The following is a 57,671-nucleotide window of genomic DNA, read 5'->3' on the forward strand; positions in this document are numbered from 1 at the left end:
GGATGAGCTCTGGAACAACGGAGCCATGAAGGATTACGATGGGGATGGTATCTACGACGACTACGATGCGTTGAGATGGGACGACGAAGAAAACAACAGCGAAGGTTTCAAAGAATGGGAGAAGTTTGACCATCCCCAGTTGGGAGAGGTGGAAATCGGAGGTTTTCACCCCAAATTTTTCTCCCAGAATGGCCCTCCCTGGCAATTGGAGCGCTGGATCCGAAACCAGTCCCTTTTTAATTTGGCCATGGCCATGGACCTGCCCCAAGTCGAACTCCTGGATGTGCAACATGAAAAGGAAGGGGAGTTGCACCGTTTAAAAATTCAATGGACAAATTCAGGAAAACTACCCGTCGCATTGGAACAGGCCAAGCGGGTAAAAATTGTGCAAGAAGACCGCGTGATGCTGGAAATTGACAAGGAACTGACCAAAGGCCACGAAGATGCCAAGGTGAAAATTGTAACCCCTGAACTGCATGACAAAACCATATTTGCCGGATACACGGAGCCGGGGGAGGTCAAAGAGGCATTGTTTGAGCTTCAGGTAAATTCGGACGAAGCTGTGGAGGTGAAAGTAAAGTTGCTATCTACCAGAGGGGGGTATAAGGAAAAAACCATTACGCTGGAATAAAGACAGCTGAATGAGGGGGAATTGCCATTCCTTAGTTTTCCTAGCTTTTGGATAAGGGAATAGCTTTGGGGTTTAATTTCTACAATCATGACTTCAGTCTTTGGCAAAGGCCTAGATCCTTTTCCAAAGTTTATAGCCTTTGCACTCCCATTTTGCTTGGAAATTGAGAAATTTCTATCTTTAAGAAGTTGGAATATCGATTTGTAAAAAAGTTTTCTACCGATGTAAAAAACTAAAAACTCCCACACCCCCCTATTTCTAAATGCTACATAACCCAATTAAACCGAGCCAAATGATAAATGGAATCGACCGGCGCGCCTGCCTGGGGATCCTTGGTAGTTCTATTGCTAGCCTAGCGTTCACCTCTAGTGTGGGGACAGTAGGTGCTACCAAAGAAACGCCCATCGTAGATTCCCATTTACACTGTTTTGACGGACCTGACAGTCAAGAGTTCCCTTATCATCCCCGAGCCCCTTATGAGCCAACTTCCGCTGCCACCCCGGAACACCTGCTGAAGTGCATGAATGGGGCTGGGGTCAAATACGCCATTGTGGTACACCCGGAACCCTACCAGGACGACCACCGCTATTTAGACCATTGTTTGGAAGTCGGTGGGGGCCGGTTGAAGGGGACTTGCCTCTTTTTCGCCGATAGACCTGAGTCGCTGGCAGCCATGCCCTCATTTTTGAAAGAGCGAGAAGGGCAGATTGTCGCGTCCAGGGTACATGCTTATGCCGCTGATCGTCTGCCCCCTTTTGGGAAGCCGGAACTTCATCAATGGTGGCGTAGCGTAGCCGATGCCGGGGTGGCTGTGCAGTTGCATTTTGAACCCCGCTACGCTCCTGGCTTCGAGCCCTACATTAAGGAATTCTCCGACACCACCGTGATCATCGACCATCTAGGGCGTCCATTTCAGGGAACCCCTGAGGAACATGAAAAGGTTATAAAATGGGCCGACTTACCCAATACGGTGATGAAGCTTGCCGCAATCCCTTCCCAGGACAGTTATCCGCACCGTAAGATTGGGCCGGTCATCCGGCAATTAACTGATGCCTGGGGTGCAGACCGAATGATCTATGGGGGTGGCTTCAATGCAGGGGCGACGCCAAACTCCTACCGCAGTTACCGGGAGGATTTGTTGGGATACCTTTCGCACCTCTCATCCCGGGAAAAGGCTGAGATACTTGGTGGCACCGCCGCACGGTTGTTTGGCTGGAGCTAAGCTATTGTCATGGTCTTCATAAACCAAGGAGACGGATTCCACTGCCTCAGTTAAATCGCTGCCAGCCCTGCATAGAACTGGTGATCAAATTCGATTTATCCAACTGCATCCTTTACGCTAGGGAAAGATTTGCGTTTGTTTGAGCCACAAGAATTGGCTATATTTAAACATAAGAGCTAACAAATTGAAAAATAAACTCTTATGTCAAAAATACACCTAATCTATGAAGCGGATGCGCAGCCAGTAATTCCTGCCTTGGAAGATGTGATGGGTGAATTGAAGCGATCCAGAAACATCCAAGACTATAATGTGCTAGGGGTTTTTCCAACCTTACCCAACTGATAGGATCCAATGATATAATACTAATCCTTTTGAGTAAGGACATTGAGGAAAAACTGGAAGATATCATTTCCGTGTTTGAGAATTTACGACACCGTAAACCCAACCTTCAAGTAATTGGACTTAAAGTGGATGAGATAGCAGGCTCTTTTCCCTATTTCCTTCTCCCCACAGACTTACTTCCCATCAGGGATAGACACTCCCCCTCTCTTTGGAACACCATCCGGGATGAACTCACCAGAAAGCTTCCAGCCAAAAGGCGCTTACACCCGGTAATACTCTTGAGCATGGTCTTATTGGCACTTTTGGGCTTGTTTTTTCTTGTACTTCCCCATTTTCAATGGGAAGAGGAAGAGGCTGCCAGTGAGGTCGTTATTGAGGTTCCCATAGAAGATGAAGAGGCTATTGCGGATCCCGGTGTTCCTGAAAAAGGATTGGAGAATGAGGACTGCCTCGATGTGTTTGTTGGGGAATTGAGCATAAAGGAAGAAAGTAATGGATTTATCCTGATGAACCGCAATGCTAGAATGTCCAGTTTTAGGACAAGGAATGCGGCAGAACAGGCCATTAGTCTTCTTAGACAGCTTAAAATTGACAAAATTTGCTATGTGGGAAGACCTGATCCAAGCCTCAGGTACCTGCTTTCAAATGGCCAGATCCCTTCACATTCCACTTTGGACGAAGATTGCATAAGTTTTAGCTCCCCGGATAACTTGGTGGCAAGGGAGGTGTCCGGGGGGAGGTACCAAATCAGTGATGGAAGAAGCCTGCTTTTTATGACAGACAGCAAGGAAGAGGGTGAACGGGTTATCGAAGTAATCCAGCATTACAGAGCCCGGCAGATCTGTTATGTGGAAAGGCCAAATCCTGGATTATCTTATTTGAAGAGATAAATTTGCTGAAAGGGAAAACTGATTCATTTGTCTTTTAAGCTTTCCTGTACTAACTTTTGGCTTTCTATTGAAATACTTTCCAATTTTATCACACTATAAATCCAGATAGCCTTGAGAATTGTACAGTTTGCAACTAAAGACAATTCCACTCATGTGGGATTGGTAGATGGGGATCAGTTACGCGTGTTAAAGGAGGTGAATAGTACCTATGCATTGACCCAACGGGTATTTGAATCAGGGAAAAGCCTAAAGGAACTGGTAGAAACGCTTGTGGGTAATGAAACCGTAAGCTATGACCCCCTGATACAAAACAAGCAGGTTTTGTTACCACTGGAGCACCCCGATCCCTACCGATCCTGGATCACCGGCACTGGGCTCACCCATTTGGGATCTGCGGCCTCCCGTGACGAAATGCACCAAAAACTGAAAGGCAGCGACCCCGATGAGCTAACGGATTCCATGAAGATGTTCCAGATGGGGTTGGAGGACGGAAAGATGGTCAATGGGGATCCTGGGGTGCAGCCGGAGTGGTTTTACAAGGGAAACGGACTTTCGGTGGTGCCATCGGGGCACGCATTAGTTTCCCCTCCTTTTGCTTTGGATGCCGGCGAAGAGCCGGAGTTGGCTGGTCTCTATGTGATAGACCCGGATGGAGAGCCATTTAGGGTGGGTTTTGCGATTGGGAATGAGTTTTCAGACCATAAAATGGAAAAAATCAATTACCTGTATCTGGCGCACTCTAAGTTGAGGGCCAGTGCCTATGGTCCTGAACTACTGATTAGCGAACTTCCTGATCACTTGGTAGGCTTAAGTTCCATTAAACGAGGGAACAAGGTGGTATGGGAGAAGGAGTTTTTGACAGGAAACGCCAATATGAGCCACAATATCGCCAACCTAGAGCATCATCATTTCAAATACGACATGTTCCGACAACCGGGGGACGTGCATGTTCACTATTTCGGAACGTCCGTGGCCAGCTTTGCAGACGGTATTGAGGTGCAGGATGGAGACAGGTTCGAAATCTCCATACCCGAATTGGGGAAGCCTTTGGTAAATCCGCTGAAGCAATTGTAGAAAAGGAATACTGGTTGGATTGAAGAAATGATTCTGGCCTAACTGCCGCTTAACCGTTGGAAATTACGAATGATCCCAAAAACCTTTCGCTAACATTTTCTTATCCTACGAAACGTGAAAAAGCTGGAATCATGGCAATTTCCTGATTTCTACCCAAAGTGGAAAAATATATCTGCCTGCAATTTCAAAATGAGGGATAAGATCGGTTTCCATGTCCGGTAGGTATACCTCCTTCATTTCCAGGATATCCGAATCCATTTCCATTTCTGAAGTTTGCAGGATAGTAGTATTGGTTTCCAGCAGCATTTTACCCTTTCCTTTTACCGGGCTGATAAATTTGAATTTCAGGTCATAGTGTCCCTCAATGATGTCAACTTTCCATAGCCCGTGCAGCTCCTCCTGGGTCCAAATTCCCCGCTGACCACCTGCATCATTTCGGTTGAGGAAAACAGGATTCTCCTCTTTGTTTCCAATGACGATCCGCTGTGGATTTTGCAAATGGGGGGAAGCAATGAGTTCTTTCAACATCCCATCCAACTCTTCCTTCATCTCTTTGGCCAGAGACAGGTGACCCTGCACGATGTTGCTTAACTCAAACTCATCTTCTCGGACATTATATAATTCAAAATCTTCCATATCAGCATTGTAACTTGTCCTTCCCACCAGTTTGTATGCGCCTTTTTGAAGGGCGATATTGTTGTACAGCTCCGGAAACCTTCTCGTCCAATAGAAAAACAGGGGCCTATCCTCGAATCCCAAAGCCTGTTTCCCCTTCAATAAGGGGAAAAAGCTTTTCCCGTCGATTTTTCGGTCATCGGGCAGTTGGGCCTGGCAGATATCTGCCAAGGTGGGCAATACATCAATATGGGCCAAAGCTGTTTCTACCTCCCCGTTTTCTTTTAGGTTTGCCGGCCACTTAATAAAGAAAGGCACTCTTACCCCTCCCCTAAATACATGGCTTTTCCTTCCCCGCATTCCGGCATTGTATCGAACCTGTTGGGGGCCATTATCGGTCATAAAAATAACTACCGTGTTTTCGGTTAATTCCAGTTCTTCCAGGTGTTTTAATAACCTGCCCACATTATCATCTATGTTGGTAACCATTCCATAAACCTTGCGGGCGTCCTCCTTGTCCTTTTCGCTCATTTCCGCAAAGGGCCTTTTATCGCCTTCAAACCCGGAGGAAGGGTCTATGTCCTTATATTTCTCATAATATTCCTCCGGTACTTGCAAGGGGGTATGCGGGGCATTGAATGACAGGTAGAGAAAAAAGGGATGATCACTGCTGTTTGCCATGAACTCCATGGCTTCGTCCGTGAAGATATCCGAGCAGTAGCCCTTATACGCTTGTTGTTCTCCATTTCTCCAAAGCACAGGATCGAAATAGCTGCTATCCATTTGGAAATAGGTGGTAAAATCACCCGGCTGCCCCATGCCTCCGGCAAGATGGATAAGGGATTCGTCAAAGCCTTGGTCCTGGGGTCTGGAGGGGTAATTGTCACCCAGGTGCCACTTGCCGAATATGCCTGTACGGTAACCTGCATCTTTCAGCATTTCGGCAATGGTCACCTCCTCTGGAGCCATGATAGCCCCTCCGTTGTACGTGTCTCGCACGCCAGTACGCAGTGAATACCTGCCTGTCATCAGGCTGGACCGGGTTGGGGCACACACCGGTGAAACATAAAACTGGTCCAGTCGAATGCTCTCCCTGGCCAATTGATCAAGCACTGGGGTGTGGATATGTGGATTTCCGTGATATCCCAGGTCACCGTAGCCCTGGTCATCGGTTATGATAAGAATCACGTTAGGGGGACTTTGGGCCAAAACATTGGGGAGTTGCAAAAAAACCAAAGTCGCTATTGCAAATGGAAAAACGATAGTTTTAGAATAATCAATCATAGTTATTGGGTCCAAAGTTGTGGATTCAAGATAGTAAAATTTCAAATATGGTTGATTTTTTTGAACCATATAAGGCATATGAGGCCATATAAGTGGTATTGTGTTCCTCAGCAGTTCATTGGTTCGATATGATACTTGTAACCTCCCTCTCAATAAAACCTTATATGTTCTTATATGTCTTATATGGTTAATTTTTTTTGAACCATATAAGGCATATGAGGTCATATAAAGGCGCACCGACGAAAGAGCGGCACTTTCCCCTGACCCTTCTTTGGATTTGAGGAAGTTATTATTGTTCCCCTCTAATCAAAACCTTAAATGTCCTCATTTCCTTATTTGATTAACGTTTTTTGAACCATATAAGGCATATGAGGTCATATAAAGGGGCACCGACGAAAGAGTGGCATTTTCCCCTGACCCTTTTTTAAATTTGAGGAAGTTATTATTGTTCCCCTCTAATCAAAACCTTAAATGTTCTTATATGTCTTATATGGTTAACTTTTCGCATATAATTTTTTAACTTACCCCAGTTACCCAAAATAACCATTTACCGGAAATGAAAAGAAGAAAATTTATTCAAGCCAGCACTTTACTAGGTGGGGGAGCAATGCTAGGGGATATCTCCATGGCCATGGCCTCCACCTATTCCTCTCCAACTACTGATCTCCATAACCTCCCTTGGTACAACAAAACCATGCGATGGGCACAGTTGGCCTTTGTGGAAAGCGACCCGGGCAACTATGATCCTGATTTTTGGCTCGCCTATTTTAAACGGATTCATGCAGATGGAGCCTTGCTGAGCGCAGGGGGAGTGGTGGCCTTTTATCCTACACAAATTCCCCTGCACCACAGAAGTGATTGGTTGGGAGATGAGGACACCCTAGGGTATTTGATGGAAGGATGCCGGAAACTCGGCATGACAGTCATCCTGAGAACTGACCCCCATGCAGCAAGACAGGAGGTGGTAGATGCCCACCCGGATTGGATTGCGGTGACCGATGAGGGGGAAAAACGCCAGCATTGGGCCAATCCTGAACTGTACGTAACCTGTGCCCTAGGCCCCTATAATTTTGAGTTTATGACTCAAGTGCACAATGAGATTATGGAAAAGTATAGGCCAGAGGCCATCTTCTCCAACCGATGGGCAGGTCATGGTACCTGCTACTGTGAACACTGCCAACGTAACTTCCGGGAGTTTTCTGGCCTAGACCTGCCTACTACCAATGACCGCCTTGACCCTGTGGTGCAGGCCTATAATTCCTGGAGGGTCGAAAGGCTCCGGGAGCTTTGGTTCCTATGGGATGAGCAAATCCGTGCCAAAAAACCAGAGGCCAGGTACATCCCAAATGGATTTCCGGACAAGCTTATGACAGGTGAGCATTCCGACTTCTTTTTTGCGGACCAACAGGCGCGAAGAGGGGTAATCCCTCCCTGGTCAAATGGGAAGCATGCCAAGGAGTTGAGGGCCACGATGGGGATGAAAACCCAGGTGGGGATTTTTAGCGTGGGCTTGGAGGAGCAATACCGGTGGAAAGATTCCGTGCAAAGTGATGCAGAAATCAGCATATGGGTGGCAGAGGGCACGGCAAACGGCATTCTACCCTGTTTTGTGAAATTCGGTGGGGTGATTTTCGACAAGCGATGGATGGATGGGGTGGCCGGCCTCTACCAGCGGTACCACAAAATGGAAAAGTACCTCAAAAACACCGCACCCATTGCCAGAGTGGGAATGGTATATTCTGAGCAAACCATGAGGAAGTATGGTGGGGAACCCTGGCAGCAAAACATCCAGGACCACGCCCTTGGCATGTACCATGCACTGGTGGAGGACCGGATGCCTTTCGAAATGGTCAATGATCGCCTCCTGGATGAAAAGCACCTGGAACCGTTTAAGTTGCTTATTCTACCCAATATTGCCGCACTTTCTGACGCTCAATGCCAGCAACTGGAGCAATTTGTAAAAAAGGGAGGCAGTATAATAGCAACCTTTGAGACTTCCCTATATGATGAGGAGGGCAACAAACGGGAAGAGCTGGGTTTATCCGAACTCTTAGGTGTAGCTGTGGAGGGGAGTGTGGAAGGCCCCATGCAAAACAGTTACCTTCGCCTGCAAGCTGAAGAAAACAATGCATATCATCCTGTGCTGGAGGGGTTGGAAGATGCGAACAGGATTATCAACGCCATTCACAGATTGAAGGTACAACCCAAAGAAAATTTCCCCAACCCCGTTACCCTAATCCCTACCTATCCCGATTTGCCTATGGAAGATGTATATCCTCGTGTGGCTGAAACGGATATTAGGGAACTTTATGTAAGACAGGTGGGAGAAGGAAGGGTGGCCTATTTTCCCGGGGACTTGGACCGTACATTTTGGCAGATCATGAGCTTGGACCATGGGAAATTGCTGCGAAACACCATCCGATGGGCATTGGGGGAAGAACCGGTGGTTCGGGTAAAAGGTACTGGGCTATTGGACACCACGGTATGGCGTCAAGAGGATTCCATGACCGTACACCTTGTAAACCTTACCAACCCCATGATGATGAAGGGCCCGATGCGGGAACTGATTCCACTTGGGGAACAGAATGTTTCTATTCAATTGCCAAATGGGAAAAAACCCAAAAATATAAAGCTACTGGTAAGCGGAAAGACAGTGAACTACAAGGAAAACGGGGATAGGATAAGCCTAATTGTGCCATCCATTTTAGATCATGAGGTGGTGGGGGTAGATTTTGTGTAGAAGTTAAATTGGGATTTCGTGCCAGAAAATATCGGTAATCACAACCAAATGAGATAATATCATTTTACCATTGTGAATTTCCCCAAAAAAATGTTTCCGATTATGGGTACAAATCGTGATGAAATAGGCGCCCTTCCATCCATAATCCTACCATTGTGCGCGGGCGGTTTCGATGCGATATTAATTTTTATACCTATCCAAACTGGCAGTGTTTGGATTCTATACTAATTCAAGCAACAAAAAAATGCAATCCCCTCAATTTAATGTCATACAACCTCTTTAGCATCTTTTCGTCCATAAACCCTGATTTTATCCCTATCAACGGCCCATAAATTCCCAGGTTATCTTCCCCAAATTGTCCGGCTTGCCAGGTTGTGGCTCGGATACTGTGCCCTGATACTGCCCATCATCTCCGAGAAGAACCTTTATTTCCCTCCAGGAATAATCCCCATTTTCATAATCAAAGGTTTCTCCGTCATCATCATATAACCGATAGCTCCCCTCTTTCTTTCCGTAATGCCGGATAATCAAATCATATTTTTCCCCCGCCCCGGTCGCATGCAGGCTGGGCGTAGTCATGGGAATAATGCCCCCATCTTTTACAAAGACGGGGATCTGGGATAAGCCCGGCCTTACGATGATTTCCTCTCCATCTCCCATTAGCTCCCCGGAATAAAAATCATACCATTTACCCTCTGGGAGCACCACCTTTCTTTCCTCCTCGCCCTCGAACATCGGAGCCACTAAGAGATGTTCCCCGGCCATATATTGATCCTTGATTTCTTTTTTTACGGCCATCGCATAGGGGTTGGTTTCCAGGTCAGCCTCACTGTCCGACATGGTCAACTTTTGGTTGTCAAAGGAAAACCCTGCTTCCAGGTTCATCCCCCTAAATGGAGGCGTGCCTTCAAAATGGTATTTGGCAAATTCGGAATACCAATAGGGCATCATTTGCATGCGCAGCATGGCCATGGCCTTGACTTCCTCCTCGACCTCGGCAAAAGACCAGGGCTTGGTGCCACTGGCCCAGGCATTGATCATGGCCATGGGGGAAAACACTACCGTCTGTATCCTTCTCAGCCATTCCTCCGCATTTTTGGAAGCCCTGGCCTCTGGGGTCCAGAGTACGCCTGCATACCCACTGTTGATCAAAGCGGTGATAAAGTCCTGGTGATCGTAGTAATCGTTGTACAATACATAGGGAAAGGAGGTTCCTCCCCCATTGGAGGCCCTCACCAGGCCGAAGGTGCGCTGGTTTTGTCGGTGGAAAACGGCTGCACTTTGTTTTTGAACCAGCAGTCCATAAGTCTGCCTCATTTGTTCGGCTGAAATTCCAGAGGGAAATTTGGCCACATCCGGCCAAAGCCATTGGTCATACCCGTCCACTTCATCTACTTTATAGCCACTCACGCCTTTGGCCACATGCTCCTCTTCAAAAAAGCCCCAGAAGGTGTCCCTCGCCTCGGAGATGGTGAAATCCGGTACTATTCCCGCCCAAACGGTATGGGTGGCTGTATAGGGGAAAAGTTTTTCGTATAAAGGTGAATCCGGGGAAATATAGGGATTTACCCATAAGTTCACCCTAATGCCCTTATCCCGTAATGCTGCTATAAAGCCTTCAGGATCCGAAAATCGCCCGGGATCCCAAACGAAGGTGTTGGGGTAAGACTTGCTCTGCCAACCCGGCTCCAGCCCCACTACATCCAAGGGGAACCCCCTTTTTTCAAACTCCGCTACTTCCTCCATCACCTCCTCTGCCGAAAACAAGCGTGGGACACGCTGGCTAAATCCCAAGCCCCATCTTGGGGGCAGAGGCCCACCACCTGTAAAGAGATTATACCTACGTACTGCATCCAGAGGGGTAAGCCCCTCAAAAACATATACCTCTACTCCTTCTGTAGGTATCACCATCTCCACGGCATCTGAATACGGCCTAGCTGACCAATTGTCATCGGTATTTCTGTCTCTGGGTTCAGGAGCATTGGGGCTGTCCCTTCTCGACCCTGTACCGGCATATACATCTATATACCTGGCCGCGTTTACAAATACTCCATAACCTAGGGAAGACACATAAAAAGGAACAGGCGCATGGGTACGGCCATTATCTCTTCCACCGTAATGGTCTACGTGCAAGCGGAGAATATTGCCCCGTTGGTGAACCGTCTTGAAATTCAGCCCAAACCCAAAAAGTTGCTCCTCTCTTTCCAAAGGAAACCTGAGATGGGTTTGGCCATTTATAATTTCCCCTACTATTAATGAGGAATCCAAAGGAAATTTATCAGCAGATAGCATCTTCAGTCCCTCCAACTTGGGCAGGGCCTGCGAAGCTGTAAGCAGATCAAATGCATCAGGATGACCAATGATGGTTTTCCAGACGCCTGGCGCCTCCTCCACCCAAGAAGGTTGTTGGGCAAAGGCGGAAAAGTAAAAAGAGAGGCTAAAGAACAGTATCAGGATTGTCTTAACACCTTTACGGGTTTTGAAATGCAGCATTTGAATAATGGATAGAAGGCTTTTCGAGATTGTTTATATTCGTTAAAATTGTGAGGATTGGATTCAGGCCTATGAACCGAGGGTATTCTCTGCGCATATCTGCGCAATCAGCGGGAGATATGAGGAATAAATAAGAACGGCTCATCAGCGAACCCCAAGTTGTTGGATATACCTTTCTTTGTGTTTTAAAAGGGCAAACACCTCATCGTGATAGCTGCTGAATCCGGGTAGGGGTATGCCGTTTTCAGGAATAGGGTCAGTGCCGTAGCCAGTCTGGAACATGTCGTGATGATAGATCACATAGCCACCTTCCTTCCAGATATTATAGGTGTGTATGATATGGTCAGCCGCTAGTGTTGGGGTCTTGGGGCCTCCAAATTGAGGAGTGCCCTTTCGGGCGGGCTCATCGTCCACCACCGGCTTTTGGTATCTGCTAAGTAAATACCTTACCTCAGTAGCCGCGACTTCCCAGTGTCTGTGGTCTGACCTAGTGGTGTGGGGGGAAAGAAAATCCAGCGCGGCATTTTCCTGTGGGGAGCCCAATACCCCTGCGTAACCGGGCGAATTTGTCACCAGGCGCACAGGGTCTATGTCCCGGATGATTTTCACATAGTCCACCGTTCGGTAATCATGTTCGTTCCAGATCTGAAAAATCAGGTTGCGATGGGCTTTCAGTTCGTTGGCCATATGCTCCACAGCGCGTTCAGAAGCCCCATCTTCCAAAATAAGCCCTTCGTTCCAACTCTCCCTGGAAAACAAGACCAGTAGGATCACCGTGTCCGTTTCCAGGGCATCTTCCAATAGGGAGACTATTTTTTCCTTGATTTCCGGTTTTAAGCTGCCATCCCCATTATAGGGAGTTTGCCCTTTTCCGGCATCGATAAAGCCCCTCTCATTGTCCCATTGGCACCAGACCCTGATCACATTGATGCCGTGGTCTTGAAATTCCTTTAGGTATTCTTTTCTCTTTTCCGGGGAGGCATTAAAGGCCTCATTGTACAAGGCATTGAAAAAACTGATGCCCGTATATTCGAAATGTTTACCATTTCTAAAAAACTGGGTGCCTTTGATGGTGATGTCCTGTTGGGATTGGGCTGGGGTTGCGGAAATCAACATAGAGATGGCCAAATATAAAATGACTGGGTGATGATTCATATTTTGGGTTTTTTTATAAAAAAACGGGATTTTCAGGGAAAAGCAAAGGGGAATGGGGAATTTAAATCGTGATAACAAGGTCATAATGAGGCTGGCTTGATCCTTTGGAAAAGCTCAAGTGTGATTTTAATAATTTACATTTGATTAAGAAATTTATTTCAGGTTTCCTGTTTACGCCTGCTTGCGAGTATCCACGGGTGCAGCAATGCGATCACAAACACCATAGCACTGATAAATATCCCCCGGGAATACACTATATCTTCAGAAAAAATTTTTAATGCGGCAAATAAGATTACTCCAATAGACGATATTAATAATAAATAAAATGTACTTTTCAAGCTTATTTATTTCTCTTATTGCACACCCTTAACCTGCTCCAATTATGCATAATGGTCTAAAAATCTTACGTCCGAGGTGTTTTTTTGGTGTTTGGGAAACGCAAATGGACTGGTGTTGCGGGAGCTGTGCATTTCGTTCCGCCATCTTGTTTGGACCACCCCCTTTTTCCCCAGTTCTCCTTCCATCGTTGTTTCTCTCCCCCTTCCCTTTTTATACCTCATAGCGTAAAATCAAACCTACGTATTTAACAACTCCTTGTAAATTTGTGACAGGACTAACAATGAGTAAAATTTTAATCTGTAAACTTTTTTCAGGACGAGTCATTTGAAAACCTCATTGGTCAGATTGGCTAATACCTCAACAGTTCTACCAAAAAATTTCAGTTGATTTTTTTAAATTGCCCGATTAATCAACAAAAGATCACTATGCCCAAAAACAGGTTTGCGGAAGTGCGGTACCGAGTCTTGGATGAATGCCTTCGTGATAAGCTACATTACTATACGTTAGAAGAGTTGGGCCAAAAATGCGACGAGGCCATTTTTCAAATTGATGAAATAGAGCGTCCCCCTATTTCCCTTAAACAAATCCGAAATGACCTGAAATTTATGGAAAGCGAGGCCGGGTACAAAGCCGAGATCGAAAGTATCAAGATGACGGGTTCCAAAAAACATTATTTTCGATATGCAGACCTAGGTTTTTCCATCAACAAAAAGCCCTTGACAGAGGAAGATTTACAGAATTTAAAAAGCTCTGTTTATATCCTCCAGAGATTTGGTGGACTACACAACGAGGATTGGATCAATGAATTCGCCGCAAGGATTGAAAGCCTGCCTGAAAAAAAGGAAGAGAAAGTCAGTCCAAAAATTGAAATTATCCTTTTTGAACATCAAGATATAGATGGAGGAGGAGAATGGATCATTACTCTCTATAAGGCCATCGAAAAAAAACATTGTCTCAGTATCACCTACCGCGAATTCGGGGCCGAACAGGATAAAGTCTATCAGGTTTCTCCCTACTTACTAAAACAATATAACCGCAGATGGTTTTTGCTCTGTAAAAGCGAGGCATTGGATCAAATCACCACTCTCCCTTTGGACAGGATCAAAGATGTGCAACCCAGTAACCTATCGTTTAGCTTCTATCCGGACAACAATCCGGCGGAATTTTTTGAGGATGTCATTGGGGTAATTAATAAAAAGGAGGATCCTGTAGAGAAAATTGTTTTAGAAGTGCACCGGGAACTACTCCCCTATGTGGAGTCCAAGCTGCTCCACGAAAGCCAGAAGAAATCCAAACCCACTGCTGACCCGGATTGGTTCACCGTGGAACTTCAGGTCAAGCCAAATTATGAATTTTACTCGGTGATTCTGTCCCATGGACGGAAGATGCGCGTGGTTTCCCCTTCCCGTGTAAAAGCCAAAATCAAGTCATTTATCAAGCAAATGGCTTCGTATTACTAGTCCGGTTGCCAATTCCCAATTTTAAGGGATTCCGTAGAAAGCCCAAGTAGGAAAATATATTTCCCACTTGGGCTTTTACTTTGTATCTCAATCAAACGGATATAACCAAGAGAAGAGATGGAAATCCTAAAACAAGCAACAAACATAAGCTTCAGCCGGCATGGGAGTATGCGGCTACAGCAGCGGGGAATAAGCAGAGCATCGGTAACTTCAGTATTGACTTACGGTAAAATGATTCATAAGCAGCACCTGAAGTTTTTCTATCTCCCAAAGTCAATTATCCGCTCAGCCGGTTTAAGAGACACTGATGGATTATCTAACCTGATCGTTATCACGGACCTTGCTCAGGAAGAAGTCATTACCTGCTATAAGAGCGAAAAGGGAGTACACAGCATCAAGAAAAAACCAAAGCGGTTGCGCAAAAAGAAACTTGAAAGCAAGCGTGAAAATAGATTTCCCACTTAGCGCATAAACTTGTAACATAAAAAAGGAGGTAGCTATGACAACATTAACCATGGCTAAAGAAGCCAAAAAATACAGCGAAGGATTAGAAGACATCCGATGGAAGCAACTCAGAAAAAGAGTGCTAGAAAGAGACGGTCACCGGTGCAGGTGTTGCGGGAAAAGCGAGGGCATACTACAGGTCCACCACCGTCAATACCACCGATGCAAGACCAGCGGAGAATGGCGAAAGCCCTGGGAGTATCACCCGGTATTCTTGGTCACCCTTTGCGAGGGGTGCCATTATAGAGGACATCAGCAATTTTCAATACCTATAAAAGACATATAATCATGACAATACTCAGTAGAATTTTCGGAAAAAAGTCCACAGGCACCCAGCAAGAGGCCGCAGTGGCACCCCTAGAGCGGGAGTTGTTTTTGGAGGACAGGCACCCTGTAGAGCTGTTTCCTGAGAAGGAAGAGCGGCAAGGGAGAGAGGAGGCCAGCATATTGGGGGATCTTTTGGATAAGGACTATCTGGCCATGGGACAGCGCGATGGGTATGAAGACCGCAGCGGAACCTTTCTGGAAGGGCATTTGGAGGTGATTGCGGCAGATTTCAGGAGAAGGCTCTACCAGGCGCAAAGCGAGATTGAGCATCATATGCATGGGGTTTCAACCCTGCTTACCGAAAGGACCAGGGAGCACATGCCAGACCAGTTCCATATGCTGGAAAGAAAGCTTGCCCAATTGGAGCAGCAGCAACGGGAAGTACTTAGGGAAATAGACCTTGCGCCTATGGGTCAGGGCTATATAGAGGTGGCCTTCAGGAGGTATAAAGAAGGCTTTAGGAAAGGGTTCACCCTTAGAATGGAAGAAGATATTTTATGTAAAGGACAACAAACGCTATAAGATCATGACAGTACTACAACTATTTACCCGACTGTTTGGCTACGATTACGACAAGGTTAGGGCGCAGCCCACAGCAAGCCGACAAAAGATAGTGACATTGGGCACCCTACTACTTATTCCCGTGATGTTATGGATAGTATCGGGGTTTTACATCAGCAGGCACCTTATGGGAGCCACTTTATTCGCCGCTTCTATGGTGGGGCTGTTCTTGGGGGGCGTCATGTTGATCATTGACCGGAGTTTTATCGCCTCTCCCAAGGGCGAACATGGGGCAGTGTTGCTCTACTACAGGCTGGCATTTGCCTTAATCACCACCTTGCTGGGGGCCTTGGCACTGGACCTTATGGTGTTTGGAGGTGACTTGGAGGAATACAGGGTAGCAAAAGGTGAGGCCATCTACCAAGAGGCCTTGGACGGCCATGTGGCGCAGCACCATGGGTCCCTGGATGGGTTGAGATCAGAAATCGCAGATGAAGAGGCTGACTATAAGAGGTTGCATGCAGCGTATATCCTAGATATGGATGGAAAAGGAGGTACCCGAAAGTATGGGGAGGGTCCTGTAGCCAAAGCCAAAAAGAGGGCCGCAGATGAGCGCAAAGCGAGTCTGCAGGGGTTGAGGGCGAAGCTGGACCGGGAGAAAGAACGGCTTGAGCAGGAGGCAAGGGAACATGCCGGCAAGGTGAGCACCCAGAAAGGCGATGCCCTGCTCAGCAAGTTGGAGGACTTGCATGGCCTTCTGGGCGAGAGGCCTATGGGAATGGCGGTGTACCTGGTGTTTCTGGCCGCGGTATTTATGTTAGAGACCGCCTTTGTGATCATTAAGTTCACCTGCTCCCAGACCCTCTATGAGGACTTGCTTAAGGCAGAGGAGGACATAGGAAAGTATAGGTTGGCAAGGATGCGTGAGCGTAGGGAAAGAATGCTTACCGAGGATGGGATTATGGGTTCCACAGCGGACAAAGTAAGGCGCATCAGTGGGGGGGCTGAAGCACGCAAGATGGTATAAGGGGTGCTGGTGCCCGGGGAAGTTTTTATTGGGTGATCATTTTTTGTACCCGGGCCCAGTTTTTAGGTTTCAGCGGTGATACCGTTTACAAAAATACCCCGATCCGGGTATTTTATTTCTGGAAATGAGCCAGTACTTTGGCTTTCTCAAAACACAAAATAGGATAAAAGAAAGGAAAACCCTATATTAAATCTTTCATTTGGTTTTTTAAGCCAATTCAGGGGTATAATCGGCAGATCTTTTTTATGGGTTAAGATACTGTTTGTTAGTGGGGTTACATCAAAATAAGTGTTTACAAGAAATTGCATTTAACTAAAATCTATAGGCCATGCCAAAGGTAAGGGTAGTAAAAATCATTTTTGACACCGAATTGCGGGTTCATGAGATTCCCAAATTCAGGGGTGCGGTGATCGATATGGTGGGCAGTGAACATGTGTCCTTCCACAACCATTTGGGGGACAGCAAGTACCACTATGCCTATCCGGTGGTGCAGTACAAGACCCATGGCCGCAAGGCGGGAATCGTATGCATTGAGGATGGGGTGGAGGATATCCACCACTTTTTTAGCAAGAATGCTGGATCAATAAAAATAGGAGACCAAGAAAGAGAATTACATGTTAGTTCCGTAAAGATAAATAAGTTCGAAGTTCAAGTTTGGGATAGCCTATTTAAATACGAAATAAAAAATTGGATCCCATTTAATGAAAATAATTACCAAAAATTTAAAAAAGTAGAATTCGAAGTTGATAAAATCCATTTTATGGAGAATATTTTAATCGGTAATATACTGTCATTTGCAAAAGGTATAAACTGGAAAATTAACAAAAACATTATTGTAAAAATAAGTGAAATTAAAAACAGTTATTGGATAAATTACAAAGGAGTTAAGTTAAAATCATTCCATTTTACTTTCAAAACAAACGTATTTTTACCCTATGATATTGGTCTAGGTAAAGGTTCAAGTATAGGATTTGGAACTCTTTTTAAATATTCGAGTAATAAAAAACTTAATAGACGTGAATAAAAGAAATATAATATATCTGGCCGCATTACTACACGATATAGGTAAGTTCTTTCAAAGAGCAGACCCCAATCCATATTGGGAATCTGAAATACTAAGTGAAACTTCAAAAAAGCTAAGTGGTGTAATTTGTCCGCAAAAGAAAGGTTACGATGGCTCTAATAGACCTACTCATCATCATGTGATCTGGACGCATGAGTTTTTCGAAATCCCAAATGTCAAAAAACATTTCAGGTCCCTAGGACTTGAACTCAATCCATTTGATCTCAATACCGATCAAGAAGACCATTTGATTAACCTTTCAGTTTTCCACCACCGGCCCTATACCAAGTTGCAAGCTTTGATACAAATGGCTGACCATTGGGCCAGTGGACTTGACAGAACAAAAAAAGATGAAATAACTTCCGAAAAGAGGAACTTCAAAGAGGTTGGACTTCTGTCCGTGTTTTCGCAAATCGAAGGAAAGGACAAAAGGGATTTTTATTTACGAACTCGGGGGCAGTCATTGGAAGCTGCAAGCATTATGCCCTCAATAACAGAGGAGGTCTCCTATTCAGATCTATGGGAAGAATTTATTGTTAAAGTGGGGGATATTCCTATGGCAGGCAAAGGGCAAATCAGTGCTTTCACAGAAAGTTTACTTTTCCTACTTAGGAAATACACCTCCAGCGTGTCGGCTAGTACTTTTCAAGGGGATTTGCCTTCAGTAAGTTTGTTTGATCATTTACGAGTGACTGCTGCAATTGCGGATGCCCTCTTTGCTTATGCTGAATCATATGGATTTGATGAGGTTTATGAATTTCAGACCGGAAGTAGAAGCTACCTTAAACTCAAACCTAATCATAAAGAGCCACTTTTGATGGCATGTGTTGACTTATCGGGAATCCAATCATTTATTTATAATATTTCCGGAACCAAGGCAGCCCAAAGCTTAAAAGGGAGGTCGTTCTACCTTCAATTATTGATTGACAGTATTATTGACCGCTTGGTTTTAGATAATGGGCTGAGCATTGGAAATGTGCTTTATTCAAGCGGGGGGAAAGCCTACCTCTTGATGCCTAATACAACAGAAGTCAAGTCAAATATCAAAAAACTCCATCAAGAAATAATCAAAAATGTCTATAATGAACATGGTTTTGGTCTTTATGTGTGTATGGACTTCGTATCATTTGGATACGACCAAGAGCTTAAAGTACTATTTGAATCTACACAGGCTGATCACATCGGCGAGCTGTGGAAAGTGCTTGGAGAAAAAACCGGAAAACAGAAACAACGAAAATATGACCTACTTCTGAATGATAGTTTTGAAAGATTCTTTGTCCCAGAGAAAGTAATTGTTAGCGACAAAATCTGTGCGGTAACCGGAAAGCCACTTGAAGTTAAGGAGGCAAAAAACATTAGCCACGATGATAGCGAAGAACCCGTGTATGTTAGTCCGCATGTATATGAACTTATTACGCTGGGTAAGCAGCTAAAAGATGCCGACTTCATAATTAGCTTTTCCAGCGAAAAAACGCCTCAGTTTAAAAGGGTAAAGGGGATTAACCCACTGAAACTGGGAATAAAGAAGTACCTATTTGACCAAGAAGATCTTACCAAAGAAGATGCGGATTTTAGAAAGATTACATCCTTTGACTTTTGTCGTGTTCAGTATATCAACAATACGAGTTTTGAACTAGTGTCTAAGCTAAAGGGGCAAGGTGCTTCGTATGGATATCTTTTTTATGGAGGTAATGAACAGGCGGAAAAAGAAAATGGAGAGGAAAAACTTTTTGACGAGCTTGCGGAGAGTGGATCCTTTGACCGTTTAGGAGTATTAAGAATGGATGTAGATAATTTGGGAGACTTATTTATTCGGCGAATTCCTGAAAATCAACGCAATCTTGCAACTTATGCCACACTGAGTAGTCAATTAGATATCTTTTTTAGTGGATATCTAAATATCATAAGAAAAAAAGATACTTTCAAAGACTATGTTAATATATTATACTCTGGTGGAGATGATATTTTTGCAATAGGTCGATGGAAAGAACTAGTCGATTTTGCAATGGAAGTAAGAAAGTCATTTGAAGAATTCATTGGGGGAAGAAAGGACATTACTTTATCAGCTGGGATTAGTTTAGTTAAGGGAAAATATCCTATTGCCAAGGCCGCTGATCTTGCCGGCGAAGCAGAAGAAGCTGCGAAAGTACATGGACTAAAAGATGGCAAGGCTAACAAGGATGCATTTACCTTCTTAGGAACTACACTTTCATGGATGGAAATGGGTAAAGTGGCAGAAAGAAAATCTCAGTTTGTAAAACTGTACGAAAATGGTGTCATCACTATGAGTCTGCTTCAAAAGCTGATGCAATATCATCTGCAGAAGGAAGGGAACCCCTATGATTTTAGCTATATCTGGAGAGCTGTATATTTCCTAAAACGATATAAAGCTCAGGGAATGGAAGCTGAGTCGCTAAAGGAGGAGCTAACGAAAGATATTATGGAAAACGCTGCGAAATCAACAGTACTGCAAGAACTAGCCTTAGCTGCACGATGGGCTGAATTAGAAATTAGAACCTTTAAACAAAAATCACATGAACAAATACCCGCAAAATAGAGGCACTGGTCATAGGCAAGGTAGCCAATACCAAAAACGGGAGACTCTTAAAATCCCAAAGCCCGATTTCAATCCTAATTGGATAACCGAAGGGATTGATATGGAAGGGCTTGACAAAATATCAAAGTTTGCAGAAGACCTCAACCCCTACATTAAAACTTCAAAACTGAGAAAGTTTTATGGTGAAGTAAAAAGGATTCAAGTAAAGGGTATTTCAGAAAACTCTGAAAAAATAGCCTTTCGGATGCTAAAACCTAAGCTTGCTTATGCAGTAGGAAGAGAGAGTAAAGATGAAGCAATCGCACTTAGGTGTCTAAACGAATTTATATCAGAAGGATTAAACATAGTTGACAAATCTTTCGGTGATGCAAAAATAGAAAAACTTTATTACAACAACTTTGTCAACCTTTTCGAATCTATTATTGCTTTTCACAAATATCATGGGGGCAAAGACAAATAAACCTTAAAGAAATGAGCACAAACAAATTAAATAAAAAAATAAAATTCACAGGGCAGCTAGAACTACTAACCGGACTCCACATCGGTGACAGCAAGGAAAACCTTCAGATTGGAGGTATAGACAGTGGTATTATACGAAGGAAAGACAATTACCAGCCATATATACCAGGAAGCTCTCTTAAAGGGAAAATAAGGTCATTGTTAGAAAGGAAAGAGGGGATCAATGCTGACAATAAGTTCAAAAACGACGGGAGCACCATTTCTAAAATTTTTGGAAATACTGACTGCGCCTCGCGGGTAATTTTCCGCGACTCTTACCTTACTCCGGAATCTGTAGAGAAGTTTGAAAAATCAGATTTCCTAGATTTACCATTTGCAGAAGTTAAGACGGAAAATATCATTGATAGAGTCTTAGGTAAAGCTAAAAATGGAGGTTTACGCTCTTTGGAGAGGGTTCCTGCGGGAGTAAAGTTCAACTATGAAATCATTTTGAACATCTATGAAAACGACTCTGAAGAGGAATTCATCAAAGTGGTTGACAATGGAATAAACCTTCTTGAGCTTGATTATCTTGGAGGTAGCGGCTCTCGAGGTTATGGTCATGTAAAATTCCACAACACTCAAAAGGAGACAATTGATTTGAATAAAATCAGCATATCGCCATGAGCCAATTATATGCAGTTCAGTTAAAATTCACAGGTTCTGTACACTTTGGCTCCTCTCGCTTGGACTACGGGAAAAGTGAACGCTTTTTGCACAGTGACACACTATACGCTGCCATTTTCCAAGCCTGGGCTATGCTTGGCAAAAAAGAATGGATTGAGCAATACAAAGACGATAGAGATTTTGTGCTCAGCTCATCATTCCCCTTCTACAGACCTAAGGAAGGAGATCCTGTTTATTTTCTACCAAAGCCCTATGCCCCTCTATTCCCAGACCAGGCCAATGCTGATGGAAAAATAGATCGAAAACTGGTAAAGAAGGTTTCCTGGATAGATCTTAGACTTTTTGCTCAATGGTGCCGTGATGGAAATACTCCTTTGGAAGCGAAATACATTCATAAGGAATTCTACACTTCACAAGATTGGCTAAAAGACGAAAAGGGCAATGAGTTAAGCTTATGTACTAGTGAAGTCTATCCGAGGGTCAAAGTAAGTAGGGTTGATGGGGAAGATGCTGTGCCTTATTATATTGAAAAGTTATACTTTAATAACAGCTCAGGCCTATATTTAATCTTTCATGGAAATGAAGAGAGCCTTTGCGCTCTCAAACATGCCTTGGAGGTGTTGAAGGACGAAGGACTTGGAACAGACCGAAAGGTAGGACATGGTCAATTCAAGTACACAATAGATCCTTTCTTTGATTTGGAAAAACAAAATGGTGAATTTGCGGTCAACCTCTCACTATTTGTACCAGAATCAAAAGAGTGGTTGGATAGTTATTTGCCTGACCGAAATTTGGGAGGTTATGAATTGATTCAAAGAGGTGGATGGATTACTACCCCGCCTTTTAATACGCTTCAAAAAAACCGGTTGAGCTTCTTTAAAGAAGGATCTATATTCAAATTCGCTAACCAGATAGCGGGTGTTACACACGATTTATGCCCGGAAATAATAAGTGGGAATCCGGATGCTCACCCTGTTTACAGGGTTGGCAAGGCTCTTTTTGTACGATTTAACAAGTAGTTTATGAGCAACTTCAATGTAAAAATAACGGTATTAAGTCCCATTCACATTGGTGGAGCACAAGAAAGGCATTATCAAAAAGGGCTTGATGTTTTTTGGGACAATGGAACTCTTTACTATTTACCATTAGAGGCACTTTCGGAATACATGGATGACTCTCTGATTCAATTCTTTGCTAATGGAAATAAGAGCGCCATCTTGGAAAGATTGAAACAAAAAAGTATTCCCTTTGAGAAAATTGCTCTTCGAAAATGGGATTGCCCAAAAGAGCCTGAGCAAGATGAGATTAAAGCATTTATCAAGACCGGTTTTGGAGATCCGATATTACCTGGTTCTTCCATAAAAGGATCAGTCAGAAGCCATTTATTTAAAGCCCTTTCCAAAGGAAAGGTTAACAATGTGATTCAATCATTAAAATATGGAGCGAAATTCAATAGAGGAATAGAAGGAGAAGTGCTTGACTATAAAAATGGCAGAGAGGATATTCAACTTCTCCGTCTTTTTCAATTCTCGGATTTCCTTTTTGATAAATCGGAGATTTTGCCGGTAAAGGTTTTTAACCTTAGAGAGTATGATGATGAATGGAGTGGAGCATGGAAGTATAAATCCGGTAGTGGCAATAATGAATGGGAATTCAGTCCCCACGGCTTCATCACTCATTATGAGGTATTGCCCAAAGCCAGCTCCGCAATTGGAAAATTTAATATTTTGGGAAAGGAAATGTTGAAATTTAACGGGAGTTATCCTCCTCAATACGGTCAGCTTGGATTTGGAAACGGAAATGACCTGAACAAATTATTTGAAATTATTAATAAAAACATTAAAAATTACCTGCAAAAAGAAATCGATTTTTTTTATAAGTACTATGACGATGACGAAGTTGCCGATGGTCAAATCGCTCCCTTTTATGAAAAATTAAAGGAACAAGCCAGTGAACTGAAAGATGGTGCAATATTAAGAGTTGGCGGAGGCTCAGGCTTTCATAGTATGACTGGAGACTGGATATACGATGATCATTTAATTTCTGTAGAAAAGCCATATGAGCAGTACCAAAGAGGAAAAATTAAAAACTATACGAAAAGTAGGAAATTCACCTTTAAAAAAGTTGATGGCGTAATTGAATTTTCACCATTGGGTTGGATTAAAATTGAAAACATATGAAAATATTGATTTCAAATATAGGAAATAGAAATATAAAATATAATAATAGTTTTATCCCGCCTAATGATTTTCTCTCAGCTACTAAAACAATATGGGAAAGTTATAAGGAAGAGGAGGAAAATCTTTCATCTTGCATATTACCCGAATTCTTAGAAAGACACAAAGATGCTGATAAAGCTTTTCTTTATACAACCCTTCAAGGTGAGGAGAACGGTACAGGGCACCCATCTGATACATATTATGAAGGTTTGATATTACAAAAATTGTTATCCAGCAGGTACCCTAAAATTGAATTCCATAGTGTGAAAATTATAGATTTACAAACTCGTTCTGGATCAAATCCAACAAAAGAGAACGAGCTCATCCCTTTTTTTATCCAACAAATCAAAGCTCTACTTTTTAAGTACCCAGATGCTAAATATGTTTATCATGAAACGGGGGGTACTTCCCAATTGAAGAGTAGTCTAAGATCTGTTTTTGAATTTTATATACCAAAAGATAAACGAGAATTGTATGAAGGGGACTATGATATTAGTACAGACTCAACGATTTTAAAAGAGAAAAAGAGAGACGAGTCTGAAAAGATATTGCTAAAAAGTCAAATAAAAACGCTTATTGAACATTTCAATTATACAGCAGTAAGTGTTTTGGCAGAAACGAATACAGAAAATAAATGTTTTACAAAACTTATACAGTTAACTCAGTTAAAGTGGGATGGGCAATGGCAATCATTGAAAAAGGAAAAGTATGACAATTTCCCGAAAGGATTAAAAAAAGAGGAAACCACTTCTTTTTTGAAGACTCCATATACAGATAAGGTCAATTTTTTTGACGAGATAGATTATAGGCTTGAAGAACTCAAATTAATATTGGACAAGGCCGAAGCCCTCCAAACCATTAACGACTACACTTCTGTGATTCTTACAGCTCATCAGTTTGCTGAGAAGTTTATTGAAATGAAACTATACGATATTTTTGGTTTCTTTATTCACTCAGGCAAAGATCAGAATGGAGATCAGAGAAGGCTAGAAGTACTGCAACAAATCAAAAAGCAATGTTATCAAGAAATCGAAAAATTTTTACGTTTAGACATATCTAAAGTAAACCAACTTTCCTTACCTCTGCAGATATTGTACTGTAGTAAAATGTGCAATGACCATGAACACGTAATTGAAATCATAAAAAAAACTAACCGACGGTTTGTAAGAAACACAAATTACTCCTTAGACACTCTAAGAAATGGTATTGCACATGAAGGTAGAGGCGTATCTAAAGTAATTTTTGATCAACATTATTCAACCCTAATTAGGGATATAAAAAAAGGAATGGGATTTAAAGAGAATTTTTTCTTTAAGGTTAACAAGCTCCTTATCGAAAATTTATAGATAAATGAAGCTTAAGCTTACCGATCACCAGTCCCAGGCCCTAGCAGGCATTCAAAACTTCCTGCAAAAGGAGGGTCACGCCATTTTTATCCTCAAAGGCTATGCGGGGACCGGAAAGACCACCCTGCTCCAGCAGGTGGCCAAGGAGCTGCGTACCCAAAAAAAGCCTTTTGTGCTGCTTGCCCCCACCGGAAGGGCTGCCGCGGTGCTAAGGGCAAAGACGGGATTTACGGCCAAAACCATCCATTCCGAACTTTACCACTTTAAGGACGTGGACGGGGAACCCGAGGAAAGCAACAACGCACCCACCCCCGACCAGTATGGCCAGATGCGCCTGCGCTTTGAGATCAGGACCCCAGACCAGGACAACGACAAGGTGTATATCGTGGACGAGGCCTCCATGCTCGGCGACAACAGGGCCGAAGAAACTTCCTTCGCCAGCTTCGGCACAGGCCACCTGCTGACAGACTTTCTGGCACTGGTGGGAGCCAATAAGGTCATTTTTGCCGGGGATCCCTGCCAGCTTCCCCCCGTGGGAAGCAAGGAAAGCCCCGCACTTACCGAAAGTTGGTTTCGGCTACAGGGCAGGAAGGTCCAGAGCACGGAAATGACCCAGATCCTGAGGCAAAAACAAGATTCGGAGGTGTTGAGGTTGGCCACTAGGGTAAGGCGGATGACCGGACAGACCTTTCCTACGCGCTGGATAAAGCTTCCCGCACTCCGGAGACCCGACATCAACTTATATACCCACGACGAACTGGTCAACCGGTATATCCAACAGGTAAGCGCAAATGGTACCGAAGACACCGTGGCCATTAGCCTTTCCAACAAAAACTGCCATGACATCAACGGGAAGGTGAGGCAAAAGCTTTACGGTAGTGCCCATGCGCCCTTGCAGCGTGGAGACCTGCTAATGGTAACCCAAAACAACTACCTGGTTCCGCTCACCAACGGGGACTTTGTGGAAGTGGTGGAGGTGGGAGACACCAAAAGCCAAAAAGGGGTTTCCTTTCAGCACGTCACCGTAATGGCCAGGCTAACGGGAAAAAAGCATGAAACCCTGCTTTGTCTGGAGCCCCTTCACCGGGGCAGCACCAACCTCTCCACCGAACAGCAACGCATGCTGATGATCGATTTCAGTCAGCGGATGAGGGGCCACGGGGTAAAGCCGAAGTCGGACGTGTTTTATGATGCCATGCACCAGGATCCCTACCTAAACAGTCTGAGGGCGAATTTTGGGTATGCGGTTACCTGCCACAAGAGTCAGGGAGGGGAATGGGAAGAGCTGTATTTTTTCCTGAACAAGGGAATGTACACCATGGAGCCTCCGGAGCTACTGCGCTGGTGGTACACGGGGATCACCCGGTCCAAGGTGAAACTCCACTTGGTGAAGGATTGGTGGGTGGGTTAAATACTTTTCCAAAGTTCTAAAACTTTGGAAAAGTTAAAACCGATAGTAAAAATTGAATCTGGAAGGAAAAATTGAACATGATATAACTACGTAGCTATGCACCTGGTCATCAATTCGTATGGAGCCACCTTGGTAAAGGAAAACGGCCTGTTTGTGGTGGAAACTCCGGAAGGCAAGCAAAGCTTTCCTCCCGATATGGTGAAGAGCATCAGCATATCCAAGGCTGCCCGTATCACCAGCGACGCCATCATTCTGGCCATCAAGCACCAGGTGGAGGTATTGTTCGTCAATGATATGGGCAATCCGGAGGGCAGGGTATGGAGTGTGCAGTACGGCAGTATTTCCAATATCCGAAAAGCACAGGTCAACTTTTTGTATTCCAAGGCCGTCATTGCATGGGTCAAGGAGTTGATCCTCAAAAAACTGGACCACCAGGTGGCGCTCCTGCTGGCATTCCAACCCGAGAAGGACGAAAACCTCCCGGGGCATAACCGCTTCCAGTCCGCCATCAACAGTGTGGAAGATTACAAGCGAAAGATCAGCCAGCAGGAAGGGCAGGTCATCTCTGATCTAGCGCCCAGTTTGCGGGGCTGGGAGGGTGCCGCCGGTAAAAGGTATTTCCAGACCATCGCCCTGCTGATGCCAGAGGAGTATAAGTTTGAGGGCCGTGACAGGCAACCCGCCAAGGATCCCTTCAATGCCCTGCTCAACTATGCCTACGGCATGTTATACGGCAAAGTGGAGGGGGCACTGATCAAGGCGGGCATAGACCCTTATGTGGGTATATTTCACCGGGACGACTATAATCGGCCTGCACTGGTGTTCGATGTCATAGAGCAGTACCGCAACTGGATGGACTACGTGGTGATACGGCTCTGCCAGGAAAGCGCCATTCCCCCGGAGGCCTTTAGCAAGGACGAAAAAACGGAAGCCATGCTGCTGGGGCCCCTAGCCAAGCGGATTCTTATCCAGTCGGTCAATGATTATTTGGGGGAAATAATTTCACTGAAGGGCAGGGCATTAAGCAGGCATGTGCATATGGAGGAGGACATGCATAAATTGGCTAAGGTGTTTTTAAAATTTGGGACAGATGATCAGGTTAGGTAAGCATGTCACCCAGGCAGGGGATCAGTTATACGATGTGTCGGTAGAGAAAATCCACAAAGCCTTGCAGAATGCCGACGGGGAAGTGGCGGTGTTGTTGCAGCGGCTGCAGGCCATCAGGGCTATGGATCCCTCCCAGTACCGCAAACTCAAAACCCAACTGCCCTACATCGTGTGTGCGCAGTTTCACCCCAAGGTAAGGCGCAAGGAGAATTTCCTGTTTACCGAGCGGTTTTTGGTGGATATTGACCACCTCTCCGAACATGATGTGGACATGGACACGCTGAGGGCGACGTTAATCCGAGATCCCAGGCTGGAACTGCTCTTTGTCTCCCCTAGTGGAGACGGGTTGAAATTGATGTTCAGGCTTTCCGAGCAGATCACCGATCCCAGCTACTATGTGACGTTCTACAAGGCATTTTGTCTTGCCTTAAATAAAAAATACCAACTGGGGGCAGCACTGGACCATAAGACCCACGATGTGAGTCGATGCTGCTTTGTGAGCTTTGATCCAGATGCCTATTACAACCCGGATTCACAGCCCGTGAATCCCAAGGAGCTGGTGAGCGCAGACAGTTTTTTTGAGCTGGAGCAGGTGAAGAAAGACGTAAAAGCCTCCGAAGAGGCCATAAAGGCCTCCATGGAGGGTCAATTGCCTGAGAAAAAGCCACATGAACTACCATCTGCGGTGATGGATAAGATCAAGGAAAAAATGGGGATGCGGGTGAGGAAGCCCCAGGAAAAAGACTACATACAACCTGAGGAACTGGAAGAGATCATGGCTGAGGTACAGAAGGCGGCCGAGGAGGTAGGGGTTCGCATTGCCGGGATCAAGCCGATTTCCTATGGCAGGCAGGTAAGGTTTGAGGCAGACAAGGTGTGGTCAGAGATCAATATTTTCAGTGGAAAAAAGGGAGTGAGCGTGGTAGGGACCACCAAAACCGGCAGTGACAAGGCATTTTGCACGCAGATGGTAGACTATCTCAAAGCAATGTTGTGATATGGCTAAACCACCCAAAAAGTCCTATGACCTCAAGGCAAAGATCGAAAAGTTAAAAGCCGCAGGGTTACACCGTAGCGAGGATGCGCAAAGACCCAGTGGTGCTGATGATTTGGCACCCCTACCGGATCGTATAAAGTTGATCCTAGGCATACTACAGGAAAATCCCATAAAAAGCACGCATATGAATTATCTGATCATGTACGATATCGAAAACAACAAGGTCCGCAGGCTGGTCTCCACCTACTTGGAAAAAAAGGGCTGCGTAAGGGTGCAAAAGTCTGTCTTCTTGGTCCATTCGGATCACAAGAAGTTTGACGAGATCAAGGAAACCCTGGCTGAAATCAACGATGCCTATGAAAATGATGACAGTATCATTCTAGTGCCGATGAACATCAGCGACGCCAGAAGCATGAAACTGATTGGAAAAAACGTGGACATTTCCAGGATTGTGGATCCGCCTAACACCGTGTTTTTATAAAAAATCAGCTAGCCATGAATGTCACGTCACTAAGAAAGTCCGGGGAATTGGAGAAAGCCTACCGTTTGGCCAAGGAAAACTTGGAAGGGAACCAAGACAAGGTGGAGGCGGTAAGGGACATGGGTTGGGTGCTGTATGATTACCTGAAAAAGCACACACAGAGCGATAAGGCAGAAGCTTTTTTGAAGGTGATGAGGGCAATCGGTAAGTTGAACCATGGCCTGCTGGACCTGGTGTTTTTTCAGCAGATGGCCTATGTGACCGGAACCTTTCTATTCCATTTCAAGCGAAGCCCCCACCCTAACGTTCAGGTGGTGGAGGAGCTGTTTCAGGAGGTGGAAGAGATGCCCTTTCCCAAGCCGGACCCATCCTATTCGTTTTTGTTGAAAGGTTTTCTGGGTTTTTGGGAAGATTGGCCGGGCTTTATAGGATTATTGAGATGGTGGGGGTGGGATCACTTTATGGAAGAGGACTTTTTGCAGCAAAAGCAAGAAAAAAAAGTGTTTATGTCCTTGGTGGAACAGACCGTGGGCAGGTACTCCAAGGTATTGATCAGGAATACAGAGGGCCGGGAATTACCCACTGTGGTCCTTGGAAAACTCAGTTTGGAGTTACTATCTTTTATGGATAAACAGGAGAAAAAATGCAGTGGCTATTCTTTTTTTCCCTATTACAGGGCGAAGGTGCTTGCCCTTCAGGGGGATGTTAAACAGGCCAGGACCTACTTCTTGCCCTTTGCCAAAAAGAAAACCAAGGAATTCTGGGTATGGGAGCTGTTGGGGCAATTGGAGGAAAACGCGGAACTGGCCTTTGCCTGCAAGGTTCGGGCACTAGCGGTAAAAACCAAGCCTGAATTTTTGGTGAAACTGCGGGAGCATATGATAGCGCCCATCCTTGAAGTTGATGCTGATTGGGCCAAGGTAGAACTGGACAGGGTGGTCCAATTAAGGGAGAAAAAGGGTTGGCCCCTGGGCAAGCACCTGGTTCAGCTGAAGGAAGAGGGCTGGTATGGCAAGGCAAAAACCATATCCACCGGAGCCTATTACAAGAAATACGTGGATATGGCCAACCAGTCCTTATTGGGAGAGGCGAATCGGGTCCGAGTACTCGTTTATGGAGTACTAGAGGGCAAAGGCAAGGCATTTGGCATAGATGCCCAGCGTACGCCTTACAAACTGTCTGGAGTGGGAGAAAGGCTAAAGATGGGAAAGGTATATGGTTTGACCTACCGCCCTGCCCCCAATGGCTGGGTTATGGTGGAGGGTGCTCTGGAGGAGGAACTCGGCGATTTTTCGTCATTTATAGAGGTAAAGCGGGGAATGTTTACGTCCAGGGATGGCCAGGAATTTGGCTTTGTAAAGGATGTGTTTGTTTCCCCTGCCATGGTGAACCGGCACGGGCTCCGGTCTGGGATGCAGGTGGAGGTGAGTTCCGGGCCGTCCTATGATACGAAAAAAGGTACTTGGGGGAAACAGGCGTTTGAGATAGAGATTTTAGGGGAACAATCAAAAGGATAAGACATTGGTGCTATTGAATGGCTATTTCAACGCTACATTTTTGGGCAGATAAGGGAGGTTCAAAAAGGTATGAAAGCTGCCAATTACGTTGTATATTTGGAGAGGGAGAAAAGAAAGGTCAGGTTTATGGGGCAAAAACTAAAAAGTTTTCACAGGGTTTCGCTGATTAAAGAATTGATTTGCAACCCATTGTGGACTTTGCTCCTAAAAAGATACATCCACTACAATAAGGATTAAGACCTGTGGTGAATTGATTATCAAATGTTTTCTCGATGCCTAAAAAGATACATCCACTACAATAAGGATTAAGACTCATCAGGGGCAGCACGAAGAAGCAGATGGCAATCATCCTAAAAAGATACATCCACTACAATAAGGATTAAGACCCGGTTTTTCATCAACCTATCCACTTTCTTCTTTGATCCTAAAAAGATACATCCACTACAATAAGGATTAAGACCGCACAGACTTCTTCCTTGAGTTCCTCGCCGGTCCCCTAAAAAGATACATCCACTACAATAAGGATTAAGACAGCTTTTCATTTGTCTTTTTGGTTTATAAGTTCTTGCCTAAAAAGATACATCCACTACAATAAGGATTAAGACGATCGGCAGGGTGTCCGGACGTTGCCGCAGCTCCTCCTAAAAAGATACATCCACTACAATAAGGATTAAGACCGGCGACGAGGTCGGCCTTGGTGAACTTGCGGACGCCTAAAAAGATACATCCACTACAATAAGGATTAAGACATCTGCAATAACAATGCAGGAAGTACTTCACATCCGTCCTAAAAAGATACATCCACTACAATAAGGATTAAGACGGGATGGGTCCGAGGCGGAGTAGACGGAAAAGCCCCTCCTAAAAAGATACATCCACTACAATAAGGATTAAGACATTCATGAACTGATTCTTTCGTCTTACTTTTAATGCCTAAAAAGATACATCCACTACAATAAGGATTAAGACTTCGGTGAGCTGCTCCTCCCACTTGTAGCCTAAGTCCTAAAAAGATACATCCACTACAATAAGGATTAAGACGGCAGCACGAGAAAGCACAATGCAAGCATGAAGCTCCTAAAAAGATACATCCACTACAATAAGGATTAAGACCTTGCTGTTGATGTACCCCTGAGAGGCCGCGCGGTACTCCTAAAAAGATACATCCACTACAATAAGGATTAAGACAAGATAAAGATGGAAATTTAGAAGTTAAGCAAAATACACCTAAAAAGATACATCCACTACAATAAGGATTAAGACTCCCCGTCAACAGTGTGGGGCCGTAAAAAGCCCGGCCCTAAAAAGATACATCCACTACAATAAGGATTAAGACAGAATGTTTCTTGGTTCATGATGCTTACAGGTGTTTCCTAAAAAGATACATCCACTACAATAAGGATTAAGACCCCCAATGATATCCCCTTTTTCCTTTCCGACTAAAACCTAAAAAGATACATCCACTACAATAAGGATTAAGACATAAATCTATATCCCCATTAAGAAATAAGTTTAAATCCTAAAAAGATACATCCACTACAATAAGGATTAAGACAAGTTCCAAAGCTGCTCTTTGTTTGAATTGTCCCAGCCTAAAAAGATACATCCACTACAATAAGGATTAAGACTGAGTCATCTTGAAGGAACTGTACCAGGATGGTGCCTAAAAAGATACATCCACTACAATAAGGATTAAGACCAATAGTGCCATTCTTAAATTATCTAATTCTTCCGGTCCTAAAAAGATACATCCACTACAATAAGGATTAAGACTTCATCTTTGTAGTTTTTTAAGTATGTAATATAGTTCCTAAAAAGATACATCCACTACAATAAGGATTAAGACATTCATGAACTGATTCTTTCGTCTTACTTTTAATGCCTAAAAAGATACATCCACTACAATAAGGATTAAGACCTTGGTATATGATACCCTTAACTCTTTACCTAAACCCCTAAAAAGATACATCCACTACAATAAGGATTAAGACCGAAATCGACCAGGCTGTAGGAATAGAATGTCATCCCTAAAAAGATACATCCACTACAATAAGGATTAAGACATGATATAAGTTTAAGTGTGTGATTAATTTTGGTGACGCCTAAAAAGATACATCCACTACAATAAGGATTAAGACTTATAATGTTATTTATTTAAATACCAAGCTATAATACCTAAAAAGATACATCCACTACAATAAGGATTAAGACGCTGTTTCTTTTGCTTCTTCACTAAGTTCATTGAACCTAAAAAGATACATCCACTACAATAAGGATTAAGACTATGCTTCCATAACCATTGTGCCATGTAAGCGGATCCTAAAAAGATACATCCACTACAATAAGGATTAAGACCATGTACTTTTTTACCATTGGGATTATTTAAATTCCCTAAAAAGATACATCCACTACAATAAGGATTAAGACTAACTACTTTTTAGATTTACGTTTTTCCAGTCCATGCCTAAAAAGATACATCCACTACAATAAGGATTAAGACCCGCTGAATCACCCTGATCGAAAAATTCAGGATTCCTAAAAAGATACATCCACTACAATAAGGATTAAGACGGATATCTTGTTATCCATGATGTTATAAAGTTTAAGCCTAAAAAGATACATCCACTACAATAAGGATTAAGACGGATATCTTGTTATCCATGATGTTATAAAGTTTAAGCCTAAAAAGATACATCCACTACAATAAGGATTAAGACATCCCCAGGATTTTCCGGAGGACGTGCCGAAGCCCTGCCTAAAAAGATACATCCACTACAATAAGGATTAAGACTATCTCCTGCTTTGTACTTGATACCTTCCATGTTTTTCCTAAAAAGATACATCCACTACAATAAGGATTAAGACCACTGCTGGAAATATCCTGCCCAACTGTAACCTGAGCCCTAAAAAGATACATCCACTACAATAAGGATTAAGACATTTAGTAGAATACTTCTCTCTTAAATAAGTTTGTCCTAAAAAGATACATCCACTACAATAAGGATTAAGACAATCCAAATCCCCAAATATGAATCCTCATCAAAAAACCTAAAAAGATACATCCACTACAATAAGGATTAAGACTCATGGCTTATTTTTGTTATATCTATGTCTAAACCGTCCTAAAAAGATACATCCACTACAATAAGGATTAAGACTATCGTACTTATCGACTTTCAGTTCATCAGCCATTCCTAAAAAGATACATCCACTACAATAAGGATTAAGACAAGGAATTAAAAGTTTTAATTTTCCTTAATGCTACACCTAAAAAGATACATCCACTACAATAAGGATTAAGACACCTATATGGTAGGTCATCTACCAATTTAGAATAGTCCTAAAAAGATACATCCACTACAATAAGGATTAAGACAACTTTTTGTTTGTAAACCCAACTTCATATTCACCCCTAAAAAGATACATCCACTACAATAAGGATTAAGACCATATGTTGGAAATATTATTCCAAAACAAAGGGTTATCCTAAAAAGATACATCCACTACAATAAGGATTAAGACAATACAAGTTTTCGGCATCATTGCCTCTTAATACTGTTCCTAAAAAGATACATCCACTACAATAAGGATTAAGACAATTGCTTCACCGTCTTTACAAATAGTTTTTTGTGTACTAAAAAGATACATCCACTACAATAAGGATTAAGACATTGTTTAGTAAATTTCTCCGTTTTCTGTAAAGTCCTAAAAAGATACATCCACTACAATAAGGATTAAGACCTTCAAGATATGGGATAAGGTCTTGGATACGGGCCTAAAAAGATACATCCACTACAATAAGGAGGACGGGGCGTGAAGAAAGGATCCCTTTGGATCATTTTAGCCCCGGGCCAGGAAGCGGGTGGGGTAATGTCGATAGTAGTCGAAAAGTGGGTTTACCTAAAGGTTCCTCACGTGAATGCTAACAAAAGGATAAACCAAAAATACATCCACTACAATAAGGAGGACGGGGCGTGAAGAAAGGATCCCTTTGGATCATTTTAGCCCCGGGCCAGGCAGCGGGTGGGGTATTGTCGATAGTAGTCGAAAAGTGGGTTTTCCTTAAGGTTTATCACGTGAATGCTAACAAAAGGATAAACTAAAGACACATCCACTACAATAAGGAGGACGGGCGTGAAGAAAGGATCCCTTTGGATCATTTTAGCCCCGGGCCGGGCAGCAGCGAAGGGTAATGTCTATAGTCTTCTAAATATGGGTTTACCTCTTTGTTTCGCTCAAGAACATTACGACATATGGTGATATGCTCATATGATTTGTATGCCCCCGGGTTACGCCCATAGCCTTTCGGCCATTGGACTGCACCCGGGGTTATTGGGTGTTGAAACCCTGTCGGGTTTCTTTGTTATGTAGAGCGAAAATAGTGTAGGCTTACATTGGCGAAATTTGCATGATTTTGATGGAGGAGTTGCCGTTGGGAGAAACATATCATGGCTCGAATTGGATGCTGGGATTTATCAAATGGTGCATTTCCGTAACATCTACCTGCTTTAGCTTAACAGGAAGAATGACAGGTCGTTTTCCTTCTTCTATCAAGGGGCGGATTGTGTTCCCAGTGAGGGGTTCAATCCCAATTTACTTCGGGACAAGTTATATATTGGGTCTATTGTTGTTGCTGGCTGTTGGCGGCAAACCAAAGGAATATGCGGTCGATGGTCTGTTTGATTACTAGCTTTTGCAACATGAAATCCAAAGGTTTTGAGGAGGCCAAAAAGCTACTGTATTCAGGATCCACCTTTATTTCCTTTAGGAACCAGGGTTTGGAGGCATAGCGGATTTCCCCACAAGTGGTATCCACCTTAGTCAAATCCATTCCAATTCCGGCTCCCGAGGCCTTCAATACTGCCTCCTTTTGCGTCCAAATTCTGATTTTTTCCTCTAGATTGTTACCACTCTCCAAGATAACCTCCTTTTCCGCATCAGTCAGATAGGGAGTCAAATCCAAATCATTTCCATGTGCTTTATATTCAATATCAATTCCCAGCTCCACCCCCATAGCAGCCGCACATAGCACCCAGTCCCTGGAGTGGGAAATATTGAATTTCAGGTCAATGGGCAAATAAGGCTTTCCAAATTCCCCCGAGGCCAACCCCGAAATTTGTGCAGGGCTAAACCCCTCCTCCATCAGTTGCTCCTGAAGTAACACCTTACCCAGTAAATAGGCATACCTGTCTTTTTCTTGCACAAATCGGAGGGTCTTTCTTCTGATTTCGTCAGGCATCAACTCCATGGCCTTTTCAAAATTATCCGAAGAGGCATTTTTGATGTCAAAACCCGTAACCCGTATCTTTTTCATCCTGAGCACAAAGTTAAAGAGAAATTACCCATATGCGAAACCGGGCAGGGTTCCCCTTATCCTTATGCCCAAACCTATTTCTCGGAATTTTACTGTAGAAATGAAAGGGATCACCCTAAACTATTGGGCAACCCATCCCCCATCTACAGTAAGAGAGTGCCCGGTCACAAAGGAAGAGCCTTCCGAGCATAGCCAAAGGACGGCCTCTGCCACTTCCTCCGGTTCACCTAACCTTCCAATGGGTTTCATGGAAACAAATTGTTTTTCCACTTCTTTGTCTTCCCCGGTAAACCTATCTATCATAGGTGTCTTAATGACTCCTGGACAAACCACGTTGACACGAATGCCCAATTTTCCATATTCAAGGGCAGCGTTTTTGGTAAGCCCAATTACAGCGTGTTTGGAGGCCACATAAGCCGGCACACCAGGAAAACCCACCAATCCTGCTATGGAGGCATTATTAACGATGGCTCCTTTTCCTTGTTTGAGCATTTGGGCAATTTGGTGTTTCATGCAATGCCAAACCCCAGTAAGGTTTACGCTTATGACTTTATGCCAATTATCATTGGTACATTCATGGGTTATTCCTGTTAATCCTTCAATTCCGGCATTGTTAAAGGCCACATCCAGTTTGCCATACTTTTCAATGGTCTTATCCACCATCATTTTTATGTCCTCCTCTTTAGACATGTCACATTTTAAAAATAGTGCCTCTCCACCCTCTTTTTCTATGGCTTCGAGGGTTTCCTTGGCTTCCACCCAATCAACCACTACTACTTTTGCCCCTTTTTTGGCAAAGGCTATGGCTGTGGCTTTTCCAATGCCAAAAGCCGCACCTGTTACTAATGCTACCTTATCTTTATAATCCAATTCCATCTCGCCTGTATTTTAAGTTAAACAACATTAAAAACCCTTAACAGGAATATAGTTATTCACTGCCCTGATTCAATTCAAGGCAAATAAGAGATTCCTCCTATCCTTTAAGGATTGGCAAGATAAGGAACTGAAAATGTTTCAATTATGACAAAAATCAGGTTAAAAAATGATTTCCAAAAAAAAGCGTACCCCTGTTCCATTACCAGTTCATAAGTAAAAGTGCTGCTACTAGTTTCAACCATAAAAAAAACAGCTTAAAAATATAAAAAAAACCCCGTATAGGACTAAATAGAGGTCATACGGGGAATTAATCTGTCAAACGATGAACAACCCTGCTATGGTCAATACCTCATCACTAGTCAACGGTTCGTCAAAGGATTCTGTAATCCCGTCCGTACCTATGGAATCCAATGTCACTACATCTCTCACATCAACTCCACCTTGCATTAAATTATCCTCTCCTTCATAGACCGCCTGTGTTGCAGCCGGCATACCTTCTCCTCGTTCATCTCCAGTGATCCATCCTTTAATGCCTCTCAACCTTCGAACCTCAGATGCATGCCTTGCTTCCACGGAGTGGATTTGAAGTGCGGCAGTAAGCAAATCCCCATTACTCATCAAATTGGCAGCCTGTCCTTTATAGGCCCTTACCCCGGTATCCTCAAACGCCTGAGACAGGGCCAGAAATTGCGCATAATCACTGAAGGGTCTAAAGGCACCTCCAGCCGTAAAGTCAAACTCAGGCTGTTTGACAGGCTCTCCTCCTAATGACTCAATAACGGGTATTAGGAGTTTAACATGGTCAAATTCATGTCTTTCGATAATATTGAAAATAGCACGGTCCCTTCCTTCAGGAATCACATTACAACTACAACCCTCTCTATAAAACTGAGCCTCTAAATACTCCAAGGTCAGCGCAAAATTCAACACGTCTACCGGATTCGATAGTCCCATGGATTTTGCAGTTGCCTTGTTTCCCTTGGCAGCAGCAAGTGATAGTGGCACAGAAGCCATTACCGCTTTTTTACCGAAGTTGGCCAATTTCGCAAATGCATCCCGCCTAGTCACATAGGTGTCTGAGGATTCGGGTTTTACATTGTAACTTTTCAATAATTGATAAATATTCATAGTAAGTCCCTCCTATTTTAATAATCCAATTAGCTCGTTTGCATTGATCTCGTTGATAATAAATGGAGCCGCAGCCTTAAGTACAGTCTCAGGGTCAAAAGCCCTATCAAGCCCATTCGCGTCAATTATATCATCCCCGGCAAAGGATTGTGGATCCTCGTCTAAAATACTTCTAATGGCGGCGGCATGGCGCCCTTCTACGGACACAATCTTGCCTGCAATCAATAGTAAATCTGGGCTTTTTAGTAATCTGCCAGCGCCGTTATAAGCTGCTACTCCCAAGTCTTCAAAAGTTTTGGAGGCATTCAATACGCTATCCCTACTTGTGAAGTCAATCGAACTGAAATCAAAAGTCAAAGTCGGTATGGCACTTTGACCCAGGGCGGCTTTCAGGAAATCCCTATGCACGATTTCATGGTCCCTCAAATCCCTCATGATGATGAATTCTTCCTCTGAAATACCGCTGTAAGGATTGTCCACAACCTCAATATAGAAAGCAGCCTCAAGCTGCTCCAACACCAATGCGTAATTGAGCACCCCGGTATCACCTCTCAGCAATTCCACCACCCTGGATAAGGCGGCTTCACGTTCGTCTTCAGGAAACAAATCCTCCAAGGGATCACACCCTGCCAGGACTAAGCCGGTAGCAGCTACTGTAGCCCCTCCGTACTTCAAAAAAGACCTTCGTGATCCATTTCGATGAGCCGCCAGTTTGGCATCTCTTTCTTTAGTTTTTTTTAACATGGTACATTTTTTTGGTTAGTAAATAATTTATAAAACAAATGACTCCAAGAACCCTGATTTCCATAGGGAATTAATGTGACCCCAAGGGGGTTTCTTGAAGAAATTCATTTCAAAAAAGAATTACGAACCAAAGCACAAAGTCAGATCTATTTTGTATTTTAATTATTGAAAAATGCATTTAAAAGATGAGAGTATTATCCTATTCCTGATCAGAATGCTTACCCAGAAATAAGTTTCGATGTCTAAAAAATTTCCGAAAGTAGGGTGATTTCTTCTTTATAAGGCCTCCTTTTTATAAGGTTTGCTCCTTGGCAAACACCACTTCTGGTAGAACTATTAAGGTTTCCTTATTCTGCTCCTTGTCTGTCCAATAAACCATCCAATTCACCCGTACATCTTTAACTAGGTACCCTTTACCCTATAAAGCAGCCAACTTTTCTTGAAAAATTTGTGAAAAGCTCAGAACCGGTTGGCCACTTGGATCAAAACATTTATGATCCCGGTAAAATAAGCTTTCACCAGGTCGCAGGGCCTTTACCTGACGCTGCCTGCTAAAAAAATAGTTGAGCCACAAGTCTTTACTTTCCTGAATTGGGCAAGGGAAACATCTTATCTAGTAGGCGATCTTTAAATGTTCTAGGCAAAAGCCGGGATACCCAGGTCAAGGTCCGTACCTCAAAATGAGGCAGGATAAAAAATTGCCGTTTCATCGCTCCTTTTACGACGCAATGAGCTACTGTTACAGGGGATTTCTGGCCAGCAAGACTACCCTATATCCCAATTGACCTAGTTTTTCTGCCATGGCAAGTCCCAATCCCGAGGATCCACCTGTAATTACTGTTGTTTTAATAGATTCATCCATTGCATCAGTAGGCCTATACCAATTGAATAGACTTTTTTATTGCCTCTACATTAATTTTCAATGCTTTTTCATCTTCCATTTGGTTCAATTCCTGATTGAAGGGTTCTGTACGCACCGTGCCATCATAGCCTATGTCCAGCAAACCCTGCATAAAACTCTTTAGGTCAATCACCCCTGTGGCCAGTGGAAGCTCTCTTTTCCCATCCTCCAATGTTTCCCGAGTGAAGCCAGCCCTTGCATCATTGATATCCACAACCACGATTTCATCGGAACTTAAGCTTTGTATGTCCTCTCTACTTTCATTGGCACAGTGCCAATGGAAAGAATCTAACACAAACCCCACATTACCTTGCCCTGTTTCGGCGATCAAATCCCGGCATTCCTGCATGGTAGAAATAAAAGGAAACCTGTTTTGATTCAACAAAGTCCTTGTACCCAAATATTCCAGACCCAACTTTATGCCGTGATCCTCCATTACCTTGGCGCACTCCCCCAGCCTTTGCCCATGTACATTCATGTTTTGGGTGTAGGTAAGATCGGGATGGGAGGAAATGATCCAAGTGTTGATACGGGTTGCTCCTTGCTTTTCCATGGTCTGACAGAATTTCTTCAAATCCCTAAAGTCTTCCTGAAAGGTATCTTCATCCTTTCTAAACTCCACGGGGATATTGGTAGAGCAATAGGAAATGTCATGCGCATCCATTTTTGCCTTATGTTCCTCCAATTGGCTGCCGGAATAATCCTGCATCACTTCTTGGGTATAAGGACTTATAGCTTCATACCCATATTGAATGGCAAAGTCGAGGGTTTGCGCCAAATTAGCCTTGACACCAATAATTCCGGGGTTTAAGGAAATTTTAAATTCCCGCTGTTTATCTTGATTAGCGACGCCAGCCCATGAAGGGGCTGCCAATACTGCGGACAATGCAACACCGGATTTGATAAATGATCTTCGTTTCATTCTTTATTTTAGTTTGTCCCCAATAACCACTAAAGATCATAACTTCAATAACCCCTAAGGTCGCCATGAGGATATTGAAGCTTAATTCGGATTTTCAATGGCCTGATCTAGGTATAAGTGACCAAAATCCAAGGGAATAATCGAAATTCTAAAGCTTAAAGATAAAGGATTTGGATGAGAAGGAACCGTATATGGTAAACTTCAAATAGGGTGAATCTTTTCTAAAGAAGCAACCATTTGTATAATGGCCAAAACAATTCTTCATTATTTTGATTAATTTTGAAGGATTACAACAAAAACCATATGAAAAACTTAAGGAAATTACCTTTTATTCTGACAATAGCAGTAGGGTTGGGCATGGTGTCTTGTGAAGAAAATAGCCAAACTTCCAAGGACATACCTGCAGAACCAGATCCATTTGCAGTATCCACCGAAAAAATGAAAATCAAAGTGGATACATTATATACCGAATTTGATAACCCCTGGGGCATGACCTGGCTTCCGGATGGCAGGATGTTGGTCACCGAAAGAAAGGGGGAAATCTTGATTTTTAAGGATGATGAGTTTACTGGGGAAAAGGTAAGCAACATGCCAACCGTAAAAGAGGTCAACCAGGCTGGGCTCTTGGATGTTGCCCTGCACCCTGATTATGAGAACAATGGATGGTTATACCTTTCCTATGCCCGGGAAGAGGGTGAAGGGGAAGTGTTGGTTATTTCCAGGGCAAAACTCGACGGAAATGCCCTTAGTAATCTAGAAGAAATTTTTGTCTGTGGACCGGAATGGAAAGGTGGCAGGCACTTTGGCAACAGAATTATCTTTGACAAGGAGGGGTACCTGTACTTTTCCAATGGAGACAAAGGTTCGAGGCCACAAAATGCACAGGAACTGGACAATGATCATGGCAAAATCCACAGGATAAAGGACGATGGCAGTATCCCTGAAGATAACCCATTCGTCGATAAGCAAGGTGCTAATCCATCCATTTGGACTTATGGCAATAGAAATCCCCAGGGTATCATCTACGATGCTGACAATGACCGAATCTGGTCGGTGGAACATGGCCCCAAAGGAGGGGATGAACTCAACCTAATTTCGAAGGGTGAAAACTATGGCTGGCCAAAGGTTACCTACGGGATCGATTATGATGGCTCTATCATTTCGGAAGAAACGCAAAAAGAGGGAATAAAAGACCCGGTTACCTATTGGGATCCTTCCATTGCCACTTGCGGGATGACCCTAGTGACTTCAGACAGGTATCCCGAGTGGAAAGGGAACATCCTGGTAGCTGCTTTGGCCGGACAGCATATCGCCAGAGTGGAGCTGGATGGCACTTCCTATGTGGGTGAGGAAAAACTTCTGAAGGACATAGGAAGGGTAAGGCAGGTTTCCCAAAGTCCTGACGGCTATATCTACGCCGTGACAGAAGCCACGGGTTTGATGATCAAGTTGATTCCACAAGGTTAAAATTCCTGTGTCAATTTGTACTGCCTTTTTTTGGTAAAAAAATGGGTGCTGAGGGAAAGAAATCCCCCAGCACCCATTTTTTATAAAATCCCACTATAATAGAGCACCAAATACAAAAGAACCAGGTTAATGATCGCTCTGAACAAAGCTAAAAATCTGTTTCTGGACACATTGATTTCCCGCTTTTTTTGCTCTATCTTATAGAAGAGTGTTCCGATCAAAACCAAGTTAGCCACTATAAATAAGGCAATAATATATCCTATAAATTGAGGCCACGCAAAATGAAGGGTCAACCCGTAAAGAACGAACAGGAACATGGTGAACACGCTCGTGTTGCTTTGAAGTTCTTTGGGTTCTTTAAATGTCGGCTTTTTAGGTTCCATAATAACAGGTTAGAAAATCAATTTTGGATTGGGCGCTTGCTCAATACTAGGTTGCAGCAAACTCCCCCCAAAGCCATGAACCTTAAAAAAATGTTATTACCTGTTTGAGGAAAATTTTCCATTTCGATTACTGTTTCGGACTGAAGGGCATTTCTTGATTTTTATTCTCCTCAGACTGCTCTTTGTTTTTTACCCATTTATCCAACCACACATGTTGTTCCCACAGCGTATGCAAGATGGATTCTCTCGCCGCATATCCATGGCTTTCATGGGGTAGAAACACTAGTCGGGTAGTGGCCCCGTGCCCCTTTAGCGCATTATAATAACGTTCCGATTGAATTGGAAAGGTCCCTGAGTTATTGTCTGCCTCCCCATGGATCAGCAAGATTGGTGCTTTCACCTTATGGGCGTTCATAAAGGGAGACATAGTATTGTACACATCAGGAGCCTCCCAATAGGTTCTTTGCTCGTACTGGAACCCAAAGGGCGTCAAGGTGCGATTATATGCACCGCTTCTAGCTAGACCGGCTGCAAACAAATCGGAATGGGACAAGAGGTTTGCGGTCATAAACGCTCCATAGGAGTGACCACCAACGGCAATTCTATCCCTGTCCCCTATACCGGCATCCACTATATAATCAATGGCCGCCTCGGCGTTAGCCACCAATTGCTCCACAAAATAGTCATTGGGTTCTTCATCCCCCTCCCCTACAATGGGCATTTCCGTCTGATCCATAATGGCATATCCCTGGGTAACCCAATATAGCGGTGATCCCCAACTTAACCAGGTGAAGGCATATCTCGAACCCCTTACCTGTCCGGCAATAGCCGCAGATTTATATTCCCTTGGATAAGCCCACATCAAGACGGGTAGGCTGCCATCCTTTGTCGGTTCATAGCCTTCCGGAGTGTAAACAATAGCAGATAGGTCCAACCCATCTTTTCTTTTGTAGTTTACCAACTCTTTCTTGATGCCCTTAATCGCTGCATAGGGATGGTCAAATTGGGTGATTTGGATGGGAGCTATTCTTCTCCTTGTATTGACCAACCAATAATTAGGTTGTATATCGGTGCTTTCTTTTACCGTTACAAATTCAGTGGCATCCTCATTGAGAACCTTTACCACCCTTTCATAAAAGGGAGCCTGTGATCGCCAAAGGATTCTCTCTTCTTGGGTTAAGGTGTGGTAGGAAGAAAGGTAGGGCATATTGCCCTCTGGGGATCCCCCCATGGATGTCATAAAAACCTCATCTCCCTTCCTTTGGAGGACATCCTTCCCATATTCATTGGTTTTAAGTACCGGACTTCCCGGATCATTGTAAATATCGTCGGAAGAACGTTCTATGATCACAGTTCCCTTTTCCCCAGGTTGGGAGGGGTTAATCCTATGTACTCGTTGCTGCTGGCTTGCGAACCAACCTTCGTACAACAATGCAAAATTTTCGTCCGACCAATGAATGCCCCGGAATCTATAACCTATCCCTGCCAACTTCTGGGGATCTGTGGTAAAGGGTTCATCCAGGTTATAGACAATTTCCCTTTCTTCCATATCCACCTTAGGGTCGCCTCCATCCTGAGCTTCTACCCAATATACAGAGGCTGCTTTGTCCGCCCGCCAGGAAATGGACCTGGGCCCTGTGGCAGTGGCGTCAAAACCTATAGGTCTTACTTCATCCAAGGGAATTTGTGCTAAGATCTTGACTTCATTGCCTTCCAAGTCCCAAATTTTCACATCATAGGGAAACCTATTGGCTGGCACCAAATAGGAAAACGGTTTTTTCAGAATATCTACCAGGATAAATTTACCATCTGGGGAAAGATCCATGGATTTGAGCATTTGGGGAGGCCCCAGGGTTTCCTGATGGCCATCCAAGGTAATCAACATCAACTGTGAATCCATAAAATAGGCAAACAAATCCTCCTCAAAAGAGTTGGAAAGCAAATCTTGATAAGTCCTCGATGGGGCAGCATCTCCGACCGTTTCCTGAATGGTGGGCCCTTTGGGCGCAAGAGGTGCCTTTGGCAATTTCCCTCTATTCGGGTTGATGGCTTTAAGCAGTATTTTATTGTCAGGTGTCCAAGAAATTGCGGTGCCATAAACTCCATTAACGATTTCATCGGTAAGCCTTTTTGCCTTATAGGTAGTCAAATCGGCTACCCAGACACTTATTCCTGAATCAGAGGTGTGGGTAAAAGCTGCAAATTTCTCGTCTTTGGATAAGGTAATTTCCCCTAATCTGGCATTTTCAGGTAACCCCTCGATAGGATTTTCCTGTCCACCCCTAATCGTCTTGAGGGTAATATTTTGAATAAAGTTAGATCTGCTTGGACCATTGGTGGATGGGTTGATCCTCATTCCCCCAAGCCGCAACTCTGGTTGGGCCAATTCCTCAATACCAGGATGACCGGGTCTTTCCAGTAATAGCATAAAATCACCGGATTTACTTACCCTTACCAGCGGGGTTAGGGGTGCATTTACCAATTCCGCAATAACCTGCGGAGGAGTCTGATATGCTAGGGGTTCTTGGGCATTTGAATGAGTTGCCCATCCATAAAAGATAAGGAAAGCAACTACCTTGCACAAAATTTTCATAATTACGCAAATTTTTTTAAGATCATAAAGAAGGTCTTTTTCAACCCATATTTCTATTAAACCAATTTACTGATCAATATTAATGACATTATCATCGGGAATCCGATCTATCAATTTATTATAAGGATCAATCCCCGCCTTTACCGGAACGCCGCCGGTTACCCTGAGGTTTAGGGTAGTTTCACCTGGGGGGATTTTATGTTTTTGAATATACAGGGGATTGGTCCTTGTCCTGCCGTTTTCATCCTTATCCTCTTTGGCAAAAATCCCAATATCCATATAATCCCCCTCATAAACAGCGGGAGTTTCCCTGCCTAAACTATCCGCATATTGCTTTTGGGAGGAAACCTTCAGTGTGACCAGGTATTCTTCCTCAGCAAGTTTTTCAGAACTGGCTTCTATGGCCTTATTTTCATACAGCGTGATTTTTTTCCAAGAATCCTCCAGAAAATATTGCAATGAATCCGGGGTGTGCATTTCAAGGTGCCTGAGCAAATCAGGGCTTCCCGCAAATGGAGGCGTTTCCTTCAAAGCAAACTCCTCCACAAAACCTCCCAATGCGGCATCCATGGCATCCTCTCCTATAAAGTCCCTTAAGGCATACAGGATCAATGATCCCTTTTGATACCAAATATACCCTCTGTCGGCATTGATAAAAGCATTCTCTTTTTTATCTTCATTGGACCTCCCTGATAAGTACCCATCCAACTCTTCCTTTAAAAAGCGCTTCATGTTATCGCTGCCATAGGCCCTCTCGGTTAAAACCAAAGCTGAAAACTCTGCTAAAGCCTCTGAAATCAAATTGGATCCTCTGGTATAATTGGGGGGTATCTGGTGTCCCCACCATTGATGGGCAAGTTCATGGGCCGTTACAAAGTACACATAATCAAAACTGTTTGGGTCACTAAAGTCTGCCACCCAGCCAAAGCTTTCGGAAAATGGAACCGTGTTAGGAAAAGACTGTGCAAAGCCAGCATATCTGGGGAATTCCAGGATCCTCATTTGCCTGAATTGGAAAGGACTGTATTTATCGGAAAAATAGGTTAGCCCATCCTTTAATGCTGCCATGAACCGGTCAAGGTTATAGGTATGGGTAGCATGGTGATAAATCTCTATGGCCACCTCACTGCCATCAGGAAGATAGGCCTTGTCAGACAACAATTCAAAGTCTGCCGAAACCACAGAGAAAAAATACTGGATTGGGGTATCTTGAATGTAATGGTAATACCTTCTTCCGTTTTCCGTCCATTCCTTTTGCAAATACCCTGGTACAATGGCCAACTGATCCTCAGAAGTGCTTACCACAGCCTCAAATTGCACGAAATCCGCATCTTGAGAAAACAAAAGGTTACTCAATCCATAGGGATCATTATGCTCAGGCAAATCGGTGTCTTTGGGTTCCAGCCCATGCTTTTTCCTGGTTTCATCGGAGGACAATTCCAATTGGTCGGAATACCCAAAACTAGGAAGAAACGAGCTTGTAAAAGTCCCATTATGAACGATGTCCCTTCCATATCCCGAGTTGGGGAAACCTTTGTTGATTAAACTCCCACTTACCTGAATGTCTAACGTATCCTCAGGATCCATGCTCTTGGGCAATGCAATTATTTTATACCAATGCTTTTGTTCATACGCGTTAAACAGGTCAAATTTCCGCTTGTCATATACCAAAGGAAAACGGTAAGGAAGCGTATCCCCCTGTGCCAAGACATGAAATGCCGTTAAGGAGGGGGAATGCATATGCAAAGAGTCTATGGTCGAATCTGTCTTATTGACAATTTTAAGATCCAGTATAAAAAAACCGTCCCTCTCTTCGGGAAAAATATCGGCGCTCAATTTTGCTTCAATCACTTTTGGTTGAGGTAAATAGTGATAATGCTTGAGCTGTTTCTCGTATTCTGCCGTTCTTTTTTCGCCTTCTCGGATGGTCAGGTAGCTATTTTCATAGACAACAGTGGAATAGATGTAAGCCCCGGAACCAATAGCCAAGAGAAGAAAAACAAAAGCCAGTCCTACAGCAGGTGTTTTAAATCGTTTCTTCGCAGTTTTCCAGCGACTGGAAAAGGAATTTTCCGTACCTCTCTTAAAGAAAACACTAAATAACAGCACCAAAAAGAGGCCAAAGGCTGTCCAATAGAGATTAAACCAAAACAAGGGTTCCGCAAAGTGTCCCAACCCATTCATGTCCGACCACAGATAAGGTGGCTTATACGAATATTGAAACAGCGTGAAATTCACTTTGGCCAAACCCAAAACCACTCCAAATATCAACCACACAGCAATACTCACAGCATGCCCCACGAATTTTTTATTGACCAGCAAATGGATAGCAAATACCAGCATGGTCATTTGCAAATAATCTGGGAGAGAAATCAGGAAACTGTCTATGAAATAAATGTGTAAGTTGAATTGAAAATAGCCCTTCATTATTTGAATAAGTATTCCCACAGGAATAGGAATTATGGCTAATACCAGACATATGAAGGCCATTCCCAAGAATTTAGATCCCAACAAAATCCCGTCTTTCACCGGAAAGGAATCGCTAATCACTCCATACCGTGAAGAATCGTTTCTATGTATGGATTCACCCGTAAAAAAAACGATGATAATAAATACGAATAAACTATAATCGAAATTTTTGAACTCCATTAAAAAGGAGGTAACAGGATAATTGGAAACACTATACAGGGTGTTTCCAATCCAAAAATCCAACACAAGGAAAATCACACCTCCCAATAAAATAGAACGAAAATAGATATCCCTTACCGTGTTAGTAATTTCAATTTTTGAAAGGGAAACCAGGCTCAACCATTGGTACTTGCTTGAAAAATTAGGCTTGATCTCAGAGGGTCCCAAAGGAATGGGCGCAGATTCTAATCTCTCCTTCTTGACCTTTGCCGCTTTATCCTGAAAGAAATAGGTAAAATTGAACCTTAGGTAGGAACCTACAAAAAAAAGCAGTCCCACTCCCATCCATATTACTCTGTTGATAAGAAGGTTCCCCTTTAGTGGCAGCCAAAAGTTATTCTGCTCAAAGGGCGTTAGGTACCTGGCCTCATAATTGAACGTGTTCAAGGCGAATGGATCAAGAAGTTGTACCAGATTTTTGTTTTCTATATCCTGGGCCAAAAAATTGGACAACAGGTAAGCTATAAATAGAATGATCCCACCAGTATAGATGGATTTGATATTTCGGGTGAATATAATTAATGCGAAAAATAGAGTTCCCGCTATCCACATATTAGGAAGGACAAAGGTAAGCCAAGGTTGCAAATAGTACATAAACACATTTGGGCCATACCTGTCCGCATCCGTCCATCCCGTGACAGGGCCTATCAAGCTGCCAAAATAAATCCCCAATATGCAACCAGTGGTTACGAAGGATAAAATGACGAAAGAGCCCCAAAACCTGCCCATGAAATACGGGGTCTTGGTGATGGGGTAACTGAACATAAAAGTTCCAGTCCTATGTTCCAAATCTCTGTAAAGTGGAACCCCCATAATCGCGGAGGCCAATAAAATGCCAAAGATGGAAAGGGTGACCTGAAGGGATGCAATAACCAAGGGGGAATTATGAAAAACCTTCTCCGAAGCAGATGAAAGCCCTGAAGCAATCAATATGAAGGGAATCAAAAAAAGCATCCCAAAATAAACATAGGTAGCCGGTCTCGAAAACCTGTAACTGATCTCAAACTTGAAAATATTCCAAAAGTCTTTCATGATTTACAGGGTAATGGGATCCATTTTTTGTGCAATAAAACTAAAGTACACGTCCTCCAGGTTTGTAGGTGTAGGAGAAAAACCATTCCCTGGTTCCATGGGACTTTCAACCCTCAAATTGAGCCTTCCTTCTTTCAACTGTGTGCTAATTACCTTATGCTCCAACTTATAGGAGTCAAGTTCACTTTTCTCTATAGATTTCTGAAAAATTCGGCCCTTCAATTGGCTAATTCCTTCAGAAGGCGTTCCGCTCATCAGCACCTCTCCCTCACAGATTATGGCCATATTTGAACAGAGGGTACTGACATCCTCCACAATATGGGTGGAAAGTATCACGATGGTATTTTCACCCAATTCGCTAAGTAAGTTATAAAATCGATTTCTTTCAGAAGGATCCAAGCCGGCTGTAGGTTCATCCACAATAATTAGGGAAGGGTTTCCTGCCAATGCCTGGGCAATTCCGAACCGTTGCTTCATACCTCCCGAAAATGTACCCAAGGCCTTTTTCCTATCCTTAAATAAATTCACCTTATTCAAAAGGGATTCCACCAAAAATTTCCTGTCGGACTTTTTTATCACCCCTTTCATTTGCGCGATATGGTCTAACATCTTTTCGGCAGAAATCCTGGGGTAAAGCCCAAAGTCTTGGGGTAAATAACCTAGCATTTCCCTTACCTTTTGTTTTTCGGTTAGTACATCCAGTCCATCTAAAATAACACTTCCACTATCTGCATCCTGTAAGGTGGCAAGGGTCCGCATTAGAGTGGACTTGCCTGCCCCATTAGGTCCCAACAACCCAAACATTCCCTGCTTCACATGTAGTGATACGTCGTTTAAGGCCTTAACTCCATTAGAGTAGGTTTTCGAAAGATTTTTAATGATAAGTTCCATAAAGATTGAGGTGTGGTTGTTAATAAAAGTTCAATTATACCCTCCGTAAATTAAATATTTTTGGATAAAACAAAAATTTTCATAAGAAATATAATACAAGAACTAATGTGTCTCCATTAAAAAAATGAGAGTCAAAATAGGATACAATTTATTATATTTGGTTTAGCCATTTCAGTATAGATATTGCTATTATTGGGCTGGTATATTGGTTTGAAAAAAGAATGCACCACAAACGATTAATCTTCTACCAGAGCTTGGTTTATATTTTATTGCTTAGCCTATTTAAATGGTCAAAACTAACCCGTGCACAGTCCATACCTTTGATGGCCCTTTCGTTTTCCACCACAAAATACTTAACTCCTACCTCCAATGCAGCTTTTATTACGGGCTCAAAGTCAATGATTCCTTGTCCCACGCAGCTCATTCCTTCATCCCGGTTGTTGTTCATGTCTTTCATGTGCAGTAGCTGATAACGGCCCTTATACTTTCGCAAATAGGCCACAGGATCCTGGCCTCCTTTGGCAATCCAATAAATGTCGAGTTGCACAGATGACAAGGCAGGGTCGGTGTTTTCCATCATAAGGTCGAAGATCAATTCACCATCTATCCTTTCAAATTCTATGGCATGGTTGTGCCAGGCAAAGTGTAAACCCGCATCTTTGATGGTTTTTCCTATGCGGTCGATGTGTTCACAACTTTTCAATACCTCATCTTTGGATAAGTTCTTTCCATCAGACATCCAAGGGTAGTAACAAATGACATAGGGCGCCCCTAGGGCCTTGGCAGTTTGAATGGTTTTTTCCGGTTCATTTATAAGGCTGCTCATTCCAGCACCGGTGGCAATTTGATTTAACCCAATCTCTCCTAAAAATTGCCTGTGAGCCCTAAGGTCATCTCCGGGCACACCCCCTTCAATATATTCGTAACCGATGTCAGCCAGCATTTTCAGGGCTTTTTTATAATCCTGCTGCATTTCTTCCCTCACCGTATTGGTAATGATCCCAATGTTCAACTTTTTCCTTTGTTGGGATGAAATGTCTGTGCTATGCAGAGAACTTAGACCCAGGCTCATTAAACCAGCTTTTTTTAAAAACGCTCTTCTTTTTTCCATAGTGAAATTTCGGGTTTGTTGTATATTGATAAATGTTATGGGAATGACAAAAGTAGGTCTTTACAAGGGTTGCAAAAAATTAAATTAATCATCCATCCTTGTCTGTTGTCCACCTGATAGCATAATATTCACAAGTTCCCTTGCCAATATTGCGTATGCCATGGGGGTCCATCGCACTTAAAAATATCATTGAACCCGGACCCAGCCGATAGGGTGTTCCGTTGATCATTTCTTCCACTTCCCCCTGTAAAACTACAATAATCTCCTCATCGGGATGAACATGAGGGTCATGGCTCTTTTCCCCTTCCAAAAGGGTAGTGATGTGCATTTCCAATTCGGAAAGCGTTTTTGTCGGTGCTTCCATTACATCCCTCCTACCCCCTTTGACATTGGACTTGAATTCCATTTCGTCATAAATAAAAGTCCATGAATTTTCGTAGGCCGCATCATTTAAATTACCTGAATCCCATTGTATTACATAAAAAATGGCATTATCAGCACCAGTATTTTTATAGTGGGCCTGTTGCTCTTTGGAAATCAAGGCAATACTTCTCTCGGTCAATTGCTGCTTTTCGTTGGCGTGGGAAATTTCTAATGTCCCCTTAATCACCAACACCAATTTTTCTTTGCCAAAATCACTGCTTTCTTCAGTCCTTTCTTTGTCTTGGAATAGGGTGTAGATATCAACTTGAAAGTTGTCCAACGTTTTGGTAGGCCAATTGAAAAGATGCCTTTTTTCTCCTGCATCGTTTTTGACTACTGGCAACATGCTGAATTCATAAGCCCCTGAAGGTAATGGGAGCTGTTGGGCACTGGATTTTAATGCAAATAATAAGCTGATAAGCAGTAGGCAGTTGAAGTGACTCATAATGGTAATCTGGGTTTATTGAAGTGGGTAAGTAACCAACAGACCGGATGTTCCAGTAATTATTTGGAAGTCCTAAGTTAACATCGTCCTTTCGGTTTTCTAAAGGGCCACTTGGAAAAGTTTGTCCACCTCCTCCATTTTGCAAAATGACTTTACCAATGAAAGCCTATTCTTTAACCCGAATTATTTGATCTACTGTCTGTTTCATCCTCAATAGATAAAAATATCTATAAAATGGCAAAATTAAAATAATCATTGGCTAAATTAATGGATCTATGGAATTGGAATAAACTTGCAAACCAAAAAAAACCAACAAGCCATGTCCAAATCCTCTTTGCTTATTTTAAAAAGAACAATAAAACACCCAATCCACGTCAACATTATGAAAGAATATACTGGACGAGTCCGATCATTTATTTTTCTTTGGTACCTTATAGTGCTTTATCCTTCCTGTCAGTCACCTACTAAAGAAAACAAGATGAATGAGCGCCCTGAGGAAACCTACTATGGACTTGAGGATTTTAATAACCTAAAAAAATACGATGCCCATGTACACCTGAGGACAGACTTCGATACCCTCTTTTTGCGGCAGGCGGCAGAGGACAACTTTGGCTTATTGAACGTAAGTGTTTACACTTCCCCGGACATTACACCGGAAGAGCAAGAAGATTTTTCTTTGAAGCTCCTTCGCCAATTTCCAGAAAAGGTCGCTTATGCCACTACCTTCTCCCTTGAAGGCTACCATGAGGAAGATTGGGAAAGCAAGACCATGGCCTATCTGGAAAAATCCATTTCAAATGGTGCTATTGCAGTAAAGGTTTGGAAAAACATCGGCATGGAATTGAAGGATGACAATGATGAATTTGTGATGATAGATGATGAACGCTTTGATGGCATCCTACAACTACTTATTGAAAAGGATATTACCTTATTAGGGCATCTTGGTGAACCCAAAAACACCTGGCTACCACTGGATGAAATGACGGTACAGGGTGACAGGGATTATTTTAGCGAAAACCCCAAGTATCATATGTACAATTTTCCCGACTTTCCTACTTATGAAGACCAGATCGATGCCAGGGACCGCATGCTGGCTAAACATCCTGACCTGAGGTTTGTAGGTGCCCATTTGGGCAGTTTGGAATATGATGTGGAGGAGTTGGCAAAAAGACTGGATCAATACCCCAATATGGCAGTGGATATGGCAGAAAGAATTTCCCATCTGCAATACCAGGCCATTACCAACTGGCAGGGGGTTCACGATTTTTTGGTTAACTACCAAGACCGGCTTATTTATGGAACCGACCTCAGGACCGGTGCATCAGATATTCAGGCCAAAGCCTTAACCCAGCCGGAAGAAATCATGCAGCATGCCCATGAAGTATGGTTGCGGCATTGGGAGTTTTTCACCTCAGGGGAGGAAATGGAAGTGCCAAAAGTAACCGGAAAATTCAAAGGCATGAAGTTGCCCAGAGAGGTAGTAGATAAAATATACCGGACCAATGCAGAAAAATGGTATCCGATGCTGAGCCATTAAAAAATTAAAATCCCCTATCACATTGGTGGTCACGGGAGTTCAACCCCCTGGGGGTTGCAGGTTCCATATTGCGTTTCCTTACCCCAGGTTTGCTACCCGAGGCTAATGGAGTTGAAACCCTCGCGGGTTTCTTTGTGTATCGCAATGAGTTTGTGACCCGTAATAGGTACGTAACGCAAATTCAAATTGTAGCTTTCGGAATCCCTGCCCCTACGCCTTCCCTTATCCATCGTTAGGAAGAAAACCAACCTCGATCCTAATCCCCAAAGACTCCCGACAGTGGTCAAACCCCATTAGCAACCTCAATCCAATTGAGAAAAAATTAAATGCTAACCCAAACACTTTATTAGCTCACTTTACTCCCTCTTTGGAAGGATAGCTCTTTAACCTTGTCAATAATATATTTTGCCGTCGCATCCTCTGAACACTTATTCATCCACCAATCAATCATTTGTTGCTGAATTTTATCGAGTTGGTTAGGGTCATTAAGTAGTCCATTTGCAATTTTCAACCCATCCTTCCAATTATCTATTTCAATTATTGGTGAGTTGTTATAAAATTCTATGTTAGGTAATTTCTCAGATATGATTACACAGCCCGCCCTCATGGCCTCAAAATGCCTAAAACATTCCGCCCTTTCAAATCCTTTGGGGCATAAAACAATTTTGCTTTCAGATAGCATTTTGCCATATTCTTCCAATGAATATCCTGATTTGAAATCGCTATTGAAAATAATTATTGAATCAGGGAAACGATTACTAAAATCACTTTGCAGCTTTAAAAGGATTCTTCTATACCGGTCACCGCTAAGAATTGAGGATTTAGGCAACAATTTCCCAAAAGATGAAAGATTTTTGTATAGATCAATTCTATTCGCATTAATGTTTCCCCTGAAAAAAATATTCACCTTCCTTTCGACCATTGGTTTTACCTGAAAGCTCGGTACACCGTTCACGTAACCCAATGGAAATGGAAAAATGTTTTCCGCTTTTGGAACCTGATCACCAATGTAGCTTTTAAAGATGGCAAAATAATGGGGAGCTAAATTTTCGGGAAGTTCACCAGTCTCGTCAGATAAGTAGATTAAGATCTTTTTTTTAGTGCTAATTCTATTTATACTAGCTGGTGTGGTGTGTTTTTTATGTGACGAGTAAATATAAAATTCTAAATCCTTAAATTCTTCAAACCAGTCATCTTTGAGCTTTTGGAATATGCCTTGAATGAAAAATGTCTCATTCATCAATTCAAATTGATATTCAGAATGAACATCGAAGTTAAGATTTGGAAATCCAAATAGCTTCATATTATATTAATCAATTATTAAAGTAGGTGTTTTTGTATTTTACTGAATTTAATTGGACTTTTTTGCTAAATTTACTCCAATTGGTTTAAAAGAGTGCTAACTGTTCTTTAACTTCTCATGCACAATCAATGCCTTTGGCTGAAGGCTAATTTTCCACAATATCTTAGTTAACACCACCAGTTTTCTCCACCTCGAATATTGGTAGAAAGCCGATTATGCCTTGACCCACATAATTGATACCTCCATCGCGGTTTTTTTTCATTTCTTTGACATGGCCTATTTCAAACCAGGACGGATATTTTCTAAATAAATCCATCGGGTTATAACCTCCATTTACTACGCAGTACCAATCCCGTTCCATCTTAGAATATTCCGTGCCTGAAGGCTCCATCATGTTGTCAAAAACGAGTTTACTGTCCACTGCTACGAATCCCTTGTCATGATTGCACCAAGCAAATCTAAACCCGGCATCTGTAACCTTATTACCCATTTGGTTGATGTTTTCCACGGCTTCCATGGTCTCAGGCTGTTTTAAGTCCGTTGCCAATGAGAGCCATGGGCAGAACCAAACCAAATATTCTGCCAAGCTCTTCAGCTGTTTTGAAATAGTTACCTAGCTCTTTCTGTATGTTTCCCAAGTTGCTATCGGCGGCAACCACACGGAGGCCCAGCCCTTTTAGAAGGGATTGGTACTTTATTGAGCTAATTCCCTCAGACACTCCTCTCGCAATCTGTTTATATCCTATTTGAGTTATTAATTCCATTAATGCCGATTTTTAATCCTTCTTCATCTCGTTCCCTACAGTAATGGTGAGGATTCCTATATTGTATTTTTCATTATCAGCGGCCATTGAGTAAAGCTGTTTCTAAAAGCAAAACCCCAAAATTCCACTTAGCGTCTTCCTTAAGATTCCATGAAATATTCCATAATACGGGTTATTGGTGGGTTAAAACTGATCTTCGTCGGTACTAATCGGGCTGTCAACATGCAAAAATATACAAAAAATAAGCGGAATGCTTTAAATATCTACAAATTCAAACTTCACCGCGTCAGCAATAACAAATTTGCCCTTCTCCCCGAGCGTGGTACTACTTTTTTGAAACCCATCTTCGAAACAGAAAGTTCCTTGTTCTATCCATTTACCTCTGTCGATTTATACTAATAACTCTGTCTCCGTCTGATTGGTGAAGGACCATACCTACACTTCATTTTAAGTTTCCTAATTCATGTGTTTATAATTTCTTTTCAGCGGTCATATAGCCTGCCCCTGCCTGCCCCGAACTTGTTTAGGGGGACTTGTTTCGGGGTAATCTTGCGTGTTCTATAATTATACCTACCATTGACATGGTACTTAAAATGACAAATATTTTTTTACGTTGCGACCGATGTGTAATCGTTGTGGCTCCTTGAAAAAGTCAGGGCAGGGCTGCGAGAAACTAAATGTCATTTCCTTTCTGTAAATTCCAATTTTTAATACTTAGTGTGTCACTTGCGTGATGCTCTAAATTTCATGACTTTACTGTTAAATATTCACAAATTATGGCTGCCGGAACTAAAACCTTTAGAAGGTCTGCTACCCTAATATTCTAACTGGTTCTCTTGGCAGCCGGAACTTGGAACGGGGACTACTACGGGACATAGGACTTGATATCCTAGGTAGCGAAAAAGTTCACCCCGTTCCTGTTCCTAAATTTAAGGTTACCCTCAGTAATCTACAAGTTTTGAGCCTCCCCCCCAGACCCACCTCAATGTTGATAACTATAACAACAATCTTAGATTATTAATATTTAACAAATCTAGAGGTATAGCTATCCTTTCCTTAACTCGAATTCTTTAAATCACACTTTCCTCCCAAGTACGCTCGTCAGCAGGATAGCTTTTACCTGGCCGAGGAGAGCGGATTCAATACTGGTTCAAATTACCTTTTTTGGGAATGCAGTTGATACAAGCGATTTAAAAACTCCCCCCTGGTAATGTTTTTACTGTTAAGTAGTTCTAGCGTTTCCGAACTTTCTGTATCGAGGTTCAACATCCTAATCCAAGATTTTGCCAGCTCATCAGTAACTTGCTTTTCAGGATCGATGTGATGGTAGGGATAAGCCTCACGGTATTGCATGTTCCAGAGGTTGGGTGCTGACTTTAAATTGATATCCCCTAATGGAAACATTTGGTGGAATAATCCTTTGGTCCCCAAATACTGGATGGCGTTGAAATAGGGGTGGTCATTGCTCACATCCGAGATATATACCGTTTTGCCCCCTGCTTCGTGGATTAACCGTTGAAGTTGATCAATTGGCACATCGGCTGCTGCTAAGTTGTTTTCCAACATAAGATGGGCAGCCAGTCCTGTCGCCTGTCCAATCGCACTCCATGTGGGTTCCAACCTCAATGCGGAAAACCCAACATGGCTGCTGGAAACGGCCACGCTGACCAAGAGGTTGTGGAAACCCTTTACCACCGTGATACCGTAAGGAATCTGAAAGGGTGGGGGCACATGGTTAAAATCCCCTTCGGTAAGGTCTTCATATAGCTCACCAGGGGGACTTACCCCATGGCAGTTCAACGCATAATCCCCAATGGCGATAGCATCGCTCTTTAGTGTAGTGCGGACGGAATTAGGGGCCATATAGGTGTCTTGTTCCGTAAAAACATACTCCCCTTCTATCCTTCTTGCCTCCCTGATATACAAGCGGTAGGGGAAATAATCATTGTCCGTAAATTCGTCCTTGGCCAGCCCCCATTTTTGGGCTTCCTTTCTTAGCTCATCCGGAACCTCCCTGTCCTGCTGCAAGAAATAGATAAGACTGAGGTTGTGCAACCTGTGATCCTCGATAATACGGTTTCTGGTCTCCGTATTCCCCTCTGGATAATCATAATTCCCTCCCAGTAACGCCATACGGACTGGGGCATTTTTTATATCATTGATATCGGCTTTTCTGTTCGGCAAAAGCTGCACCCGCAAAATTCCCCGGGCGTCTTCCGTGAAAATCTGGGCTACTTTTTTGTTTTTCAGTGTTTCAAGTATAGGCGTAAAAACATTTCGGTCATACCCTTCCGGTTCTGCTATCATGATACGGTTGTCAGGGTCATCCGTCATGATAACCCTAAAGTTATAGCCTTGTATTCTTTGATCCCCTTCCCCCGTGCTTCCACTTTGGATCACTCCGCCCCTAGTAAAAATTTTCCCGGCAAACCGTTCATGATAGGTGGACTGTGACTCCCTTCCAAGAAAGTAATTGGCCCCTGCCATGGCGGCCAGGTCCCCTTCATAGGTGGCGTCTATAAACACCTTTGCTTCAAACTCTACCGTTTGGTCCTCATTAAGATCGATTAACCGAACCCCGCTAATACCTACTTTCCCTCCATTAGATTCGCCTAGTATAACTTTGTTCAGCCTGTGTTTGGCAATGACTTCGATACCGGGAAATTCCCGGAGCATTTCCTGGAAGATCTGCAGGGTGACATGTGGTTCGGCATGAATGCCA

General features: G+C 43.2%; 44 protein-coding genes and 1 CRISPR repeat array (2 of these 45 only partly in view). Of the genes, 25 read left to right on the plus strand and 19 right to left on the minus strand.

The annotated features are described in order from the left end of the window. The 5 genes from DB520_RS10145 to araD1 all read left to right on the plus strand — a co-directional run. Positions 1 to 631, plus strand: the 3' end of a protein-coding gene (locus DB520_RS10145; protein WP_114749608.1) for a M14 family metallopeptidase. Its footprint begins 1,283 nt before the window's first position; only the last 631 of its 1,914 coding nucleotides appear in the window; the start codon falls outside the window, past its left edge; it ends in the stop codon at positions 629 to 631. A gap of 292 nt (positions 632 to 923) precedes the next feature. Then, complete coding sequence (locus DB520_RS10150; protein WP_157972007.1) at positions 924 to 1,853, plus strand: amidohydrolase family protein; 930 nt, start codon at positions 924 to 926, stop codon at positions 1,851 to 1,853. A gap of 201 nt (positions 1,854 to 2,054) precedes the next feature. Next, positions 2,055 to 2,195 (plus strand): hypothetical protein, encoded by a 141-nt coding sequence (locus tag DB520_RS26590; protein ID WP_157972008.1) that lies wholly within the window; start codon positions 2,055 to 2,057, stop codon positions 2,193 to 2,195. A 29-nt stretch (positions 2,196 to 2,224) separates the two neighbouring features. Beyond that, positions 2,225 to 3,085 (plus strand): hypothetical protein, encoded by an 861-nt coding sequence (locus DB520_RS10155; RefSeq protein ID WP_114749610.1) that lies wholly within the window; start codon positions 2,225 to 2,227, stop codon positions 3,083 to 3,085. 111 nt (positions 3,086 to 3,196) lie between these two features. Further along, positions 3,197 to 4,159, plus strand: coding sequence for an AraD1 family protein (gene araD1 / locus DB520_RS10160; RefSeq protein ID WP_114749611.1), 963 nt, complete (start codon positions 3,197 to 3,199; stop codon positions 4,157 to 4,159). Positions 4,160 to 4,288: 129 nt separating this feature from the next. Here the strand turns inward: araD1 and DB520_RS10165 are convergent, their stop codons facing one another. Further along, a complete protein-coding gene (locus DB520_RS10165; protein ID WP_114749873.1) occupies positions 4,289 to 6,058 on the minus strand; it encodes an arylsulfatase in 1,770 nt (589 codons plus the stop codon). Positions 6,059 to 6,614: 556 nt separating this feature from the next. Between DB520_RS10165 and DB520_RS10170 the strand changes: the two genes are divergently transcribed. After that, positions 6,615 to 8,798 (plus strand): alpha-amylase family protein, encoded by a 2,184-nt coding sequence (locus tag DB520_RS10170; protein WP_114749612.1) that lies wholly within the window; start codon positions 6,615 to 6,617, stop codon positions 8,796 to 8,798. Positions 8,799 to 9,116: 318 nt separating this feature from the next. On the opposite strand, the gene DB520_RS10180 is transcribed toward DB520_RS10170, so the two are convergent. Both DB520_RS10180 and DB520_RS10185 read right to left on the minus strand, forming a co-directional pair. Further along, positions 9,117 to 11,291: a glycoside hydrolase family 31 protein gene (locus DB520_RS10180; protein WP_114749613.1), complete on the minus strand. Its 2,175-nt coding sequence runs from the start codon at positions 11,289 to 11,291 to the stop codon at positions 9,117 to 9,119. 144 nt (positions 11,292 to 11,435) lie between these two features. Next, on the minus strand, positions 11,436 to 12,446 hold the full coding sequence (locus tag DB520_RS10185; protein WP_157972009.1) for a cellulase family glycosylhydrolase: 1,011 nt from the start codon (positions 12,444 to 12,446) through the stop codon (positions 11,436 to 11,438). 764 nt (positions 12,447 to 13,210) lie between these two features. On the opposite strand from DB520_RS10185, the gene DB520_RS10195 reads away from it, so the two are divergent. From DB520_RS10195 to DB520_RS10275, 17 genes are all read left to right on the plus strand, one after another. Next, positions 13,211 to 14,245: a helix-turn-helix transcriptional regulator gene (locus DB520_RS10195; protein WP_114749616.1), complete on the plus strand. Its 1,035-nt coding sequence runs from the start codon at positions 13,211 to 13,213 to the stop codon at positions 14,243 to 14,245. A gap of 117 nt (positions 14,246 to 14,362) precedes the next feature. Further along, complete coding sequence (locus DB520_RS10200) at positions 14,363 to 14,710, plus strand: DUF4258 domain-containing protein (protein WP_114749617.1); 348 nt, start codon at positions 14,363 to 14,365, stop codon at positions 14,708 to 14,710. Positions 14,711 to 14,744: 34 nt separating this feature from the next. Beyond that, positions 14,745 to 15,035 (plus strand): HNH endonuclease, encoded by a 291-nt coding sequence (locus DB520_RS10205; RefSeq protein WP_114749618.1) that lies wholly within the window; start codon positions 14,745 to 14,747, stop codon positions 15,033 to 15,035. A gap of 2 nt (positions 15,036 to 15,037) precedes the next feature. Next, the gene (locus DB520_RS10210) at positions 15,038 to 15,598 is read left to right on the plus strand and encodes a hypothetical protein (protein WP_114749619.1); all 561 of its coding nucleotides are present in this window, start codon (positions 15,038 to 15,040) and stop codon (positions 15,596 to 15,598) included. Positions 15,599 to 15,602: 4 nt separating this feature from the next. Further along, positions 15,603 to 16,604 carry a DUF4407 domain-containing protein gene (locus tag DB520_RS10215; RefSeq protein ID WP_114749620.1) on the plus strand — a complete coding sequence of 334 codons (1,002 nt, stop codon included), beginning with the start codon at positions 15,603 to 15,605 and terminating at the stop codon, positions 16,602 to 16,604. Between the two features lie 328 nt (positions 16,605 to 16,932). Continuing rightward, on the plus strand, positions 16,933 to 17,628 hold the full coding sequence (locus tag DB520_RS10220) for a CRISPR-associated endonuclease Cas6 (RefSeq protein WP_114749621.1): 696 nt from the start codon (positions 16,933 to 16,935) through the stop codon (positions 17,626 to 17,628). Next, positions 17,621 to 20,224, plus strand: coding sequence for a type III-A CRISPR-associated protein Cas10/Csm1 (gene cas10, locus DB520_RS10225; protein WP_157972010.1), 2,604 nt, complete (start codon positions 17,621 to 17,623; stop codon positions 20,222 to 20,224). Before DB520_RS10220 ends, cas10 begins: the two co-directional genes overlap by 8 nt. Before the next feature lie 100 nt (positions 20,225 to 20,324). After that, positions 20,325 to 20,684: a type III-A CRISPR-associated protein Csm2 gene (gene csm2, locus DB520_RS10230; protein WP_157972011.1), complete on the plus strand. Its 360-nt coding sequence runs from the start codon at positions 20,325 to 20,327 to the stop codon at positions 20,682 to 20,684. Positions 20,685 to 20,695: 11 nt separating this feature from the next. Further along, positions 20,696 to 21,349, plus strand: coding sequence for a type III-A CRISPR-associated RAMP protein Csm3 (gene csm3, locus DB520_RS10235; protein WP_114749624.1), 654 nt, complete (start codon positions 20,696 to 20,698; stop codon positions 21,347 to 21,349). Further along, positions 21,346 to 22,368 (plus strand): type III-A CRISPR-associated RAMP protein Csm4, encoded by a 1,023-nt coding sequence (csm4, locus tag DB520_RS10240; protein ID WP_114749625.1) that lies wholly within the window; start codon positions 21,346 to 21,348, stop codon positions 22,366 to 22,368. The genes csm3 and csm4 overlap by 4 nt, the downstream gene beginning before the upstream one ends. A gap of 3 nt (positions 22,369 to 22,371) precedes the next feature. Continuing rightward, positions 22,372 to 23,529 carry an RAMP superfamily CRISPR-associated protein gene (locus DB520_RS10245; RefSeq protein WP_114749626.1) on the plus strand — a complete coding sequence of 386 codons (1,158 nt, stop codon included), beginning with the start codon at positions 22,372 to 22,374 and terminating at the stop codon, positions 23,527 to 23,529. Further along, the gene (locus tag DB520_RS10250; protein WP_114749627.1) at positions 23,526 to 24,914 is read left to right on the plus strand and encodes a hypothetical protein; all 1,389 of its coding nucleotides are present in this window, start codon (positions 23,526 to 23,528) and stop codon (positions 24,912 to 24,914) included. The genes DB520_RS10245 and DB520_RS10250 overlap by 4 nt, the downstream gene beginning before the upstream one ends. Before the next feature lie 4 nt (positions 24,915 to 24,918). Then, complete coding sequence (locus tag DB520_RS10255; RefSeq protein WP_114749628.1) at positions 24,919 to 26,325, plus strand: ATP-dependent DNA helicase; 1,407 nt, start codon at positions 24,919 to 24,921, stop codon at positions 26,323 to 26,325. A 96-nt stretch (positions 26,326 to 26,421) separates the two neighbouring features. Next, on the plus strand, positions 26,422 to 27,432 hold the full coding sequence (cas1, locus tag DB520_RS10260) for a CRISPR-associated endonuclease Cas1 (RefSeq protein WP_114749629.1): 1,011 nt from the start codon (positions 26,422 to 26,424) through the stop codon (positions 27,430 to 27,432). Continuing rightward, complete coding sequence (locus tag DB520_RS10265) at positions 27,416 to 28,429, plus strand: CRISPR-associated primase-polymerase type B (protein WP_114749630.1); 1,014 nt, start codon at positions 27,416 to 27,418, stop codon at positions 28,427 to 28,429. Before cas1 ends, DB520_RS10265 begins: the two co-directional genes overlap by 17 nt. A gap of 1 nt (position 28,430) precedes the next feature. Then, positions 28,431 to 28,910 (plus strand): CRISPR-associated endonuclease Cas2, encoded by a 480-nt coding sequence (cas2, locus tag DB520_RS10270; protein WP_114749631.1) that lies wholly within the window; start codon positions 28,431 to 28,433, stop codon positions 28,908 to 28,910. Between the two features lie 14 nt (positions 28,911 to 28,924). Continuing rightward, on the plus strand, positions 28,925 to 30,427 hold the full coding sequence (locus tag DB520_RS10275) for a DUF7017 domain-containing protein (RefSeq protein WP_114749632.1): 1,503 nt from the start codon (positions 28,925 to 28,927) through the stop codon (positions 30,425 to 30,427). Between the two features lie 203 nt (positions 30,428 to 30,630). Next, a CRISPR array of direct repeats spans positions 30,631 to 34,238; the repeat unit is 37 nt; unit sequence CCTAAAAAGATACATCCACTACAATAAGGATTAAGAC. A gap of 810 nt (positions 34,239 to 35,048) precedes the next feature. On the opposite strand, the gene DB520_RS10280 is transcribed toward DB520_RS10275, so the two are convergent. From DB520_RS10280 to DB520_RS10305, 6 genes are all read right to left on the minus strand, one after another. Then, the gene (locus DB520_RS10280; protein ID WP_114749633.1) at positions 35,049 to 35,741 is read right to left on the minus strand and encodes a 4'-phosphopantetheinyl transferase family protein; all 693 of its coding nucleotides are present in this window, start codon (positions 35,739 to 35,741) and stop codon (positions 35,049 to 35,051) included. Positions 35,742 to 35,861: 120 nt separating this feature from the next. Next, complete coding sequence (locus DB520_RS10285) at positions 35,862 to 36,617, minus strand: SDR family oxidoreductase (RefSeq protein WP_114749634.1); 756 nt, start codon at positions 36,615 to 36,617, stop codon at positions 35,862 to 35,864. Between the two features lie 315 nt (positions 36,618 to 36,932). Beyond that, positions 36,933 to 37,745: a ferritin-like domain-containing protein gene (locus DB520_RS10290; protein ID WP_114749635.1), complete on the minus strand. Its 813-nt coding sequence runs from the start codon at positions 37,743 to 37,745 to the stop codon at positions 36,933 to 36,935. A 12-nt stretch (positions 37,746 to 37,757) separates the two neighbouring features. Continuing rightward, entirely contained in the window at positions 37,758 to 38,489 is a 732-nt protein-coding gene (locus DB520_RS10295) for a ferritin-like domain-containing protein (protein ID WP_114749636.1), read from the minus strand. A 739-nt stretch (positions 38,490 to 39,228) separates the two neighbouring features. Beyond that, entirely contained in the window at positions 39,229 to 39,351 is a 123-nt protein-coding gene (locus DB520_RS10300; protein WP_114749637.1) for an SDR family NAD(P)-dependent oxidoreductase, read from the minus strand. 13 nt (positions 39,352 to 39,364) lie between these two features. Continuing rightward, entirely contained in the window at positions 39,365 to 40,312 is a 948-nt protein-coding gene (locus DB520_RS10305; protein WP_114749638.1) for a sugar phosphate isomerase/epimerase family protein, read from the minus strand. A 303-nt stretch (positions 40,313 to 40,615) separates the two neighbouring features. Here DB520_RS10305 and DB520_RS10310 point away from each other — a divergent pair, with 303 nt between their 5' ends. After that, complete coding sequence (locus tag DB520_RS10310; RefSeq protein ID WP_114749639.1) at positions 40,616 to 41,779, plus strand: PQQ-dependent sugar dehydrogenase; 1,164 nt, start codon at positions 40,616 to 40,618, stop codon at positions 41,777 to 41,779. Positions 41,780 to 41,859: 80 nt separating this feature from the next. Here DB520_RS10310 and DB520_RS10315 read toward each other — a convergent pair whose 3' ends face one another. From DB520_RS10315 to DB520_RS10340, 6 genes are all read right to left on the minus strand, one after another. Continuing rightward, the gene (locus tag DB520_RS10315; RefSeq protein ID WP_114749640.1) at positions 41,860 to 42,162 is read right to left on the minus strand and encodes a hypothetical protein; all 303 of its coding nucleotides are present in this window, start codon (positions 42,160 to 42,162) and stop codon (positions 41,860 to 41,862) included. A 127-nt stretch (positions 42,163 to 42,289) separates the two neighbouring features. Further along, the gene (locus tag DB520_RS10320) at positions 42,290 to 44,755 is read right to left on the minus strand and encodes a S9 family peptidase (protein WP_114749641.1); all 2,466 of its coding nucleotides are present in this window, start codon (positions 44,753 to 44,755) and stop codon (positions 42,290 to 42,292) included. A 66-nt stretch (positions 44,756 to 44,821) separates the two neighbouring features. Continuing rightward, positions 44,822 to 48,475: an ABC transporter permease/M1 family aminopeptidase gene (locus tag DB520_RS10325; RefSeq protein WP_114749642.1), complete on the minus strand. Its 3,654-nt coding sequence runs from the start codon at positions 48,473 to 48,475 to the stop codon at positions 44,822 to 44,824. Positions 48,476 to 48,478: 3 nt separating this feature from the next. After that, complete coding sequence (locus tag DB520_RS10330) at positions 48,479 to 49,366, minus strand: ABC transporter ATP-binding protein (protein WP_114749643.1); 888 nt, start codon at positions 49,364 to 49,366, stop codon at positions 48,479 to 48,481. A 259-nt stretch (positions 49,367 to 49,625) separates the two neighbouring features. Next, positions 49,626 to 50,477 carry a sugar phosphate isomerase/epimerase family protein gene (locus DB520_RS10335; RefSeq protein ID WP_114749644.1) on the minus strand — a complete coding sequence of 284 codons (852 nt, stop codon included), beginning with the start codon at positions 50,475 to 50,477 and terminating at the stop codon, positions 49,626 to 49,628. 88 nt (positions 50,478 to 50,565) lie between these two features. Further along, positions 50,566 to 51,345, minus strand: a complete 780-nt coding sequence (locus DB520_RS10340) for a cupin domain-containing protein (RefSeq protein ID WP_114749645.1) — start codon at positions 51,343 to 51,345, stop codon at positions 50,566 to 50,568. 382 nt (positions 51,346 to 51,727) lie between these two features. Between DB520_RS10340 and DB520_RS10345 the strand changes: the two genes are divergently transcribed. Then, the gene (locus DB520_RS10345; RefSeq protein WP_232834910.1) at positions 51,728 to 52,882 is read left to right on the plus strand and encodes an amidohydrolase family protein; all 1,155 of its coding nucleotides are present in this window, start codon (positions 51,728 to 51,730) and stop codon (positions 52,880 to 52,882) included. A 346-nt stretch (positions 52,883 to 53,228) separates the two neighbouring features. Here the strand turns inward: DB520_RS10345 and DB520_RS10350 are convergent, their stop codons facing one another. From DB520_RS10350 to DB520_RS10370, 4 genes are all read right to left on the minus strand, one after another. Next, positions 53,229 to 54,185 carry a hypothetical protein gene (locus DB520_RS10350; protein WP_114749646.1) on the minus strand — a complete coding sequence of 319 codons (957 nt, stop codon included), beginning with the start codon at positions 54,183 to 54,185 and terminating at the stop codon, positions 53,229 to 53,231. A 163-nt stretch (positions 54,186 to 54,348) separates the two neighbouring features. Next, positions 54,349 to 54,702, minus strand: coding sequence for a hypothetical protein (locus DB520_RS10355; protein ID WP_114749647.1), 354 nt, complete (start codon positions 54,700 to 54,702; stop codon positions 54,349 to 54,351). A gap of 4 nt (positions 54,703 to 54,706) precedes the next feature. Beyond that, on the minus strand, positions 54,707 to 54,949 hold the full coding sequence (locus tag DB520_RS10360) for a hypothetical protein (protein WP_114749648.1): 243 nt from the start codon (positions 54,947 to 54,949) through the stop codon (positions 54,707 to 54,709). A gap of 1,155 nt (positions 54,950 to 56,104) precedes the next feature. Further along, positions 56,105 to 57,671, minus strand: partial view of an FAD-dependent oxidoreductase gene (locus tag DB520_RS10370; RefSeq protein ID WP_157972013.1) — the 3' portion only. The gene runs 338 nt beyond the window's last position; the window shows 1,567 of its 1,905 coding nt (coding positions 339-1,905); its start codon lies beyond the right edge, outside the window — the gene reads right to left on this strand; its stop codon occupies positions 56,105 to 56,107.

The organism is Pleomorphovibrio marinus, from assembly GCF_003347495.1.
Classification (GTDB): Bacteria; Bacteroidota; Bacteroidia; order Cytophagales; family Cyclobacteriaceae; genus Pleomorphovibrio; species Pleomorphovibrio marinus.

Coding starts and splice junctions, on each gene's coding strand:
- DB520_RS10300 (WP_114749637.1), bottom strand. CDS start 39,351: ATGGATGAATCTATTAAAACAACAGTAATTACAGGTGGATCCTCGGGA.
- DB520_RS10245 (WP_114749626.1), top strand. CDS start 22,372: ATGAGCAACTTCAATGTAAAAATAACGGTATTAAGTCCCATTCACATT.
- cas2 (WP_114749631.1), top strand. CDS start 28,431: ATGGCTAAACCACCCAAAAAGTCCTATGACCTCAAGGCAAAGATCGAA.
- DB520_RS10150 (WP_157972007.1), top strand. CDS start 924: ATGATAAATGGAATCGACCGGCGCGCCTGCCTGGGGATCCTTGGTAGT.
- DB520_RS10165 (WP_114749873.1), bottom strand. CDS start 6,058: ATGATTGATTATTCTAAAACTATCGTTTTTCCATTTGCAATAGCGACT.
- DB520_RS10320 (WP_114749641.1), bottom strand. CDS start 44,755: ATGAAAATTTTGTGCAAGGTAGTTGCTTTCCTTATCTTTTATGGATGG.
- DB520_RS10215 (WP_114749620.1), top strand. CDS start 15,603: ATGACAGTACTACAACTATTTACCCGACTGTTTGGCTACGATTACGAC.
- DB520_RS10210 (WP_114749619.1), top strand. CDS start 15,038: ATGACAATACTCAGTAGAATTTTCGGAAAAAAGTCCACAGGCACCCAG.
- DB520_RS10275 (WP_114749632.1), top strand. CDS start 28,925: ATGAATGTCACGTCACTAAGAAAGTCCGGGGAATTGGAGAAAGCCTAC.
- DB520_RS10355 (WP_114749647.1), bottom strand. CDS start 54,702: ATGGAAGCCGTGGAAAACATCAACCAAATGGGTAATAAGGTTACAGAT.
- DB520_RS10265 (WP_114749630.1), top strand. CDS start 27,416: ATGATCAGGTTAGGTAAGCATGTCACCCAGGCAGGGGATCAGTTATAC.
- DB520_RS26590 (WP_157972008.1), top strand. CDS start 2,055: ATGTCAAAAATACACCTAATCTATGAAGCGGATGCGCAGCCAGTAATT.
- csm3 (WP_114749624.1), top strand. CDS start 20,696: ATGAGCACAAACAAATTAAATAAAAAAATAAAATTCACAGGGCAGCTA.
- DB520_RS10325 (WP_114749642.1), bottom strand. CDS start 48,475: ATGAAAGACTTTTGGAATATTTTCAAGTTTGAGATCAGTTACAGGTTT.
- DB520_RS10305 (WP_114749638.1), bottom strand. CDS start 40,312: ATGAAACGAAGATCATTTATCAAATCCGGTGTTGCATTGTCCGCAGTA.
- DB520_RS10255 (WP_114749628.1), top strand. CDS start 24,919: ATGAAGCTTAAGCTTACCGATCACCAGTCCCAGGCCCTAGCAGGCATT.
- DB520_RS10315 (WP_114749640.1), bottom strand. CDS start 42,162: ATGGAACCTAAAAAGCCGACATTTAAAGAACCCAAAGAACTTCAAAGC.
- DB520_RS10295 (WP_114749636.1), bottom strand. CDS start 38,489: ATGTTAAAAAAAACTAAAGAAAGAGATGCCAAACTGGCGGCTCATCGA.
- DB520_RS10290 (WP_114749635.1), bottom strand. CDS start 37,745: ATGAATATTTATCAATTATTGAAAAGTTACAATGTAAAACCCGAATCC.
- cas1 (WP_114749629.1), top strand. CDS start 26,422: ATGCACCTGGTCATCAATTCGTATGGAGCCACCTTGGTAAAGGAAAAC.
- DB520_RS10310 (WP_114749639.1), top strand. CDS start 40,616: ATGAAAAACTTAAGGAAATTACCTTTTATTCTGACAATAGCAGTAGGG.
- DB520_RS10340 (WP_114749645.1), bottom strand. CDS start 51,345: ATGAGTCACTTCAACTGCCTACTGCTTATCAGCTTATTATTTGCATTA.
- DB520_RS10285 (WP_114749634.1), bottom strand. CDS start 36,617: ATGGAATTGGATTATAAAGATAAGGTAGCATTAGTAACAGGTGCGGCT.
- DB520_RS10350 (WP_114749646.1), bottom strand. CDS start 54,185: ATGAAGCTATTTGGATTTCCAAATCTTAACTTCGATGTTCATTCTGAA.
- DB520_RS10205 (WP_114749618.1), top strand. CDS start 14,745: ATGACAACATTAACCATGGCTAAAGAAGCCAAAAAATACAGCGAAGGA.
- DB520_RS10330 (WP_114749643.1), bottom strand. CDS start 49,366: ATGGAACTTATCATTAAAAATCTTTCGAAAACCTACTCTAATGGAGTT.
- DB520_RS10195 (WP_114749616.1), top strand. CDS start 13,211: ATGCCCAAAAACAGGTTTGCGGAAGTGCGGTACCGAGTCTTGGATGAA.
- DB520_RS10170 (WP_114749612.1), top strand. CDS start 6,615: ATGAAAAGAAGAAAATTTATTCAAGCCAGCACTTTACTAGGTGGGGGA.
- DB520_RS10180 (WP_114749613.1), bottom strand. CDS start 11,291: ATGCTGCATTTCAAAACCCGTAAAGGTGTTAAGACAATCCTGATACTG.
- DB520_RS10360 (WP_114749648.1), bottom strand. CDS start 54,949: ATGGAATTAATAACTCAAATAGGATATAAACAGATTGCGAGAGGAGTG.
- DB520_RS10220 (WP_114749621.1), top strand. CDS start 16,933: ATGCCAAAGGTAAGGGTAGTAAAAATCATTTTTGACACCGAATTGCGG.
- DB520_RS10280 (WP_114749633.1), bottom strand. CDS start 35,741: ATGAAAAAGATACGGGTTACGGGTTTTGACATCAAAAATGCCTCTTCG.
- DB520_RS10335 (WP_114749644.1), bottom strand. CDS start 50,477: ATGGAAAAAAGAAGAGCGTTTTTAAAAAAAGCTGGTTTAATGAGCCTG.
- DB520_RS10250 (WP_114749627.1), top strand. CDS start 23,526: ATGAAAATATTGATTTCAAATATAGGAAATAGAAATATAAAATATAAT.
- csm4 (WP_114749625.1), top strand. CDS start 21,346: ATGAGCCAATTATATGCAGTTCAGTTAAAATTCACAGGTTCTGTACAC.
- csm2 (WP_157972011.1), top strand. CDS start 20,325: ATGGAAGGGCTTGACAAAATATCAAAGTTTGCAGAAGACCTCAACCCC.
- DB520_RS10345 (WP_232834910.1), top strand. CDS start 51,728: ATGAAAGAATATACTGGACGAGTCCGATCATTTATTTTTCTTTGGTAC.
- DB520_RS10200 (WP_114749617.1), top strand. CDS start 14,363: ATGGAAATCCTAAAACAAGCAACAAACATAAGCTTCAGCCGGCATGGG.
- DB520_RS10185 (WP_157972009.1), bottom strand. CDS start 12,446: ATGAATCATCACCCAGTCATTTTATATTTGGCCATCTCTATGTTGATT.